Annotated in this window: 57 protein-coding genes and 1 tRNA gene (1 of these 58 running past the window's edge); 23 read left to right on the top strand and 35 right to left on the bottom strand. The window is 74.7% G+C overall.

Annotated features, from left to right (window positions below; all coding sequences use genetic code 11):
• The 5 genes from ACWF41_RS19935 to ACWF41_RS19915 form a co-directional block, all read right to left on the bottom strand.
• A protein-coding gene (locus tag ACWF41_RS19935) for a S8 family serine peptidase (protein WP_380322191.1) crosses the window boundary here: on the bottom strand, positions 1-719 show its 5' portion. The gene continues 3,655 nt to the left of window position 1, outside the view; only the first 719 of its 4,374 coding nucleotides appear in the window; the start codon lies at positions 717-719; its stop codon lies off the left edge, out of view.
• Positions 720-950: 231 nt separating this feature from the next.
• Complete coding sequence (locus ACWF41_RS19930; RefSeq protein ID WP_380322195.1) at positions 951-1,394, bottom strand: OsmC family peroxiredoxin; 444 nt, start codon at positions 1,392-1,394, stop codon at positions 951-953.
• A gap of 108 nt (positions 1,395-1,502) precedes the next feature.
• Positions 1,503-2,195 (bottom strand): hypothetical protein, encoded by a 693-nt coding sequence (locus tag ACWF41_RS19925; RefSeq protein ID WP_380322198.1) that lies wholly within the window; start codon positions 2,193-2,195, stop codon positions 1,503-1,505.
• Positions 2,192-3,769, bottom strand: a complete 1,578-nt coding sequence (locus ACWF41_RS19920; RefSeq protein WP_380322201.1) for a hypothetical protein — start codon at positions 3,767-3,769, stop codon at positions 2,192-2,194. Before ACWF41_RS19920 ends, ACWF41_RS19925 begins: the two co-directional genes overlap by 4 nt.
• A gap of 61 nt (positions 3,770-3,830) precedes the next feature.
• Entirely contained in the window at positions 3,831-4,415 is a 585-nt protein-coding gene (locus ACWF41_RS19915) for an RNA polymerase sigma factor (protein ID WP_380322204.1), read from the bottom strand.
• Positions 4,416-4,565: 150 nt separating this feature from the next.
• On the opposite strand from ACWF41_RS19915, the gene ACWF41_RS19910 reads away from it, so the two are divergent.
• Entirely contained in the window at positions 4,566-6,461 is a 1,896-nt protein-coding gene (locus ACWF41_RS19910; RefSeq protein ID WP_380322207.1) for a DUF4012 domain-containing protein, read from the top strand.
• Positions 6,462-6,601: 140 nt separating this feature from the next.
• The gene (locus ACWF41_RS19905) at positions 6,602-7,309 is read left to right on the top strand and encodes an LPXTG cell wall anchor domain-containing protein (RefSeq protein ID WP_380322210.1); all 708 of its coding nucleotides are present in this window, start codon (positions 6,602-6,604) and stop codon (positions 7,307-7,309) included.
• Positions 7,310-7,362: 53 nt separating this feature from the next.
• Here ACWF41_RS19905 and ACWF41_RS19900 read toward each other — a convergent pair whose 3' ends face one another.
• From ACWF41_RS19900 to ACWF41_RS19850, 11 genes are all read right to left on the bottom strand, one after another.
• Positions 7,363-8,949 carry a LuxR C-terminal-related transcriptional regulator gene (locus tag ACWF41_RS19900; RefSeq protein ID WP_380322213.1) on the bottom strand — a complete coding sequence of 529 codons (1,587 nt, stop codon included), beginning with the start codon at positions 8,947-8,949 and terminating at the stop codon, positions 7,363-7,365.
• 96 nt (positions 8,950-9,045) lie between these two features.
• Positions 9,046-9,471: a D-aminoacyl-tRNA deacylase gene (dtd, locus tag ACWF41_RS19895; RefSeq protein ID WP_380322216.1), complete on the bottom strand. Its 426-nt coding sequence runs from the start codon at positions 9,469-9,471 to the stop codon at positions 9,046-9,048.
• Positions 9,468-10,511, bottom strand: a complete 1,044-nt coding sequence (locus tag ACWF41_RS19890; RefSeq protein ID WP_380322228.1) for an asparaginase — start codon at positions 10,509-10,511, stop codon at positions 9,468-9,470. Before ACWF41_RS19890 ends, dtd begins: the two co-directional genes overlap by 4 nt.
• Before the next feature lie 13 nt (positions 10,512-10,524).
• A complete protein-coding gene (locus ACWF41_RS19885) occupies positions 10,525-10,869 on the bottom strand; it encodes a DUF2516 family protein (RefSeq protein WP_380322219.1) in 345 nt (114 codons plus the stop codon).
• 9 nt (positions 10,870-10,878) lie between these two features.
• Complete coding sequence (locus ACWF41_RS19880) at positions 10,879-11,304, bottom strand: type II toxin-antitoxin system VapC family toxin (protein WP_380322222.1); 426 nt, start codon at positions 11,302-11,304, stop codon at positions 10,879-10,881.
• 73 nt (positions 11,305-11,377) lie between these two features.
• Positions 11,378-11,677 carry a type II toxin-antitoxin system Phd/YefM family antitoxin gene (locus tag ACWF41_RS19875; protein WP_380322225.1) on the bottom strand — a complete coding sequence of 100 codons (300 nt, stop codon included), beginning with the start codon at positions 11,675-11,677 and terminating at the stop codon, positions 11,378-11,380.
• Positions 11,678-11,969: 292 nt separating this feature from the next.
• Positions 11,970-12,815, bottom strand: a complete 846-nt coding sequence (locus tag ACWF41_RS19870; protein ID WP_380316645.1) for an ABC transporter permease — start codon at positions 12,813-12,815, stop codon at positions 11,970-11,972.
• The gene (locus tag ACWF41_RS19865) at positions 12,812-13,870 is read right to left on the bottom strand and encodes an ABC transporter ATP-binding protein (RefSeq protein WP_380316648.1); all 1,059 of its coding nucleotides are present in this window, start codon (positions 13,868-13,870) and stop codon (positions 12,812-12,814) included. Before ACWF41_RS19865 ends, ACWF41_RS19870 begins: the two co-directional genes overlap by 4 nt.
• Before the next feature lie 139 nt (positions 13,871-14,009).
• Complete coding sequence (locus ACWF41_RS19860; protein WP_452183122.1) at positions 14,010-14,663, bottom strand: hypothetical protein; 654 nt, start codon at positions 14,661-14,663, stop codon at positions 14,010-14,012.
• 108 nt (positions 14,664-14,771) lie between these two features.
• Positions 14,772-14,945 (bottom strand): hypothetical protein, encoded by a 174-nt coding sequence (locus tag ACWF41_RS19855; protein ID WP_452183120.1) that lies wholly within the window; start codon positions 14,943-14,945, stop codon positions 14,772-14,774.
• A complete protein-coding gene (locus ACWF41_RS19850; RefSeq protein WP_380316768.1) occupies positions 14,942-15,325 on the bottom strand; it encodes a PadR family transcriptional regulator in 384 nt (127 codons plus the stop codon). Before ACWF41_RS19850 ends, ACWF41_RS19855 begins: the two co-directional genes overlap by 4 nt.
• A gap of 252 nt (positions 15,326-15,577) precedes the next feature.
• Here ACWF41_RS19850 and ACWF41_RS19845 point away from each other — a divergent pair, with 252 nt between their 5' ends.
• Complete coding sequence (locus ACWF41_RS19845) at positions 15,578-17,596, top strand: MDR family MFS transporter (RefSeq protein ID WP_380316654.1); 2,019 nt, start codon at positions 15,578-15,580, stop codon at positions 17,594-17,596.
• A 77-nt stretch (positions 17,597-17,673) separates the two neighbouring features.
• On the opposite strand, the gene ACWF41_RS19840 is transcribed toward ACWF41_RS19845, so the two are convergent.
• The 3 genes from ACWF41_RS19840 to ACWF41_RS19830 are packed head-to-tail and all read right to left on the bottom strand — an operon-like array spanning position 17,674 to position 20,685.
• Positions 17,674-18,906 carry an FUSC family protein gene (locus tag ACWF41_RS19840; RefSeq protein ID WP_380316657.1) on the bottom strand — a complete coding sequence of 411 codons (1,233 nt, stop codon included), beginning with the start codon at positions 18,904-18,906 and terminating at the stop codon, positions 17,674-17,676.
• Between the two features lie 52 nt (positions 18,907-18,958).
• Positions 18,959-20,110, bottom strand: a complete 1,152-nt coding sequence (gene ygfZ / locus ACWF41_RS19835; protein ID WP_380316660.1) for a CAF17-like 4Fe-4S cluster assembly/insertion protein YgfZ — start codon at positions 20,108-20,110, stop codon at positions 18,959-18,961.
• 11 nt (positions 20,111-20,121) lie between these two features.
• Positions 20,122-20,685, bottom strand: coding sequence for an FABP family protein (locus ACWF41_RS19830; protein WP_380316663.1), 564 nt, complete (start codon positions 20,683-20,685; stop codon positions 20,122-20,124).
• Positions 20,686-20,899: 214 nt separating this feature from the next.
• On the opposite strand from ACWF41_RS19830, the gene ACWF41_RS19825 reads away from it, so the two are divergent.
• Positions 20,900-21,286: a DsrE family protein gene (locus ACWF41_RS19825; protein ID WP_380316665.1), complete on the top strand. Its 387-nt coding sequence runs from the start codon at positions 20,900-20,902 to the stop codon at positions 21,284-21,286.
• 231 nt (positions 21,287-21,517) lie between these two features.
• The gene (locus tag ACWF41_RS19820; RefSeq protein ID WP_380316667.1) at positions 21,518-22,192 is read left to right on the top strand and encodes a YceI family protein; all 675 of its coding nucleotides are present in this window, start codon (positions 21,518-21,520) and stop codon (positions 22,190-22,192) included.
• 45 nt (positions 22,193-22,237) lie between these two features.
• Here the strand turns inward: ACWF41_RS19820 and ACWF41_RS19815 are convergent, their stop codons facing one another.
• Positions 22,238-22,990 (bottom strand): hypothetical protein, encoded by a 753-nt coding sequence (locus ACWF41_RS19815; protein ID WP_380316669.1) that lies wholly within the window; start codon positions 22,988-22,990, stop codon positions 22,238-22,240.
• 242 nt (positions 22,991-23,232) lie between these two features.
• On the opposite strand from ACWF41_RS19815, the gene ACWF41_RS19810 reads away from it, so the two are divergent.
• On the top strand, positions 23,233-24,000 hold the full coding sequence (locus ACWF41_RS19810; RefSeq protein WP_380316672.1) for a winged helix-turn-helix transcriptional regulator: 768 nt from the start codon (positions 23,233-23,235) through the stop codon (positions 23,998-24,000).
• Positions 24,001-24,107: 107 nt separating this feature from the next.
• Positions 24,108-25,043 carry an alpha/beta fold hydrolase gene (locus ACWF41_RS19805; RefSeq protein WP_380316771.1) on the top strand — a complete coding sequence of 312 codons (936 nt, stop codon included), beginning with the start codon at positions 24,108-24,110 and terminating at the stop codon, positions 25,041-25,043.
• A gap of 42 nt (positions 25,044-25,085) precedes the next feature.
• Here ACWF41_RS19805 and nth read toward each other — a convergent pair whose 3' ends face one another.
• Positions 25,086-25,826, bottom strand: a complete 741-nt coding sequence (gene nth / locus ACWF41_RS19800) for an endonuclease III (RefSeq protein ID WP_380316675.1) — start codon at positions 25,824-25,826, stop codon at positions 25,086-25,088.
• Between the two features lie 163 nt (positions 25,827-25,989).
• On the opposite strand from nth, the gene ACWF41_RS19795 reads away from it, so the two are divergent.
• A complete protein-coding gene (locus ACWF41_RS19795) occupies positions 25,990-26,667 on the top strand; it encodes a Crp/Fnr family transcriptional regulator (protein ID WP_380316678.1) in 678 nt (225 codons plus the stop codon).
• A 169-nt stretch (positions 26,668-26,836) separates the two neighbouring features.
• On the opposite strand, the gene ACWF41_RS19790 is transcribed toward ACWF41_RS19795, so the two are convergent.
• Positions 26,837-27,304 carry a RidA family protein gene (locus tag ACWF41_RS19790; RefSeq protein WP_380316681.1) on the bottom strand — a complete coding sequence of 156 codons (468 nt, stop codon included), beginning with the start codon at positions 27,302-27,304 and terminating at the stop codon, positions 26,837-26,839.
• On the bottom strand, positions 27,304-27,468 hold the full coding sequence (locus ACWF41_RS19785; protein ID WP_139820690.1) for a DUF4177 domain-containing protein: 165 nt from the start codon (positions 27,466-27,468) through the stop codon (positions 27,304-27,306). The genes ACWF41_RS19790 and ACWF41_RS19785 overlap by 1 nt, the downstream gene beginning before the upstream one ends.
• Before the next feature lie 128 nt (positions 27,469-27,596).
• Here ACWF41_RS19785 and ACWF41_RS19780 point away from each other — a divergent pair, with 128 nt between their 5' ends.
• From ACWF41_RS19780 to ACWF41_RS19770, 3 genes are all read left to right on the top strand, one after another.
• Positions 27,597-29,978, top strand: a complete 2,382-nt coding sequence (locus ACWF41_RS19780; RefSeq protein ID WP_380316684.1) for a transglycosylase domain-containing protein — start codon at positions 27,597-27,599, stop codon at positions 29,976-29,978.
• 5 nt (positions 29,979-29,983) lie between these two features.
• Positions 29,984-30,901 (top strand): metallophosphoesterase, encoded by a 918-nt coding sequence (locus ACWF41_RS19775; protein WP_380316686.1) that lies wholly within the window; start codon positions 29,984-29,986, stop codon positions 30,899-30,901.
• A gap of 92 nt (positions 30,902-30,993) precedes the next feature.
• Positions 30,994-31,070 (top strand) — tRNA-Pro (locus tag ACWF41_RS19770).
• Positions 31,071-31,541: 471 nt separating this feature from the next.
• On the opposite strand, the gene ACWF41_RS19765 is transcribed toward ACWF41_RS19770, so the two are convergent.
• Positions 31,542-32,207, bottom strand: a complete 666-nt coding sequence (locus ACWF41_RS19765) for a response regulator transcription factor (RefSeq protein WP_380316689.1) — start codon at positions 32,205-32,207, stop codon at positions 31,542-31,544.
• Complete coding sequence (locus ACWF41_RS19760; protein ID WP_380316692.1) at positions 32,195-33,550, bottom strand: sensor histidine kinase; 1,356 nt, start codon at positions 33,548-33,550, stop codon at positions 32,195-32,197. Before ACWF41_RS19760 ends, ACWF41_RS19765 begins: the two co-directional genes overlap by 13 nt.
• 154 nt (positions 33,551-33,704) lie before the next feature.
• On the opposite strand from ACWF41_RS19760, the gene ACWF41_RS19755 reads away from it, so the two are divergent.
• Positions 33,705-33,998, top strand: a complete 294-nt coding sequence (locus ACWF41_RS19755; RefSeq protein ID WP_380316695.1) for a hypothetical protein — start codon at positions 33,705-33,707, stop codon at positions 33,996-33,998.
• A 47-nt stretch (positions 33,999-34,045) separates the two neighbouring features.
• A complete protein-coding gene (locus ACWF41_RS19750; RefSeq protein WP_380316698.1) occupies positions 34,046-34,465 on the top strand; it encodes a YunG family protein in 420 nt (139 codons plus the stop codon).
• Here ACWF41_RS19750 and ACWF41_RS19745 read toward each other — a convergent pair.
• Positions 34,455-35,261, bottom strand: coding sequence for an inositol monophosphatase family protein (locus tag ACWF41_RS19745; RefSeq protein WP_380316701.1), 807 nt, complete (start codon positions 35,259-35,261; stop codon positions 34,455-34,457). The two genes, ACWF41_RS19750 and ACWF41_RS19745, sit on opposite strands and share 11 nt — an antisense overlap.
• Before the next feature lie 128 nt (positions 35,262-35,389).
• On the opposite strand from ACWF41_RS19745, the gene ACWF41_RS19740 reads away from it, so the two are divergent.
• The 6 genes from ACWF41_RS19740 to ACWF41_RS19715 all read left to right on the top strand — a co-directional run bounded on the left by ACWF41_RS19740 (position 35,390) and on the right by ACWF41_RS19715 (position 42,015).
• Positions 35,390-35,956: an RNA polymerase sigma factor gene (locus tag ACWF41_RS19740; RefSeq protein ID WP_380316704.1), complete on the top strand. Its 567-nt coding sequence runs from the start codon at positions 35,390-35,392 to the stop codon at positions 35,954-35,956.
• The gene (locus ACWF41_RS19735) at positions 35,953-36,921 is read left to right on the top strand and encodes a CU044_5270 family protein (RefSeq protein ID WP_380316707.1); all 969 of its coding nucleotides are present in this window, start codon (positions 35,953-35,955) and stop codon (positions 36,919-36,921) included. Before ACWF41_RS19740 ends, ACWF41_RS19735 begins: the two co-directional genes overlap by 4 nt.
• Before the next feature lie 175 nt (positions 36,922-37,096).
• Positions 37,097-37,978, top strand: coding sequence for a hypothetical protein (locus tag ACWF41_RS19730; RefSeq protein WP_380316710.1), 882 nt, complete (start codon positions 37,097-37,099; stop codon positions 37,976-37,978).
• Positions 37,979-38,057: 79 nt separating this feature from the next.
• Positions 38,058-39,188, top strand: coding sequence for an FAD-dependent monooxygenase (locus tag ACWF41_RS19725; RefSeq protein WP_380316713.1), 1,131 nt, complete (start codon positions 38,058-38,060; stop codon positions 39,186-39,188).
• An 85-nt stretch (positions 39,189-39,273) separates the two neighbouring features.
• On the top strand, positions 39,274-40,521 hold the full coding sequence (locus ACWF41_RS19720) for an NAD(P)/FAD-dependent oxidoreductase (protein WP_380316716.1): 1,248 nt from the start codon (positions 39,274-39,276) through the stop codon (positions 40,519-40,521).
• Between the two features lie 63 nt (positions 40,522-40,584).
• Entirely contained in the window at positions 40,585-42,015 is a 1,431-nt protein-coding gene (locus tag ACWF41_RS19715) for a DUF4232 domain-containing protein (protein WP_380316719.1), read from the top strand.
• 3 nt (positions 42,016-42,018) lie between these two features.
• Here the strand turns inward: ACWF41_RS19715 and ACWF41_RS19710 are convergent, their stop codons facing one another.
• Together ACWF41_RS19710 and ACWF41_RS19705 are read right to left on the bottom strand one after the other, a co-directional pair.
• A complete protein-coding gene (locus ACWF41_RS19710; RefSeq protein ID WP_380316722.1) occupies positions 42,019-44,016 on the bottom strand; it encodes a LamG-like jellyroll fold domain-containing protein in 1,998 nt (665 codons plus the stop codon).
• A 235-nt stretch (positions 44,017-44,251) separates the two neighbouring features.
• Positions 44,252-45,319 (bottom strand): 3-deoxy-7-phosphoheptulonate synthase, encoded by a 1,068-nt coding sequence (locus ACWF41_RS19705; protein ID WP_380316724.1) that lies wholly within the window; start codon positions 45,317-45,319, stop codon positions 44,252-44,254.
• A 46-nt stretch (positions 45,320-45,365) separates the two neighbouring features.
• On the opposite strand from ACWF41_RS19705, the gene ACWF41_RS19700 reads away from it, so the two are divergent.
• Positions 45,366-45,500, top strand: a complete 135-nt coding sequence (locus ACWF41_RS19700) for a hypothetical protein (RefSeq protein WP_380316727.1) — start codon at positions 45,366-45,368, stop codon at positions 45,498-45,500.
• A gap of 374 nt (positions 45,501-45,874) precedes the next feature.
• Entirely contained in the window at positions 45,875-48,187 is a 2,313-nt protein-coding gene (locus tag ACWF41_RS19695; RefSeq protein WP_380316731.1) for an immune inhibitor A domain-containing protein, read from the top strand.
• A 142-nt stretch (positions 48,188-48,329) separates the two neighbouring features.
• Here the strand turns inward: ACWF41_RS19695 and ACWF41_RS19690 are convergent, their stop codons facing one another.
• The 7 genes from ACWF41_RS19690 to ACWF41_RS19660 all read right to left on the bottom strand — a co-directional run bounded on the left by ACWF41_RS19690 (position 48,330) and on the right by ACWF41_RS19660 (position 54,195).
• Complete coding sequence (locus ACWF41_RS19690; protein WP_380316735.1) at positions 48,330-49,265, bottom strand: bile acid:sodium symporter family protein; 936 nt, start codon at positions 49,263-49,265, stop codon at positions 48,330-48,332.
• 147 nt (positions 49,266-49,412) lie between these two features.
• Entirely contained in the window at positions 49,413-50,222 is an 810-nt protein-coding gene (locus tag ACWF41_RS19685) for an ABC transporter permease (RefSeq protein ID WP_380316738.1), read from the bottom strand.
• Positions 50,219-51,211, bottom strand: a complete 993-nt coding sequence (locus tag ACWF41_RS19680) for an ABC transporter ATP-binding protein (RefSeq protein WP_380316741.1) — start codon at positions 51,209-51,211, stop codon at positions 50,219-50,221. Before ACWF41_RS19680 ends, ACWF41_RS19685 begins: the two co-directional genes overlap by 4 nt.
• A gap of 38 nt (positions 51,212-51,249) precedes the next feature.
• A complete protein-coding gene (locus tag ACWF41_RS19675; RefSeq protein WP_380316744.1) occupies positions 51,250-52,026 on the bottom strand; it encodes a hypothetical protein in 777 nt (258 codons plus the stop codon).
• 5 nt (positions 52,027-52,031) lie between these two features.
• Positions 52,032-52,808 carry a hypothetical protein gene (locus ACWF41_RS19670; RefSeq protein ID WP_380316747.1) on the bottom strand — a complete coding sequence of 259 codons (777 nt, stop codon included), beginning with the start codon at positions 52,806-52,808 and terminating at the stop codon, positions 52,032-52,034.
• Positions 52,805-53,809, bottom strand: coding sequence for an ATP-binding cassette domain-containing protein (locus tag ACWF41_RS19665; RefSeq protein WP_380316750.1), 1,005 nt, complete (start codon positions 53,807-53,809; stop codon positions 52,805-52,807). The genes ACWF41_RS19670 and ACWF41_RS19665 overlap by 4 nt, the downstream gene beginning before the upstream one ends.
• On the bottom strand, positions 53,806-54,195 hold the full coding sequence (locus ACWF41_RS19660; RefSeq protein ID WP_380316753.1) for a GntR family transcriptional regulator: 390 nt from the start codon (positions 54,193-54,195) through the stop codon (positions 53,806-53,808). Before ACWF41_RS19660 ends, ACWF41_RS19665 begins: the two co-directional genes overlap by 4 nt.
• A gap of 233 nt (positions 54,196-54,428) precedes the next feature.
• Between ACWF41_RS19660 and ACWF41_RS19655 the strand changes: the two genes are divergently transcribed.
• Together ACWF41_RS19655 and ACWF41_RS19650 are read left to right on the top strand one after the other, a co-directional pair.
• Positions 54,429-55,031: a DUF6318 family protein gene (locus tag ACWF41_RS19655; protein ID WP_380316756.1), complete on the top strand. Its 603-nt coding sequence runs from the start codon at positions 54,429-54,431 to the stop codon at positions 55,029-55,031.
• Between the two features lie 104 nt (positions 55,032-55,135).
• A partial coding sequence (locus ACWF41_RS19650; protein WP_380346973.1) for a hypothetical protein occupies positions 55,136-56,042 on the top strand: 907 nt, incomplete at its 3' end.

Genomic DNA, 56,042 nt, shown 5'->3' with positions numbered 1-56,042 from the left:
ACGCCGGTGTCGAGGACACCGATCACGGTGCCGCGGCCGTCCCACGTCGGGTTCGCGTCGGTGAACGAGACCGCCCCCGTCTCCTCGACCGGGAGGTAGGGGTTGTCGGCGGGGGTGTCCTTCGTCGGCGCGGCGGGGGTGTCCGCGGCCGCGCGCGACGTCGCGGCGCCGGCGTCCGACCCGACGGGAGTCGGGTCGGGGACCTGGAGCTGCCGGTCGAGGTCGACGGCGAGGACGTCGCCGCGGGCTGCGAGCGCCGGCACCTCGTCCGTCGGCACGGTGGCGCGGACGTAGCCCAGGTCGGCCTCGGTCCGCCCGACGGCGCCGCCGGCGTCCTCGACGGCGTCCTCGACGGCGGGGGCACGGTCGGCACGCACGGCCAGGAGCACCGTGACGGTCTTCTCGTCGGACGCCTGCGCCTCGCTGAGCAGCTGCTGGTCGGCGTCGCCGAGCTTGGCGTCGAGCGCCGCGGCGTCGTCGCCCTCGACGACGGGGGTGAACCCGTCGTCGCCGCCCGTCGTGTACGGGTCGTCGGGGGTGTTCTCGCCGACGAGGCTCTGTGCGGCCTCCTGCGGGGAGACGAGCGCGTCGTCATCGGCGGCGAGGGCTGCCGGCTGGGCGAGTCCGGTGACGGCGAGCGCCGCTGCCGTCAGGACGACGGCGGCTCGCCTGGCGCGTGCTGGCCCGGTGGGCGGCACGCGGCGGTACGTGGGTTTCATCGGGGCTCCGTGTCTGAAGGGTCCCTGGGTGCAGGGGTCCCTCCGCACGCTCCCGGTGCGCCGTCGACCCGGTCAACGGCACCGTGCGGCGGATCTGTGCCACGGCGCGATCTCGCCAGCCCTCCCGGCCCGGAGACGCATCGAGCGTGCTGACCGGGTCCCCCACCCGAGGGTGTGAGGAACAGGTCAGCACGCTCGATGCGGGCGCGGGGCCTGACTACAACAGCACGGTCAGCCGGTGAAGGTGACGTCCAGCGTGATCTCGCCGACGCCGGCGAGCGCCTTGGAGACCGGGCACCCGGCCTTGGCGGCCTCGGCGGCCGCGCGGTAGGCGTCGGCGTCGAGGCCCGCCGCGGAGCCGACCACCGTGAGCGCGATCGTCGAGATCTCGAGACCGCCGCCCGCGGCCGGGGTCAGCGAGACGTCGGCGGTCACGTCGGTCTGCCCGGGCGTGCCGCCCGCGTTCGCGACCTCCAGCGAGAACGCCATCGCGAAGCAGGAGGAGTGCGCGGCCGCGATGAGCTCCTCCGGGCTGGTGACGCCCTCGGCGGCGTCCGCCGTGCGGCGGGGGAAGGAGACGTCGAACGTGCCGACGCCGGAGCTCGCGAGCTCCACCCGGCCGGAGCCCTGCAGGATGTCGCCGTTCCAGGCGGTGCGTGCGGTGCGGGTGGACATGGGAGTTCTCCTTCGTGCTCCGGGACAGGTCACGACGACCGTAACCCGCACCCGCCCCGGACGACAGCGACCTCCCAGGTGGTGGCGGTCACGTCCGACGGGTCGGGCTCAGCCGTAGTCCTCGCGCTCGACCGGACGGGTCGCGCGGAGCACGGCGGCGAGGTCGGCGGCCGACCGGCCCGCCATCGCGTCCTCGAACGAGCGCTCCGGGTCGCCCTCGGGCACCACCCTCGGCGCGGCGCGGACCACGCCCTCGAGCTCGCCGACGCCGATCGTGCCGTCGTCGTAGGGCAGGAGCGCGTCCGTGCCGAGCCAGGCCCAGTGCGCGGGGGTCGGCGTCGTCGGGTCGGGCACCGCGGGGCGCCACACGAGCGCGACGACGTAGGTGTGGCCCCGCTCCATCCGCGGGGTGTCCTCGACCGCCCACGGCGTGCGGTCGCCGTCACGGTCGAGGGAACCCGCCGCCTCCATCGAGAACCGGTCGGGGGGCGCGCGGTGGCGCGGGTCGGCGGAGCTCCACAGCCGCTCGTCCACCCGCAGCGCCACCTCGCGCTCCACGTACCGCTCGCCCGCGGGGTTGCCGTCCTCCCTCGACCGCGCCCTCTCCGCCTCGTCGACGACGGTCACGACGACGACGTGGTCGGCGTAGGTCACCCAGTCGACGGCCGCCGACGTCGGGAACGACTCCTCCGCCATGGCGACCACGACGCCGGGGGACGCCCCGACCTCTCCCGGGGGCGCGCAGCCCGCGAGCGCCCCCAGGATGACGGCGGCCGCGGTCGACGCACGGCGCGGACTCATCGGGATGCCGAGAAGTCCGTCGCGACATCGGCGACGGCGAGCACGGACCAGGCGTTGCCGTCGGCGTCGGAGAGCTCGTACGCGGGCACGAGGGCGACGGCGCCGTCGGCCTGTGTCTGCAGCGCCAGGCCGAGGCGGGCGCCGATGATCTCCACGTCGGACACGGGCCAGTCGACCTTGTCGCCGGCCGCCGGGGGCGCGGGCGGCGCGGTGGGCTCGGTCGGTTCCTCGGGCTCGGCGTAGTCCGGCTCCGCGGCGTACACGACGGGCCACGCGGAGCCCGCGAACCGCGGGTCGCCGAGCCGGTCGACGGCCTCGGCGGGGCTGATCACCGGGTACTCCCCCAGGTCGGCGGTGGTGGCGAGGAAGCCGTCCAGCCAGGCGACGCCGTCCGGGCCCACGGTCGCGCTCCACTGCGCGCCGGTGCGGGAGCCGCCCACCACCTGGAAGGCGGTGACCCAGCGGCCCGGCTCGTCGTCGGTCTGCTTCGCCACCTCGATCTCGAAGCCGGCCGGGTCGACGCCGAGGCGGGTCATGACGTCCGTCAGGGCCCGGCGGGCGGCCGCGTCCCCCACCGGATCCTTGCCCCCGTCGGCGCACCCGTCACCGTCGTCGCCGGCCGACGTGTCGCCGTCCTCGGTCGTGCGGGCGACGTCCCCGCACCGCCACGGGTCGGCGTCGGGGTCGTTGTAGGAGAAGGTGGCGCTGCCGTCGACCGACAGCCAGATCGAGGGCCCCTCGCCGTCGCGCGGCCCGGCCGCCCACGACCCGTACTCCCAGCGTGGCTGCCCGTCGACGCCCAGCGCGTCCGCGAGCCGCGCGGCGCCGTCGCGGGTCGCGACGTCGGTCGCGTCGAAGGCGTACGCCTCCGCGGTGCCCCCGGTGGTGGACAGGCGGTCGCCGTGGAAGGTCGCGCGGCCGGAGTCGTACCAGCTCGGCAACGCGGCGGTGTCGGCCGCGGACGCGCCCGCGCCGTCGTCCGCCGCGCCCAGCGACGCGCCCCCGGACCTCGGGCCCGCCGCGCCCTGCTCGGACGCCCCGGCCCGCGCGCCGGCACTCTGGTCCCCCGACCCGCCTTGCGCGCCGCCGCCCAGCACGACCGGCGCGTCCGCGGTGCTCGCGGCCTCGGAGTCGACGCTGCTGCTCGCACCCCCGGACTCGTCAGCGGCCCCCCCGGCCGCGAACGCGCCGCCGCCCAGCAGGTACCCGCCCCCACCCACGACGGCGAACGCCGCCACGGCCGCGACGGCCAGCCACGGCCTCCGACGACGGCGCGCGGCGAGCGCGTCGACCGCGACCTCGTCGACCGCGACCTCGTCCCGGCCCGCGGTGCCGGCGGCGCCCGGGACCGCGGTGGGGCCGTCCTCCGCCAGCCGCGCGTCGACGCTCGCGCGCAGCCCGGCGGGCGTCCCGACGCCTGCCGCCGGGTCCGCCGCCCGGAGCCGGTCGAACGCCGCGTCGCCCGTCCCGTCGGGTGCGCCCGGCGTCGGCCCCTGCGTCTCGTCGGTGCCCTCGTCGTGGCCCTCGTCGTGGCCCTCGTCGTGGCCCTCGTCGTGGCCCTCGTCCCGGCTCATGCTGCCCTCCCGGCGTCGCGGCCCGTCGTCGCGGCGGGCGTCGTGCACCCCGTCTGTGTCGTCATCGCGCACCCGCTTGCGCGGCCTCGCCGCCGTCGTCCCCGGGCGCGGCGACGGACTCCGCGTCGCCCTCCGCGTCCCACGCCGCGCGCAGCCGCGACCGCGCGCGGGACAGCGCCGCGTCCGCCCCGCCGCGTGACACCCCCAGCACCTGGGCGAGCCCCTCGCCGTCGACGCCGTCCCACGCGACCAGCAGGAGGATGCGGCGGTCACGGGGCGACAGCCGGCCGAGCACGGCACGCACGTGGTCGTCGTCGAGCGCCAGCGCGGCGGGGTCGACGTCGTCGGGAACCTCCGGCACGAGGGCGACCGGGATGGGGCGCGCCTTGCGCCGGTGGTTGGCGAGGACGAAGCCGGCCGTCCGGTAGAGCCAGGGCAGCTCCGCGCCGCGAGGCACGTCGTCGCGCCGGCGCCACGCGGTGGCGAGGACGTCGGCGGCGAGGTCCTCGGCGTCCGCCCCGCCGGCCGGCAGGCGCCGCACCAGGTAGCGGTGCACCGCCCCGGCGTGCGCCTCGAACAGCGCGTCGAACCACGCCGCGTCGCCTCCCGCCGGCGCGTCGTGGCGCACGGTCTCGTCCGGGTCCACCGGGCCTCCTGCGGTCCTGGGGCACGCGTCGGCGCGAGCCTCCCCTCGCCGCGACTGTGTCGTCGTGACCACGAGCCTTGCACCCGCGGGCGCGGACATCACCCGCAGATTCATCCCTCCGCCCGGGCCGGGGGGACCTACCGTGCCGACATGACCGTCGACACCGGCCAGGCGCCCACCGCGGCCGACCCCCGCACCCCGGCGCCCCGCCCACGCCGGCGGGTCGGCCGGTGGGTGGCGCTCGGTGTGCTCGTGGCCCTGCTCCTGGTGGTCGCGTGCGCCCTCCTGCTGGTGCGCGACGCGCTGGCGACGCGCACCGCGCTGACGCGCGCGGCCGCGCAGGTCCCGGTCGTCTCGGCGGAGCTGCGCGCCGGCGTCCGCGCGGAGGGCGACGGCGCCTCGCCCGCGCCCCTGGCCTCCTCCCCCGCGCTCGCGGAGCTGCGGCGCCAGACGACGGTCGCCCGCGAGTCCACCGACGGGCCGCTGTGGTGGCTGGCGGCCCGGGCGCCCGTCATCGGCCCGTCGGCGTCGGCCGCCGCCGACGTGGCCGTCGTGCTCGACGACGTCACCGACGACGTCCTGCCCGCCCTCGCCGACCTGGCAGACGCGGTCCCCGCCACGACCCGCACGCCCGACGGCGGCCTCGACCTGGCCCCGCTCCGGGGAGCGGCGCCCGGCATGGCCGCGGCCCAGCGGTCGGTGGACGCGTCGCTCGCGCGGCTCGACGCCGTCGACCCCGAGAGCCTGCTGCCGCAGCTGACGGGCCCGGTCGCGACCCTGCGCGACCAGGTGGACGACCTCGCCGCCGTCGTCGCCACCGGTGACCGCGCCGCCTCGCTCGCCCCCGCGATGCTCGGCGCGGACGGACCGCGCACCTACCTGATGCTCAGCATGAGCTCCGCCGAGCTCCGGGCGGGCGGCGGGATCCCCGGCGCGCTCCTCCTGCTGCGCGTCGACCAGGGGCGCACGACCGTGGTGCGCCAGGTGGCCGCCGCCGACTTCCCGTCCTTCCGCGAGCCGGTGCTGCCGCTGTCCGCCGACGACGACGCCGCGTACACGGGCCGCCTCGGCATGTTCGTGCAGGACGTGACCGCGACGCCCGACTTCCCCACGACGGCGACGCTGGCGGCGGCGATGTGGGCCCGCAACGAGGGCGAGAGGGTCGACGGCGTGCTCGCGACCGACCCGGTGGCGCTGTCGTTCCTGCTCGCCGAGACGGGTCCCGTGCGCGTGAAGCTGTCGGCGCCGGTCGCCGCGGAGGTCGGCCGGGACAGCGTGGAGCTCACGGCCGAGAACGTCGTCGACGTGCTGCTGCGCCGTGTGTACGACGTCCTCGACCCGGCGACGGCCGACCAGTTCTACGCCGAGACGGCGGCGGCCGTCCTCGCGCGCTCCACGGCGGAGGACGTCGGCCCGGGGGCGCTGCTGACCGCGCTGCAGCACGCCGCGGGCGAGCACCGGCTGCGCGTCTGGTCCGCCCACGACGACGAGGAGGCGCGGCTGACCGGCACGCTGGTCGCGGGGTCGTACGCCGCCGCGCCGCGCGCCGCGGACGCCGTGGGCGTGTTCCTCACGGACCACGTGTCGGGGAAGATGTCGGCCTACCTGGACTCCGCGCTGCGGGTCGTGGGCTCGGAGTGCACGGCCGCGGTCCGGGTGGACACGCTGGAGCTCGACCTCGCGTCGACCGCGCCGGAGGACGCCGCGACCGCGCTCCCCGCCTACGTCGCCGGGATCCCCGGCCGGGCGCGCCCGCCGGGCACCCTGAGCCTCGGGGTGACGGTCGCCGGCCCGCGCGACGGCGGGGCGCCGCGCGTGGAGCGGGACGGCAGCGCCGTCGGCGGCGACGCCCGCACGACGCACGGCCGCGCCACCCAGTCCGTCACCGTCTCCCTCGCCCCGGGCGAGGGGACCACCCTGCGCCTCACCGTGCCGGCGGCGCCGGAGCGCGCCGGCGGCACCCCTGCCGGCCGCCTCGAGGTGTGGTCCACGCCGACTCTGACGAGCGGCGGCCTGCTCGACGTCGAGGCGCCTGTCTGCGACTGATGCCGCGGGCTCGCGAGGAGCGGGTGAATGCGCCTCCTGCCAGCGGTTTCACCCGGGTGAGGCAGGGTCCGGCGAGGCGCCGCGCGGCTAGCGTGAACGACCGAGGAAGCCCCCTTGCGAGCACCGCCCGAGGAGTCGAGATGGCCCACGCACGCTCCGCCGGTATCGCCGTCGCCTTGCTCCTAGGTGCCGGCGCCGCCCTCACCGCCACGCCCGCGGTCGCGGCCACGGACCCGAGCCCCAGCCCGAGCAGCACGGACTACGCGCCGCCCGAGGTCCCGACGCTCACGGCGCAGATCTTCGAGCCCGTGTGCGACGGCGACGTCCCGTACCTGCGCTACGCGGTGACCGCGACGGGCACGCCGAACACCACGGTGACGATCACGTGGCTCAACCCGGACGGCGACGACGTGGTCCAGGCCGACCTGCCGATGAGCGGCCGCGTCCTGTGGCCGGGCGCCGTCGTGGACTCCGCCGGCAACCCCGTCGACTGGCCGGGCTGGCGCCTGGAGAACGGCGTCTGGGTGGAGGGCGACGAGTTCGACTGGGTGCGCCCGTCCGTCGACGTGAAGCTGCAGGTCAACCCCGAGCTGACGCTGACGGCCGCCTACCCGCCGTCGTCGCCGAGCTGCGCGACCAACCCGCCCGGCGCCACCCCGACGCCGACGCCCGGCTCCACCGTCCCCGGTGCCGTGCCGCCGGAGGCCGCCCCGCCGGTCACGCCGACGTCCAGCTTCCTGCCGCAGACCGGCGCAGGCGTCGCGGGCCTGGTCGCCGCGGCCGCCGCCCTGGTCGCCGCGGGCGGGATCGCCGTCGCCGCCGCCCGGCGCCGCCGTACCGAGCACTGACCATCTGCCCTCGGGCCGGCGTCCCCGCAGGTCACCGGGCCGGGCTTCGCAGGTCAGGACGCCCGCCGGTGCGCGACGACGGTCAGCTCGCCGCGCGAGCTCACGCCCACCTTCCGGAAGACGCGCCCCAGGTGGACCTCGACGGTGCGCACCGAGACGCAGAGCCGGTCGGCCACCTGCTTGTTGGCGAGCCCGTCGGCCACGAGCCGCGCGACGTCGAGCTCCCGCGCGGTGAGCACGCCGGCCCAGTCGTCCCAGACGCCCGCGCCTCCCCCGCCCCGCCCGCCCGTCCCGCGACAGGTCCGGACGGCGCTGACCACGAGCGACGGTACGGCGTCGGGGCGGACGCACCCGACGGCACGCGCGGCGTCGACGGTGGCCGCGGCCGGCTCGGGGCCCACCGCGCGCAGCCCGGCGGCGACCGTGTCCGCGCCGGCGCAGCGGGCCACCTCGGCGGCCAGCCCGCCGGCCACGTGGCCGAGCGGCAGGCGGCCGGCGGCGTCCTCGAGGACGCGCGCGGCCTGCGTGGTGTCGCCGCTGCGCACCAGCAGCAGCGCCTGCGCGGCGCGCAGGTGCGCCTCCGCGAGCGGCGTGAGCGCGTCGGCCTGCGACCAGGCGCCCGGGTCCCCCGCGGGCACGGCCGTCACGACGGCGCGGGCCAGCACCTGGTCGGCGCCCTGCGGGTCCCGGTCGAGGCGCGCGAGGGCCTCGACGACCGCCACCACCGCGGCCCGGTCCGCGGCCGAGACGACGGCGCGGGCGACCGGAACGACGGTGCGCGCCAACCGGACGCCCGCCGGGTCCTCGGCCCGGGCGCCGGGGCCCGTCCCGGCGAGGGCCTGGACGGCGGCGGTCGCCCGCTCGGCGTCCGCCTGCACGGCGGCGACGCCGGTGCTCGCGACCCGGTCGAGCCAGCCTGCGGCGTCGTGCAGGTGCCCGGCGAGCAGCGCCGCCCGGCCGGCGACGAGGAACGCCCGCGCCCGCACGGCGCCCGTGCCGTGGCTCGCCGCCTCCCGGGCGACGGCGTGGGCCAGGACGGCGTTGCCCTGGGCGAGCCGCCGCTCGGCGAGCCGTACGAGGCCCTCGGCGAGGGCCGGGTCCCCGGCCAGGGTGGCGAGCGCATCGTGCCAGCGGGCGGCGCCCTTCTCCCCCGCCCGCTCGAGCTCGGCGGCCAGGGCCGCGTGCACCGCGGTGCGCTCGGTGAGGTCGGCGTCCTCGTGCACGACGGCGCGGACGCGGGGGTCGGCCACGCGGTAGCGGCCGTCGGCGAGCCGCAGGTGCTCGGCGAGCGGCGGGCCGAGGAGCCGGTCCACGTCGGCGCCGGTGGCGCCGAGGAGCACGTCAACCCGGTCCACGACCAGCACGCTCGCGGCGAGCAGCACGGCCCGGTCCTCGGCGTCCAGGGTGCCGGTGCCGAGGAGCGTCCTGGCGCGGACGGCGGGGGTCACGGGGAGCGGGTCGGGCAGCGACTCCGTCCCGGCGAGCTGCCACGGGGTGAGCAGGGCGAGCGTCTGGGCGAGCGCGTCCGCGTCCCCGCCGACCAACGTCGCCACCCGACGCACGACCTGCGGCGCGACGGGCCGCGCACGGACCGGGGAGGAGGAGTGCCAGGGCGTGGCGCCGTCCCGGATCGAGGTCATCGTCGGCCTCCCGTCTCGTGCCGAGCGTCGGTGCTCGGCGGCGGCGACCTGAGGAATTCACCCCCGACCTGCGCATATACGCAGGTCAGGAATTTGTCAGGTCTCCACCAATATAGTCACGGGGCCGTCGTTCACCAGCTCGACGTCCATATCCGCGCCGAACCGTCCGGTCGCGACCTCGAGTCCCCGGGCGCGCAGGTCGGCGACGACGGCGTCCACCAGCGGCTCCGCGACCGGGCCGGGGGCCGCCGCGTTCCACGTGGGCCGGCGGCCCTTGCGGGCGTCGCCGTAGAGGGTGAACTGGCTGACCACGAGCACGGGAGCCCCCGCGTCGAGGGCCGAGCGCTCGTCACGCAGGATGCGTAGCTCGGCGATCTTGCGGGCGACGGTCGCCACCTCGGCGGCGCCGTCGTCGTGCGTCACGCCGACGAGGGCGAGGAGGCCCGGCCGGTCGATCGCGCCCACGACCTCGCCGTCCACCGTGACGCTGGCGCGCGTCACGCGCTGCAGGACCGCCCTCACGCGCCGGCCGCCCCGAACGCCGGGCGCACGGCACCCACCGGGGCGCCGCCGCCGAGCACGGGCGTCGTCCCGACGGCGTCCAGCGCGGCCAGGTCGGCGCCCGGGACGGCAGCCGCCCCCGCGGCACGCACCGCCGCGGCGAGGATCGCCGGGCGCGGCCGGTCGCCGCCGTCGAGGATCTTGAACGCGACGGCGGACCCGTCGGGCAGGCCCGCCGCGCACACGCCGTCGGCCCCGATCTTCGCGATCGTGCCCGGCACGGCGGTCATGACCAGGGTGTCCTCGCGCCCGCGGCCCGCGACCATCTCCGGGTGCCGGGCCATCGCGCGCGCGATCCGGCCAGGGTCCCCGCCGTCGCTCGACCGGCCGGCCGCCGCGAGCCGGCCGAACGACCGCGCCAGCCCCCGCACGCTCGTCGAGAACAGGGGCGCGCCGCAGCCGTCGGTGGTGACGTGCGGGTCGTCGTCTCCCGTGAGCTCGACGACCGCGGCACGGACCGCCCGCTGCAGCGGGTGCTCCGCGTCGAGGTACGTCTCCGTGTCCCAGCCGGCGGCGACGCAGGTCGCGAGCATGGCGGCGTGCTTGCCCGAGCAGTTCTGCGCGATCCGCTCCGGGCCGCGTCCCGCCTGCAGCCAGGCCAGGGACTCGGCGCGGCCGAGCGGCAGGTCCGGAGTGTTGCGCAGGGCCGACTCGTCCAGGCCGGCGCCCGCGAGGATCTCACGCGCCCCTTCCAGGTGCTCGGGCGCGCCGCTGTGGCTGGCGGCCGCCAGCGCGAGGAGCCGGTCCGGCAGGTCGAGGCCGGAGCGCACCATGGCGAGCGCCTGCAGCGGCTTCACCGACGAGCGCGGCCAGATCGTCGTGGCCGCGTCGCCCAGCTCGAGCCGCACACCCCCGTCCGGGCCCAGCACCACGAGGTGCCCCAGGTGCACCGACTCCACCAGGTCGCCGCGCACCACCTCGGCGAGCGGCACCGCGCCGACGGCCACGGGAGCCACTGGCGCCACGGGAGCCGAAGGACGGGCGTCGCCGGGCGTCGTCATCTCGTCCGCCACGTCACCATCCGCCCGTCGGACCCTGCGGGCGACGCCCCCCGCCGGTCCCGTACGACTGGATCTTGGGGCGCACGTCCACCCAGTAGATGATCGCGGGGGTCGTGGCGATGACGTTGAAGAAGGAGCCCGCCGTCATGAGCATCGGCGGCAGCCCGAACAGGCCGATCAGCGCCGCGACGCCGAGGATGAGCAGCCAGATGTTCTTGGTCAGCTTCCCCTCGGACACGTACGCGCGGGCGGGGCGGCGGGCGGCGTCGACGAAGGCGACGAGCTGCACCACGAACACCACGACCGCGAGCGCGATCAGCAGGAAGTACTGGAGGGACCCGATGGCGGCGGAGATCACCCGCCGAGCCTACGGGAGCACGCGCATCCGGCGGGAGCGTGCGGCCCCGGCGACGTGCTCGTCCCAGGCGGCGACGACGGTGTCGTCGTGGGCGACGGCGAGCGCGCTCGCCACGTGCAGGGCGTCGGCCGCGCGCAGCGGCACGGGGCACGACGCGAGCAGCTCGGCGGCCCGGGCCGAGATCTCGGGCGTGACCTCGAGGGTGTGCAGGCCGGCGCTCAGCTCGTCCCAGGTCGCGTCGCCGCGGCGGCGCGCCAGCGGGTCGAGCACGCCGGCCCGCTCTCCGGCCGCGAGCGCCGCCCGCACCTCCGCGTCGGCGATGCGCGAGCTGACGACGACGTCGGCCCGGTTCCACAGCGCGCTCGCGAGCCCGGAGCCGGACTCGTGGACGCACAGCTTCACCAACGCGCTGGCGTCGAAGTAGACGAGTGCCATCCTGCTCCGTCCGGTCGTCGGGTGCGGCGTCGTGCGGTGGTCATGGTGCGGTGGTGCGGTGGTGCGCCGCGGGTCAGCGCCGGATGCGGCGCACCAGGTCGGACATGCGCGACGCGGGGCGGGCGGCGGGCCGCGCGGACGGCCGGGCGACGGCCGCGGCCTCGCCGTCGGGCACCGCGTGCACGGGCCGCTCCGTCGCGGCGGGGGTGAGCAGGCCGTCGCGCACGAGGTCGGCGACGAGGTCCGCGGTCTGCACCCCCGACAGCCGGGCGACCGGCACCCCGCGCTCGGTGATGACGACCTCCTCGCCCGCACGAGCCTTCTCGATCCACGACTTCAGCTCGGCGCGCAGCGCGCTGACGGAGACCTCCATGACCGACGACCGTACCGTCCCGACCCGCCCGCCGAACAGGCACCCGGTCGCCGAGCAGGCAGTTGACACCCTTATCGCCCCTCGCGGGGTGCGATAAGGGTGTCAACTGCCTGCTCGGCGGTCTGCCGGGGACAGGAGCGGAGCGGGGGGACGGGCCGTGCGGAGCGTGGGGCGGGGGTGTTCGTGTCGCGAGGCTGGCCGGGCCTGGCGGGAGCCGCGAGGGACGAGCGGCGGATGGTGCGCCTCGCGACACGAACACCCCCGCCCCACGCGGTCCCGCCCGCACGACCCGTCAGATGGCCCGTCGATAGGCACGAAAGGCGAGCGACGCCAGCCCACCCATGACGGCGACGGCCGCGGCGAGGAGGCCGAGGTGCAGCCACACGGTGCCGGGGTCGGCGAAGCCCTGCAGGGCGTCGCGGGCCACGACGACGGCCCAGTCGAACGGGTTGACCTTCGCGGCGGTGGCGATCCAGTCGGGCGCGAGGGACGGGTCCATCACGGCCGACGACAGGAACATCAGCGGGATGGTGAGCAGCTGGGAGACGCCGATGAGTGCCTCCTGCTGCCGGGTGAGCAGGGCGACCGCGCCGGAGAGCGCGGCGAACAGGCAGCTCAGCAGGGCGACGGCGACGAGCATGACGAGCACGCCCGCCCAGCCACCGGGGAACCGTGCGCCGCCGAGCCATGCCACGCCCACGACCACCAGCGCCTGGGCGCACGCGAGCAGCGCGTACCAGGCCATCGTGGCGGACAGCAGGGCGCCGCGGCTGGTGGGCGACGCGAGGAAGCGGTCCATGACGCCGCGGTCCATGTCCTGCACGAACGTGGTGCCCGCCCAGGCCGCGCCGCCCATCGCGGTCATCATGACGACGCCGGGCGTGAGGTACTCGAGGTAGCTGACGTCCGCGCCGCCGGCGAAGCCGGGGATCTCGATGACGGACCGGAACAGCTGCCCGAACAGCAGCAGCCAGATCATCGGCTGCAGCAGGTTCATCACCATGAAGACGGGGATGCGCATGCCCTGCCGGGCCTGCCGGGCGGTGAGCAGCCGCGCCTGCGTGAGCGCGCCGGTACGGCGGGGCGCGGGGCGCCGGGCGGGGCGCGCCGCGGTCGGGTCGATCGTCGTGGTGCTCATGCCGCCACCTCCGTGGTCTCGGCGCCGGCGCGCTCGCCGGCGGTCCCGGCCGCCCGGTTGGCGGCCTCCAGGCTGCGGCCGGTGTGCCGCAGGTAGACGTCGTCGAGGGTGGGCCTCGACAGCCCCGCCGCGCGGACGCCCAGGCCCGCGGCGTCGAGCGCCGCGAGCAGCGCCGGGAGGGCGGTGGCGCCCGCGTCGGCGCGCGCCCGCAGCGTGCGCCCTTCGGTGGCGACGTCGACGACGCCGGGCACGCGCGCGGCCACCGGCGCGGCGGCGGTGGCGGCCGCGGCGCCGTCGAGCTCGACGGTGACGCCGTCGCCGCGCAGCTCGTCCTTGAGGGCGTCGGGGGTGCCGGCGGTGACGACGCGGCCGGCGTCCACGATGACGACCTGGTCGGCGAGCCGGTCGGCCTCGTCCAGGTAGTGCGTGGTGAGCAGGATCGTCATGCCGTCGCCGGCCGCCATGCGCTCGATCTCGGCCCACATCGCGGCGCGCGCCTCGGGGTCGAGCCCGGTGGTGGGCTCGTCGAGGAACAGCACCTGCGGCCGGTGCACGAGGCCGACAGCGACGTCGAGCTTGCGCGCCATCCCGCCGGACCAGGTCTTCACGAGGCGGTCGGCGGCGTGCGCGACGCCGAACCGCTCGAGCAGCTCGTCGGCGCGCGACCGGGCCTCGCCGGCCCGCAGGCCCTGGAGCCGGCCGGCCAGGACGAGGTTCTCGCGCCCGGTGCCCATGGGATCGGTCACGGGGCGCTGGGCGACGTACCCGATGGACCGCCGGACGGCGGCCGGGTCGCGCACGACGTCGTGGCCCGCGACGCGCGCGGTCCCGCCGTCCGGGGCGGAGAGCGTCGCGAGGATCTTCACGGTGGTGGACTTGCCGGCGCCGTTGGGGCCGAGCAGGCCGAGCACGCTGCCGGGCGCGGCGGTGAGGTCGAGGCCGTCGAGCGCGCGCACGCTGCGCGCGCCTCGTCCGCCGGCTCGGCCGGGGCCATAGGTCTTGGTCAGCCCGGCGACGTCGATCGCCGGGGCCGACCCCTGCGGGGTCGTGGACATGTTTCCTCCTTGCGGGTCTACCCGCGGTCGGAGGGTCCGGCGCACGCCCTAGGGTGGGAGTGCGTCTCGTGGTGCGGTCGTGCACCGGACCCGAGCCACCGGTCCCGGGCGATGGCAGTCGCCCGGGACCGTTCTTGTGTCACTTCTTCTGCTGCTCGCCGACGGTCGTGAAGAGCATCCGGGCGAGGATCAGCATCATCACCGCGAGGGCGACGACGAAGGTCAGCCAGGACCAGGCCCAGCCGACGGTGAGGCCGAGGACGACGAACACGACGAACGCCACCAGCCAGATGACGACCGTGTAGACGCCGAACCGCGCGGCGGCGGCCGGGTCGTGCTCGAAGCGGTCGTAGTGGTGCCCGGTGGCGTGCGCCCGGGCGACGTCCCGCACCCACGCCTTCTTCCGGTTGGTCTGCGTGACGCCGAGCAGGGTGAACAGGGTGCCGCCGACGACGAACCCGGCGCCCGCGACCACGTACATCCAGGCGTCGAACACGCCGAGCACGGTGAACAGCGCCAGGAGCAGCGCGAGGACCGTGAGCCCGGTGGCGAGGTAGTAGCCACCGGCGCGGCGGGACGGCATCGGGTGGTTCGTGGTGGTCTCCTGCGACAGCGAGAGCCCCACGACGAACCCGGCCGCGCTGGCCGCCGTCAGCAGCAGCGCGGCGTACGCGATCCCCGGCAGGCCGAAGGCGAAGGCGCCGGCCGCCGCCAGGCCCGCGAAGGCGAGCGCGGCGACGAGCACGACCGACGCGAGCACGACGCCGAGCACGAAGCGGGGCTTCGGGCGCACGCGCTGCTGCTGGGCGACGGCGAACGCCTCCTGCAGCGGGGTGCGCGGCTCGCCGCCGGTCTGCGCGGCGACTTCTTCTTGCTCCTTGGAGACGGTTGCGGGGATGTTTCAGATTTCGTGGAAGGCGGGGCGGTTGCCCTTGCTGGGGGTGGCTCTGCCGTCTGGCAGCTCGGCGGCGCGCGCCTCGAGGTTCGCCCGGATCTCCTCCTTGAGGTCCTGGACCTCGGGGGACGGCTCGACGCCGGCGAAAGCGTCGTCGAGGAGGCGGTGGACGGTGGTCATCGCGGGGTGTCCTTGTCTGTGCGGTCCGTGCGGAGGAGGGAGTCGATGACGTCCCGCGTGGCGACCCACGCGGCGACGTTGCGCCGGTAGACGGCGCGGCCGGCGTCGGTGATCCGGTAGTACTTGCGGCGCCCGCCCTGGGACTCGTCGCCCCAGTAGGCCTCGACCAGCCCGTCCTTGGTCAGGCGGCGGTACGTCGCGTAGAGCGTGGCCTCCTTGATCTCGTGCGCGCCGCCCGTGGCGTCGCGGATCGTCTTGTAGATCTCGAAGCCGTAGCGGTCCCCGCGGCGGAGCGTCGCGAGCACGATCGTGTCGGTGTGGCCACGCAGCAGGTCGGCGGAGAACGCGTCGTCCGCCGTCGAAGGTTCGTCTCGCTGCATCACGACAAGTACTGTATCTCATCAACTACTCGACGACAACAGGTGCTGCACGTGCACCACTTCGCCGAGGTAGTCCCCCTCCCGCCGAGGTAGTCCCCTCCTCGCCGAGGTGGTCCGCGTCCCGCCGACGTAGTCCCGATCCCGCTGAGGTAGTTCGCCGCGCCGTCCGCCGTAGACCGTGCGAGCCTGCGAAGCGGGACGCAAGCTCCACCGCGCGGACGCCGTCGTCCGCCCGAGCCGAGAGGGCAACCGATGGCCGCTCCGAACGCACCGACCGCCGAGCCGCAGGCCCTGCCCCAGCGCCGGGTCCTGGCGATCTTCGGCGGACTCATGCTCGCCATGCTGCTCGCCGCGCTCGACCAGACCATCGTCGCGACGGCGCTGCCCACCATCGTCTCGGACCTGGGCGGCGCGGAGCACCTGTCCTGGGTCGTGACGGCCTACATGCTCGCCAGCACCGCCACCACCGTGCTCTGGGGCAAGCTCGGCGACCTGTACGGGCGCAAGGCACTGTTCATCGCGTGCATCGTCATCTTCCTGGTCGGCTCGATCCTGTCCGGCACGTCGCAGACGATGGGCCAGCTCATCGCGTGGCGCGCCGTGCAGGGCGTCGGCGGCGGCGGGCTCATGGTGCTGTCGCAGGCGATCATCGGCGACGTCGTCCCGCCCCGGGAGCGCGGCAAGTACCAGGGCTTCTTCGGCGCCGTGTTCGGCGTCTCCTCCGTCGCGGGGCCGCTGCTGGGCGGATTCTTCGTGGACAACCTCGACTGGCGCTGGGTGTTCTACATCAACATCCCCATCGGGATCGTCGCCCTGCTCGTCGTCGCGTCCGTCCTGCCCCACATCGAGGCGGGCAAGAAGCCGCGCATCGACTACGCGGGCATCATCCTGCTCGCCACGGTCTCGACGGCGATCGTGCTCGTCACGAGCCTCGGCGGCACCACCTGGGCGTGGGACTCGGTCGCCGTCTGGGCCATGATCGCGGCGGCCGTGCTCGGGGTGGTCGCGTTCGTCGTCGTCGAGCGCCGCGCCCCCGAGCCGGTGCTGCCGCTGCACCTGTTCCGCAGCAAGGTGTTCACGGTCTCGGCGATCGTCGGGTTCGTCGTCGGGTTCGCGATGTTCGGCGCGATCACGTACCTGCCCCTGTACCTGCAGACCGTCAAGGGCTCCACGCCCACCGAGTCCGGCCTCGAGATGACGCCGATGATGCTCGGGATGCTGATCACCTCGATCGGGTCGGGGCAGCTCATCTCGCGCACCGGCCGGTACAAGGTGTACCCGATCCTGGGGACGGCGATCACGTCGTGCGGGCTCTACCTGCTGTCCCTCATGGGCCGGGACACGTCCACGCTCCAGGCGGGCCTGAGCATGTTCGTGCTCGGCGCGGGCCTCGGCATGGTGACGCAGGTGCTGGTCATCGCGGTGCAGAACGCGGTCGCCTACAAGGACCTCGGGACGGCGACGTCCGGCGCCACCTACTTCCGGACCATCGGCTCGTCGGTCGGCGTCGCCGTCTTCGGCACCGTCTTCGCCAACCGGCTCGCGGACGAGCTGGTCACCGGCGTGCCCCCGACCGCCCAGGGACCGTGCGGGCCGCAGTCGCTCGCGGCGTCCACCCAGACCCTCGCCCAGTGCCCGCCCGAGGTGCAGAGCTGGTTCCTCGACGCGTATGCGACGTCGTTGCACGTCGTCTTCCTGTGGGCCGTGCCCGTGGCCGTCCTGGCGTTCCTGCTCACGTGGCTGCTCCCCGAGGTCGAGCTCCGCAGCGCCACCCGCGGCGCCGGGCCGGGCAGCACCGGGCAGGCGGCCGGCGACACCTTCGCGGTGGGCTCGGCCCGCACCTCCCTCGACGAGCTGCGGCTCATCCTCTGGCGGCGCGTCGGCAAGCTCGACCCGCTCAAGGTGTACGAGACGATCGCGCGCGACGACGACCTCTCCGCCGAGGAGGCGTGGATGGTCACCCGCGTCTCCCTCAAGCGGAAGCGGTCCGTGCGGCTCATGGCCGAGCGCACCGAGGTCTCGCCCGAGACCGTGCTCGGCGTCGCGCGGTCGCTCGAGGCACGCGGGCTGGTCGAGGTGGACGGCGACGCGGTCCTGGCCACGCCCGACGGCGACGCCGTCGCCGAGTCGATCCGCGAGGCCGAACGACGCCGGCTGCGGCGGTACGTCGCCGAGTGGCCCGGCGGCGACCAGCCCGAGGTCGACGACCTCGTGGAGGAGCTCGCGCACCAGCTCCTCGCGGACGACACCGACGTCGTCGAGACGCGCTGAGCCGAACTACCTCAGCGCGGCTCGAACTACCACGGCGGGGCTCGAACTACCTCGGCGCGGACCGGACTACCTCGCGGTCACATCTCCGGGAGCGTCGCGCGCGCGACGTCGGGCGTCATGCCCGCGGCCTCGAGCACGTCGACGAGCGGCGAGCGCAGCAGCAGCACCAGGGACTGCACCTGCCAGTACCCCTCCCCCAGGGTGCGCGGGTCGGCGTCGGCGGCGACCTCGGCCAGCACCCGGCGGGCGTCGGCCGGGTCGTCGCCCGCGCCGAGCGCGCTCGCCAGCAGCCGCACGCCGTGGGCGAACCGCACCACCAGGTCCGCGACCGGGTCGGCCACCGGGTCGACCTGCGGCGGCGGCGGGAGGGTCCCTGAGAGCGACGCCGCGGCCACGCGGTGGTCCCCGACGTCGTCCTCCAGCACGCCGAGCGACCGCAGCGCGGCGGGCGTGCGGCGCGCGAGCACCCGCACGCTGCGCATGGCGCGGTCCACGAGCACCGCCTGCGCCGAGAGCCGGGTGATGTCGGCGCGCACCAGCCGGTTGACGCTCACCCGCGCGATGTCGTCGGAGGTGCGGGCCACGTCCTGCCAGTCCTCGAGCACCTTCTCGGCGGCTCGCCCCCGCACCAGCGCGGCGGCGAGCTCGTCCGGGTCGCCGTCGCGCAGCCCGCGGGCGACGGACTCCAGCGTCAGGGCCAGCTCGCGCGTGGCCTCCTGAGCCAGCGCGCGGAGGCGGCGGCGCGGGTCGCCGGGCGTGAGCAGCGCGACGAGCAGGGCGACGCCGCCGCCCACGAGGGCGTCGGTCCACCGCCCGAAGGCGCCGTTCGTGGCCACCGACGCGGGCAGGCCCACGACGACGCCGGCCTGCACCCCCGCCTGGATCGTCACGAGCGGGCCGCGGTCGATGAACCGGGCGATCGTGGCCGAGACGGCCATGACCAGGGCGATCTGCCACCAGCCGGACCCGATGAGGTGCACCATGACATCGCCCAGGCCGACGCCGAGGGCGACGCCCGCCGCGACCTCCGCGACCTTGCGCAGGTCGCGGTCGAAGCTGAAGCCGAGGCACACCCACGCGGCGACGGCGGCGAAGAACGGCTGCGTGTGGCCCAGCACCACGGTCGCGAGGCCGTAGGCGACACCGGCCGCGAGCGCGGCCTGCACGATCGGCCAGAAGGCGACCCGGACCCGTGAGATGCCCTGGCGGAACCGGATCCGCCGGGGCAGGGTGCGCAGGGCCGCGCGCGCCGCGGCCCCGGCGCGCCGGGACACCGGCGTGCCGCCCTCGCCCCCCGCGGCCGCGCTCACGCCGGCCCCGGCACCCCGGGTGTCGGCCGGGCGCGCGACCCGGCGGCGGGAGTCACAGCAGGCTCTGCGGGGCGTCCGACCCGCGCGGGGTCAGCCCGCGCGTCAGCGGGCCGTGGGCCTCGGGCCGGTCGGCCGAGACGCCGTCGCCCGGCACCACGACCTCCTGGGCCGCCGCGACCTGCAGCTCCTGGCCGCCGACGTCGCCCACGACGGTGAGCTCGGCGTCCTCGGGCACGGACCGCTTGACCACCGCGAGGGCGACCGGGCCCAGCTCGTGGTGCCGCGCGACGGTCGTCACGGTGCCGACGGCGCGGCCCTCGCCGCCGCCGACGCGCACCTCGGCCCCCGCCTCGGGGACCACGTGCTGCGAGCCGTCGAGGTGCAGCAGCACGAGCCGGCGCGGCGGACGGCCGAGGTTGTGCACGCGTGCGACGGTCTCCTGCCCGCGGTAGCAGCCCTTGTGCAGGTGGACGGCGGTGCGCAGCCAGTCCAGCTCGTGCGGCACGCTGCGGTGGTCGACCTCGTGCGACAGGCGCGGGCGCCACGCTTCGACGCGCAGCGCCTCGGTGGCCCAGGTGCCGGCGAGCGTCCAGCCGGCGGCCTCCCGCTCGGCGACGGCGGCCTCCAGGTCGGCACGCGGCACGAGCACCAGCCGCCAGGGGCGGTCGAGCCCGGGGTGCTCCGTCTCGGGCGGGCCGTACCGGGTGCCGCCCTGCGCGACGCGCGGCCAGGTGTCCCACCAGGTCACGGGCTCGCCCTCGGCGCCCTCGGCGGCGACGGGCTCCCCCAGCGCGGCGTACTCGCCGGAGACGTCGTCGATCTCGACCCGCATCATGAACTTCATGCGCTCGAGCCAGGCGGCGAGCGGCGCGGCGTGGTCGCCCTCGGTGACCAGCCAGGTGGCCTCCCCGTCGTCGACGACGCCCGCGGCGTGCTCGACGTGCCCCTGCGGCGACAGGACGAACAGCTCGGTGGACGTGCGCGGCGCCAACGCCTGCACGTCCTGCGAGGTGATCGAGTGCAGCCAGGACAGCCGGTCGGGCCCGGCGACCCGCACGACGCCCAGGTGCGACTGGTCGACGACGGCGCCGCCGCGCGCGAGCGCGCGCTGCTCGGCCACCGGGTCGCCGTAGTGCCAGGCCACGCCCTCGTCGGCGCCCGTGGCGGGCACCGCGCCGTGGCGGTCGAGCAGGGGTGAGTCCATCGCGCGGCTCCTCAGTCGCTCTCGACGCGGTCGAGCTGGGCGGAGGCGTACGAGCCGAGCGGGTGGCCGAACGCCGCGAGCTCCTCGACCCACATGAGCCGGCCCTCGACCAGCCCGTACAGCCGCTTCGCCGCGGTGACCTCGGCGGCGGTGGAGGTACGGGCCACGAAGTCGGTGGCGAGGTCGACGCGGCCGTTGCCGACCACCCCCAGGAACAGGGACAGCCGGCCCGACGCGTCGGTGACGAGCACCTCGAGCGCGTGCCGGTCGTCCTCGAGGCCCTCGGGCCGGTCGCTGGACACACGCCAGTAGCCGGTCTCCGTCGACCAGACCGTGTCGGGCTCGTCCCCGGCCTCGTCCGTGCCCTCACCGTCGGCGGCCGCCGCGGAGCGCACGCGCAGCATGGACTCGAAGCGCAGGTATGGGCCGCCGTCGTGGTCGAAGACGAGGTCGTGCACGAACGGCGTCTCGTCGATGCCGGTGTACTCGATCACGCCCTCGCCCCGCCAGCGGCCCACGAGCCACGCGAGCGGGTACACCTCGGGCGCGAGGCCCTCGGGGAAGGCGAAGGGCATCAGCGCTGGCCCTGGAACAGCTTGTAGACGACGTATCCGGCGAACCAGAGGATCGTGACGGTCACGACCACCAGAAGACCGGTGAACACTGCCTCGAGAGCTTGGATCGACATGCCGCGATCCTACCCAGCCGACCCCGCCCGCACCCACCGCCGCGACCGCGCGCGGCGCCGGCTGGACGTCGCGCGGGAGGGCGTGAGTAAGGTCGCCGCTCATGAGCACCTCGCACACCGCCGCCCCCGCGCGCTCGCTCGTGATCAAGACCACGTCCGGGCTGGACCGTCCCGAGGCGGCGAACCAGGCCCTGACGGTCGCCGCGGCCGCCGTCGCCGCGGGCGCGGAGGTCAGCCTGTGGCTCACCGGGGAGTCGGCCTGGTTCGCGGCGCCGGGCCGGGTCGCGGAGCTGGAGCTGGAGCACGCGGCGCCCGCCGCCGACCTGCTCGCCGCCGTCCTCGCCGCCGGCTCCGTCACCCTCTGCACCCAGTGCGCGGCGCGGCGCGGCCTCGGGCCCGACGACGTCCTGCCGGGCGTGCGGATCGCGGGCGCGGCCGTCTTCGCCGAGGAGGTCCTGCGCCCCGGCGCGCAGGCGCTCGTCTACTGATCACACCGCGCGTCACACCGTGCGCGCCCGCGGTGTGAGGCCGACCACGCGACGGAAAGCCACTCCCGTCGACCGGGGCACGTGCCGTAGATTGAAGGTTGAAGCACCAACGTTGAAGCACCCCTGACGCCCTGCCCGGTCCGCCCGGCGCGGGGCGTGCCCCTCCCGAGGCCTCCCCCCGCCGCCACGACGGGCGCCGGCCCCCGACGTCGCGATCCCGGAGAACTTCTCATGACCTCGCCCACCCGGACCTGGAACGACCTCGTCATCCCGGCGGCGGGCACGTACGTGCTCGACGAGGCGCACAAGCGGCTCGGCTTCCTCGCGATGCACATGATGGTCAGCCCGGTGCGCGGCGAGTTCCCCGTGGGCACCGCCACGATCCACGTCGCCGAGGACCCCCACCTGTCGTCCGTGTCCGCGACGCTCGAGACCGCGACGATCACGACGCACAACCCCGACCGCGACACGCACCTGCGCAGCCCCGACTTCCTCGACGTCGAGAACTACCCGACGATCGAGTTCCGCAGCACGGGCCTCGAGTGGCGCGCCGAGGAGGACCCGATGTTCTCCTGGGCCCGCCTCAAGGGCCGCGCCCCCGGTCGGACCGCCGTGCCGCAGGCCAGCAAGGAACGCACCTCCGCGAAGTTCGTGATGCACGGCGACCTCACGATCCGCGGCATCACGCACCCGATCGCGCTGAACGCGGAGTTCGGCGGCGCCCGCCGCGACCCGTTCGGCAACGACATCTTCGGCTTCAACGCCTCCGCCGACTTCGAGCGCGAGAAGTACGGCCTCGTGTGGAACGTCGCGCTCGAGGCGGGTGGCGTGCTCGTCTCCAAGACCGTGCGCATCGAGCTGGCGGGCGAGGCCATCCGCCAGGCCCCGGCCGAGCCGGAGGCCTGACCGGCCCGTCGCCGGCCCCGTCACCGGTCAGCGTTCAGCGGTCGGTCAGGCGACCGCGATCACCAGTCGCCCGACGACGAACACGAGGATGCCGGCGACCGCGACGGGCGTCGTGACGGCCGCCAGCACCGCGCGGCGGCCGGTCAGCGCGGGCTGCCGCTCGAACAGCAGCCGCAGGACGGCGACCACCAGGCCGGTCACGACGCCGGAGACCAGGCCGCTGACCGGGTCGATCCCCGGGAGCACGGTCGCGACCGCGCCGGCCGCGACGCCGCCGAGCGCCACCCCGACCAGGGATCCGGCCCACCCGCGTGCCACCGGCGTCGCCGACACGGCCGACGCCACCGCCAGGCCCACCGCGCTCACCACGACGAGCGACGCGCCCGCCTCCGAGCGCCCCGCCGCCACCCAGCCCGAGCAGCAGACGGCGACGACCGCGCCGGTCACGGTGCCGCTCACCGACTCCACCAGGCGGGGCCGGCCGCCGCGGCGCAGCATCTCCGCGACGAACGCGAGCACCAGCGCCATGGCGAGCACCAGCGGCACGTTGCGCAGCACCGGCTCCCCCTTGGTGGCCCACGCGACGGCGACGGCGCCGAGGCCCGCCATCGCGACGACCACCGTCGTGCCGCCCTGCGCGGGCAGCCGCAGCAGCGGCGCCCACCCGGCCGCGAGGAGCACCACGAGCACCGCCGCGACACCGGTCAGGGGCAGGACGCCGTAGGCGTCGAGGGACGCGGCGGCCGCGACGACGGCGGAGAGGACGGCCGTCCAGACGGCACGGGTGGTCACGGTCACGACGACGAGTGTCGCAGACGGCGCGGCCACGACCTGCCCCGGGAGTCCTCGGCAGGACGACCCGCGACACAGTCCGGTCAACGGTTCTTCACGCGCCGGAAACATGGTTCAGGGCACACTGCGGGGACCGGACATCGTGCCGGGACGGCCGCGGTGTGACGGATACCGCGCCGCGGTACGTTGGCGGACGCACCTGTCGGACGCTGTCGAACGGACCGTCATACGACCGGGAGGAGGTGCCGGTGGCCGAGCTGCTGATCCTCACGCCCGCGTCGGGCGGCTCCGTCGAGGTGCTGCCCGCGCTGGGCCTGCTGAACCACCGTGTCCGGGTGCTGCCCATGGAGCCGTCCGCGCTGGTGGACGCGCCCGACTCCGACGTGGTGCTGCTCGACGCCCGCCGCGACCTGGTCGCCGCCCGCACCACCTGCAGGCTGCTGCACGCCACCGGCCTCACCGTGCCGCTGGTGCTCGTCCTCACCGAGGGCGGCCTGACCGTCGTCACGCACGAGTGGGGCGCCGACGACCTGCTGCTCGAGGGGGCGTCGCCGGCCGAGGTCGAGGCCCGGCTGCGGCTCGTCGTCGAGCGCTCGGCCCGCGGGCCCGTCGAGGACGGCCCGCAGGAGATCTCCGCCGGCGACCTCGCCATCGACGCGGGCGGCTACACCGCCCGGCTGCGGGGGCGGCCGATCGACCTCACCTACAAGGAGTTCGAGCTCCTCAAGTACCTGGTGCAGCACCCGGGCCGTGTCTTCACGCGGGCGCAGCTGCTGCAGGAGGTCTGGGGCTACGACTACTACGGCGGCACCCGCACCGTGGACGTGCACGTGCGGCGGCTGCGCGCCAAGCTCGGGCCGGAGCACGACCAGCTCATCGGCACCGTCCGCAACGTCGGCTACCGGTTCGACCCGCCCAAGGAGCCCCGCCCCTCCGACGACGCCGACGCCGCTGCCGACGGCGCCGACGGCAGCGCCGCGGTCGACGGCGCGACCGGGCGCGCCACGGCCCGCTGAACCTCGCTGCCCGCAGAACCTCGCTCGCGGACCTCGCCGGACGTGCGCCTTGCGCGCCGCCCCGGGCCGGGGCGCGACGCAGCGGGTAGGTTCGACCGGTGACCGCGATGTCGGACTCCAGCGATTTCTCCAGCGCCCTCGTGGGCGGGCCCTGGCGGCACGAGCTCGTGCCCGCCAACGGCGCGCGCTTCCACGTGGCGCTGGCCGGACCCGACCGGTCGAACGGCGGCCGCACCCCGCTCGTCCTCCTGCTGCACGGGTTCCCGCAGTTCTGGTGGGCGTGGCGCCACCAGGTCGAGCAGCTCGCCGACGCCGGGTACCGCGTGGCCGCCATGGACCTGCGGGGCGTCGGCGCGTCCGACAAGCCGCCGTCGGGCTACGACGTCCCCACCGGCACGCAGGACGTGGCCGGCGTGGTGCGCTCCCTCGGGCACGACCGGGCCGTCGTCGTCGGCCACGGCACCGGCGGCGTGACGGCGTGGGCGATGGCGCGGCTGCAGCCGGCGGTCACCGCGGGCGTGGCCGCCGTCTCGTCGCCGCACCCCGCGCGCCTGCACGTCTCGGGCCGGCGGCTGCTGACCTCGCTGGCGCGCCGCCAGCTCGCCGCCTACCAGCTGCCCACGCTGCCCGAACGGCGCCTCACCGACGGCGACCAGGTGGCGCGCGTGCTGCGCGACGGCGCCGCGCGGCCGCTCGGCACCGAGGCCTACGACCTCTACCGCACCGTCATGCGGATCCCGTTCGCCGCGCACACCGTGATGGAGTCGCTGCGCTGGATGGTCCGCTCCACCCCGCGCCCGGACGGCCGGCGCTACCTGGCCGAGCTCCGGCAGCCCGTCGACGTCCCGGTGCTGCAGGTGCAGGGCGCGCTCGACGGCTTCATCGATCCCCGGTACGCCGACGTCGACGGGGCCGCGCTCGCCCGCGACTACCGGTACGAGCTCGTCGAGGGCGCCGGCCACTTCCTGCCCGAGGAGGCCCCCGACGAGGTCGGGAAGCTGCTCGCCGACTGGCTGCAGCACGCGCTCGCGCAGTCCCGCTGAGCCCAGGTCCGCCGAGTCCGGAGCCTCGGCACCCCTCGGTCCTCAGCCGCGCGGCCCCGGCTTGATCAGCTTCTGCGCGGCGACCGGGTCGGTCTCGCCGATGCCGAACGACGGGCACCACCGCGCCACCGGGCAGGCGCCGCACGCCGGCCGCCGCGCGTGGCAGCGCCGCCGCCCGTGCCACACGAGGTGGTGGCTGAGCATCGTCCAGTCCTTCTTCGGGAACAGCGCGCCCACCTCGTGCTCGACCTTGACCGGGTCCTCCTGGTCGGTCCAGCCGAACCGGCGGGCCAGACGGCCGAAGTGCGTGTCCACCGTGATCCCGGGAACCCCGAACGCGTTGCCCAGCACCACGTTCGCCGTCTTGCGACCCACGCCCGGCAGCGTCACCAGGTCGTCGAGCCGCCCCGGGACCTCGCCGTCGAACCGCTCGACCAGCGCCTGCCCCAGCCCGATGACGGACCGCGTCTTGGCGCGGAAGAAGCCCAGCGGCTTGAACAGCTCCTCCATCTCCGCGGTATCGGCGCCGGCGTACGCGGCGGCGTCCGGGTACCGCGCGAAGATCGCGGGCGTCGTCGCGTTGACCCGCACGTCCGTCGTCTGCGCGGACAGCACCGTCGCGACCAGCAGCTCGAGCGGCGTCGTGAAGTCCAGCTCCGCGCGCGCGTCCGGGTAGGTGACGGCGAGCTCGCGGTCGATGCGGCGCGCGCGCCGCACCAGCGCGACGCGCGACTCCCCCGTGGGCGTCTCGTCGGATGTCGTGGTGGAGCGCGTCGTCGGCACGTGCCGAGCCTATAGACGGCCTCCGACACCGCACCCCGGCGCTTCGCCGCGCCGCGATTTGGTCCCGTGAGGCAGACTGAGAACCGGAACACACCCTCTTGACACCATATGGACGACCGGCCCCGCACCGGGAAGGACGCCCCCGAACCACGTGAGGAATCCTGTGGACGACACCGTCGTGCTCTCCGCCCCCCTCTTCGCGGACATGGACACCGAGGAGACGAAGGCGCTCTTCGAGTCCATGATCCCTGTCGAGCTGACCCGTGGGGACGTCCTCTTCCGCGAGGGCGAGCCCGGCGACCGGCTCTACGTCATCGCGCAGGGCAAGATCAAGCTCGGCCGCCGGTCGAGCGACGGCCGGGAGAACCTGCTGTCGATCCTCGGCCCCGGCGAGATGTTCGGCGAGCTGTCGCTGTTCGACCCGGGCCCCCGCACCGCCACGGCGTCGTCCGTCTCCGACGCCCTCGTCTACGAGCTGCGTCACCACGCCCTCGTGCAGTGGATCGCCGCGCACCCCAGCGTCGCCACGACGCTGCTGGGCGCGCTGGCCCGCCGCCTGCGCCGCACCAACGAGACGCTGGCCGACCTCGTCTTCTCCGACGTGCCCGGTCGCGTCGCCAAGGCGCTGCTCGACCTCTCCGCCCGCTTCGGCGAGCCCAACGACGACGGCATCCGCGTGGCGCACGACCTCACGCAGGAGGAGCTCGCCCAGCTCGTCGGCGCCTCCCGCGAGACGGTCAACAAGGCCCTGGCGGACTTCGCCACCCGCGGCTGGGTGCGCCGCGAGGGCCGCGCCGTCGTCCTCCTCGACATCGACCGTCTGGAGCGCCGCGCCCGGTAGCGCCTCGCCGGGTCACGGTGCCGGCCGCAGACGGAAGGGGCGTTCTTCGCCCGGTCGCGTTCACGCGCCCCAGGGGGCGCTCCACTTCGGGAACTTCTACGACCGGGCGAAGAACGCCCCTTCCGTCTGCTCCGCTCTCAGGTGGCGGCCAGGAGCACGGCCTCGACGATCAGCCCTCGAGCTCGACGATCAGCTCGACCTCGACCGGGGCGTCGAGCGGGAGGACCGCGACGCCGACGGCGCTGCGCGCGTGGATGCCCGCGTCGCCGAAGATCTCGCCGAGGACGTTCGAGGCGCCGTTGATGACGCCCGGCTGGCCGGTGAACGACGGGTCCGAGGCGACGAAGCCGGTGACCTTGACGATCCGCGCGCCGTCGAGCGTGCCGGTGAGGGACCGCACGGCCGCGAGGCCGTTGAGCGCGCAGGTGCGCGCGAGGTCCTGAGCCTGTTCCGGGGTGACGCCCGCGCCGACCTTGCCGGTCAGCGGGAGCGCACCGTCGACGAAGGGCAGCTGGCCCGCGGTGTAGACGTAGCGGCCGGAGCGGACGGCGGGGACGTAGCTCGCGACGGGCGCGGCGACGTCGGGCAGGGAGATGCCGAGCTCCGCGAGGCGGGCCTCGGGCGAGGTGGCGCTCATCACTGGCCGCCGGAGGGGCGCTTGAGGTACGCCACCAGGTTGGTGCTGTCGGGGCCGGGGACGACCTGGACGAGCTCCCAGCCGTCGGCACCCCATTGGTCGAGGATCGCCTTGGTGTTGTGGATCAGCAGGGGGATGGTCGCGTACTCCCACGTGGTAGCCATGGCGCGATCGTAACCAGCGACCGCCGGTGCCGCCGTCCCCTCGCTCCCACGACGGGTCCACACGATCTGCACAGCGGGACGCCCGTCGCGGCCGTGCCGCCTCAGGCCCACCCCGTACCCTGGTGGGCATGGCCAAATCCGACCCCCGTCGCATCACGCGCACGATGCCGGCGACCCAGCTCGTCGCCCTCCTGCTCGCGTTCGTCCTCGCGGCCGGTGTCGGCGGCGTGCTCGCCGCCGGGCTGGTCATCCCGCTCGTCGCCGGGGCCAACGTGGCCGCGGACAGCACCGTCGCGATCTACGACGAGGTGCCCGCCGAGCTGGAGCCGCGGCCGATGTCGCAGCAGTCGCGCATCTACGCGGCCGACGGGAAGCTGCTGGCCACGTTCTACGCGCAGAACCGCATCGTCGTCCCGCTGGACGAGATCTCGGACACGATGCAGCACGCCGTGATCGCCATCGAGGACGAGCGCTTCTACGAGCACGGCGGCATCGACGTGCAGGGCATGACGCGCGCGATGGCGAACAACGTCGCCGGGCACGCCACGCAGGGTGCGTCGACGCTGACGCAGCAGTACGTGAAGAACATGCTCATCGACCAGGCGCTGCAGGACGGCGACAAGTTCGCCGTCATCCAGGCCAGCGAGGACTCGATCTCCCGCAAGCTCACCGAGGCGAAGATGGCCATCTCCCTCGAGAAGACGATGAGCAAGGACGAGATCCTCCAGGGCTACCTCAACGCCGCCCAGTTCGGCTCGCGCAGCATCTACGGCGTCGAGGCCGCGGCCCGTTACTACTTCAACAAGCACGCCTCCGAGCTGAACGTCGTCGAGGCGGCCACGATCGCGGGCATCACGAAGTCGCCGAGCCGCTTCGACCCGACGGTGAACCGCAAGGACGCCAAGGAGCGCCGCGACCTGGTGCTGCAGAAGATGTGGAGCCTCGGGTACATCTCCACGCAGGAGCGCGACGAGGCGCTGGCCACCAAGGTCAAGGACACCCTCGACGTGAACCCCACGGAGATCGGGTGCAGCGCCGCGGGCGACGCCGCGTTCTTCTGCGACTACGTCACCAAGGAGATCGTCACCAACAAGGCGTTCGGCAAGACGAAGGCCGAGCGGCAGCAGCTGCTGTACCGGGGCGGCCTCGAGATCCACACCACGCTGGACCCGAAGAAGCAGAAGGCCGCGCAGAAGGCCGTGAGCGACGCGGTCCCCGCCGACGACTCGAGCGGCCTGCAGTCCGCCATCGCCTCGGTGGAGCCCGGCACCGGCAAGATCATCGCGATGGCGCAGAACATCCCGTACACGCCGTCAGCGGGCGGGAAGAACACGACGCGCGTGAACTACTCGGCCGACGCGAACCACGGCGCGTCCGGCGGCTTCCAGGTCGGGTCGAACTTCAAGCCGATCGTGCTCGCCGAGTGGCTGAAGGAGGGCCACACGCTGTCCGAGCGGGTCAACGCGACCAAGGTCGCGCGGCTGCCCGGTGACTTCCAGACGCCGTGCATCGGCCGGCTCGGCGGCACGGCCTGGGCCCCGGCGAACTCCGAGGGCGTCGAGGTCGGGTACATCTCCGCCCTCGAGGCGACCTACAAGTCCATCAACACCGCGTTCGCGGCGATGGGCTACCAGCTCAACCTCTGCGACCTGCGCAGCACCGCCTGGGACATGGGCTTCCGGCCGACCAACTCCAAGGAGGGCAAGGTCACCAAGCCGACCGAGAAGAGCATCGACATCTTCGCGCCGATGCTCATCGGCACGCAGGAGTCGTCGCCGCTGAACATGGCCGCGATGTACGCGACGCTCGCCTCGGGCGGCACGTACTGCTCGCCGGTCGCCATCACGTCCGTCTCGGGCCCCGGCGGCAAGGACTACAAGGTCCCGAGCGCGCACTGCGACAAGAACGCCCTCCCGGAGAACGTCGCCAACACCGTGGTGTACGCGATGGAGAAGGTCTTCTCCAGCAGCGGTACGGCGGCAGGGCTCGGCGGCGGCCTGTCCGACGGGCGCCCCGTGGCCGGCAAGACCGGAACCTCGCAGCTGTCCTCGCAGACGTGGTTCACGGGCTTCACGCCCAACCTCTCCACGTCCGTCTGGGTGGGCAACGCCGACAAGCCGAACGAGGACCACTACCACGGCCCGATCTACGTGAACGGGACGGGCTACCCGCACCTCTTCGGCTCGAGCGTCGCGGCCCCCGCGTGGAAGGCCTACATGGACCAGGCCGTCGCCGACCTGCCGGTCGAGGACTTCGGCGCCGCGGACCCGAAGCTGGTCGGCGTGACCGCTCCCCCGCCCTCGACGTCGGACGACGGCGGCGACTCCGGGGACGACGGCGACAACGGCGGCGACCACGGCGACTCCGGTGGCGACAACGGGGACAAGGGCGGCGACAAGGGCGGCAACGACCGCGGCGGCAACGGCAAGGGCAACAGCGGCCGCGCCGACGCGAACACCGCCTGGAACGAGATCACCGACGCGCTCGCCGACGAGTGGGGCAAGAACTGACCGCGGTGAGCGGCTGGCAGGTGGCGGGCGGCGTCGCCGCGGCCGGGATCGCGGGCCTGGCGTACGCCCACGTGGAGACGAAGCTCTTCACGGTGCGCCGGCACACCGTGCCCGTGCTGCCCGCGGGCCAGCCCGACCTGCGCGTGCTGCACGTGTCGGACCTGCACCTCACGCCGTCGCAGAACCGCAAGGTGGCGTGGGTGCGGTCGCTGGCCGCGCTCGAGCCGCACCTCGTGGTGAACACCGGCGACAACATGGCGCACCGGGACTCCCTGGGGCCGCTGCTGGACGCGCTGTCGCCGCTGCTCACCACCGCGGCGGGCGCGTTCGTCATGGGCTCGAACGACTACTACGCCCCCGTGCCGAAGAACCCCGCGCGCTACCTCAAGCGCGACACCCGGGTGGCGCACACGCGCCCCGCCGAGCTCCCCTTTGAGGAGCTCGCCGACGCGATGCGCGCCGCGGGGTGGAAGGACCTCGGCAACCGGCGGGACGTCGTCGAGGCCGACGGCCGCCTCCTGTCCCTCGTGGGCGTGGACGACCCGCACCTCGACCGCGACGAGTTCCCCGCCCCCGCGCCGGCCGAGGGGGACGACGCCGTGCTGCACCTGGGCGTCACGCACGCCCCGTACCGTCGCGTGCTGGACCGCATGCACGCGGACGGCGCGGACGTCGTCCTCGCCGGTCACACGCACGGCGGGCAGCTGCGGCTGCCCGGCATCGGCGCCCTCGTCACGAACTGCGACATCGACCGCCGACGGGCCAGCGGCCTGCACGGCTGGCCCGGCCCGCGGCCCGACGAGACGGGCGGACGGGGCTCCGCCTGGCTGCACGTGTCGGCCGGCGCGGGCACCTCGCCGTACGCCCCCGTACGCTTCGCGTGCCGCCCCGAGGCGACGTTGCTCACGTTCACCGCCCGGTAGGCGGATCTCGTTTTCGTCCAGGCCCGATCGTCGGCTATTCTGGGCAGGCTTCCGCAGGAGGGCTTCGGTTCTCCGTGCGTGGGCGAGTCCTTCGGGGTGTGGCGCAGCTTGGTAGCGCGCTTCGTTCGGGACGAAGAGGTCGCAGGTTCAAATCCTGTCACCCCGACCAGCCGAGAGGCCCTCTGACCAGCGGAAACGCTGGACGGAGGGCCTCTTGCCTTGCCCACGGGGGGCGCCGGAACGGTCACAGAGGGGCGCCCGGTGTGCACCACGACGTGTCCTGGTCGTCGCCCGTGCGGGCATGGTGCCACCGGACGAGGATCGAGGTACGAGCGCAGCTCGCACTCCACGTCCGAAGGAGACACGTCGTGAGCGGTCCAGAGAACACCGATCCCACCGAACCGACGAGCCCCGGGGCTCCCGCGCACCCCGGCAGACGTCGCGCCGGCGACCCCGTCGACGAGCCCAAGAGCCCTGGCCCGCCGGCCCGACGAAACCTCACGTCCCGCGGACGACACCCCTGACGAGCCCAAGAGCCCCGGCCCGCCGCCGGGATCGATCCCCCGGCACTCGGCCTAGGCGGTCGTCCCGCACCGCCCGTCGCAGAGCCGGGCGTGTCAGAGCACGACGCCGCAACCCCTCAGCGACGGGCCGCGAGGTAGCGCAGCACCGCCATGACGCGACGGTCCGCGTCGTCGTCCGGGGCGAGGCCGAGCTTCGCGAAGATGGACCGGATGTGCTTGTGCACGGCTCCGGGCGAGACGACGAGGCGGGCCGCGATCGCGGCGTTCCCCTTGCCCTCGGCCATGAGGCCGAGCACCTCGAGCTCTCGCGGCGTCAGGGGCGCGAGCGGGTCGGCGCGGGAGCGCTGCACGAGCAGCTGCGCGATCACCTCCGGGTCGACGGCGGTGCCCCCGGCGGCGACCTGGGCGAAGCACTCGAGGAAGTCGTCGACACGGCCGACGCGCTCCTTCAGCAGGTAGCCGAGGCCGCCCGAACTGGCCTGGAAGAGCTCAGTGGCGAAGGCCTGCTCGACGTAGGCGGACAGCACGACGAGGCCGATGCCCGGCTGCAGGCCGCGGGCGGCGACGGCCGCCCGGATGCCCTCGTCGGTGTGCGAGGGGGGCATGCGCACGTCGAGGACGGCGACGTCGACGTGGCGGCCGGACGCGACCTCGTCGCGCAGCGCCGCGAGGAACGACTCCCCGTCGCCGACGGCGGCGACGACCTCGTGCCCCTCGCCGGCGAGGAGCATGGCGAGCCCCTCCCTCAGCAGGGTGTCGTCCTCGGCGATCAGGACGCGCACGGCACCTCCACCTCCAGCCGCGTCGGGCCGCCCTCGGGGCTGCTGATCCGCAGGGTGCCGTCGAGCGCACCGACGCGCGCGGCGATGCCGCGCAGTCCCGTGCCGGGCGTCGTCGGCCCGCCCCCGCCGGCCGCGTCCGTCCCGGTGCGGGCCTCCGCGCCGCCCACACCGTCGTCCTCGATCACCAGGCGCGCCACGGACGCGCCACGGTCCGAGACGACCCTGAGGTCGAACGCGCACGACGTGGCCGAGGCGTGCCGCACGACGTTCGCGAGGCCCTCGGCGGCGACCTGGTACAGGGCGGACTCGACGGCCGCGGGCAGCGGCGTCGGCAGGTCGCACACGACCTGGCACGGGACGTCCGACGCCGCGGCCAGCCCGGCGAGCGCGCCCTCGATCCCGCGCTCGGCGAGGACGGGCGGCCGCAGGTCGCGGACCACGGTGCGCAGCTGCTGCAGGGCGTCCTCGGCCGCGGACTGGGCGGCGACGAGCGCCTCGAGGGCAGGCCCCACCTCCGGGCCCGGGGCCAGCGCCGCCGTGCGCCGCTGCGCCAGGCCGAGCATGACGCTCACGCCGACGACCCGGCTCTGGACGCCGTCGTGCAGCGCCCGCTCGATGCGCTCGAGCTCGGCCGCGTGCGCGGCCAGCGCGTCGGCCCGCGTGCGCGTGAGCTCCGCGACGCGGAGGGAGGCGTCGACCGAGGGCGCGGGCGCGAGGAGCGACGTCGCGAGCCGCACCTGGAGCGCGGCCACGCCGGGCGTCACCGCGACCACCGCGACGGACCAGGCGATCCCGCTCGCGAGCACCGCGAGCGCCCCGCCCCAGGTCGTGACGGGCTGGCCCAGCGCCGTGCCGGCCTCGCCGGCGGGGACCGTGCGCCACCACAGCACGAAGCTCACCTCCCGCAGCGCGAGGACGACCATGACGAGCGTCAGGATGCTGAGCAGCAGCCCGACCGTCCCGTGCAGCACGCACCAGGCGAGGTCGCGCCGCGTCGCCGGGTCCCGGACGACCGACGCGCGGGCACCGGCCTCGGACCGCGGGGTGCCCGTCCGGGCCAGGCCGTACGGCGCCGGGACGAGCACCCCCGCGCGCGCCATGCGGGACCGTTCGATGGTGCTCACACGGCGCAGCAGGGCGGCCGCGGCCGGCCAGGCGAGGTACCCGATGCCGATCAGGGACGTCACGAGGACCGGCACGACGAGGAGCGTGGCGCCGAAGGCCAGCACGTTCGTGACCAGCCCGCCGCCCAGGAGCTCGACGGCAGGCAGCAGCCGCCCTGCCGCCCTGGTCCACGGTGTCGTGTCGCGCCGCACGAAGCCCTCGTCTCTCTCCCGCCACACGGTAGGCGAACACCTCCGCCGGGACGGCCTGGAGCGGCAGAAGGTAGCGCCTGCACCACCACGAAGAGTGCATCGCGCGGGATGGGTCCGCGACTCCGCGCTGCCTAGCGTCGTCCTCGACGGCGCACCGTGCGACCGTCCCGAGGAGGTCACGATGCACGAAGGCGTCGACCGCGGGCACGACAACCCGCAGACAGGACTACGGCTCGCCGCGTGGACGGCGCTGGTCGTCGGGGTGCTGATCAACCTCACGATCGCGTTCCTCCGGGTGGTGCCGCAGGTGATCGCCGAGGTGCCCCGGCTCCAGGAGCTGACCGCCTGGTGGCCGGACCTGCCCACCGTGCCGGGACCGCCGCTGCTGCTGCAGCTCGCGTCGGGCATCCCGGCGGTGCTCGCGGCCGGTTACCTCGTCTGGGACCGAGCAAGACGCCGCAGCGCGCGGCGGTGAGGTCGTGCCGGTGCGGTCGTGTCGGTGCCCGCCACCAGGATCGGGGCATGACGATCACCGTTGACGAGCTTCGCGAGCTCTTCCTCGCGGCCTGGGGGCCGGACACCTGCTACCCGCACATGAAGGACGAGTGGGACCCGGCCACGCCCTCCCGCGACCAGTGCGGGATGACGGCGCTGGTCGTGCAGGACATCCTCGGAGGCGACCTCGTCCTCGCCGAGGTGCACGTGGACGGCGCGCAGATCGGGCACCACTACTGGAACAGGCTGCCGGACGGCTCGGACGTGGACCTGACCGGGGACCAGTTCCGCCCGGAGGAGACGGTGGTCGGCGGGCAGGTCGTCGTCCGTCCGCCCGACGCCCCCCGGTACCACCGGGAGCAGTACGAGCTCCTGCGCCGGCGCGTCCTCGACTCCCTGCCCCCGGACGCCGTGCCCGGGCCGGAACCCGCTGACGTCACCCCGTGACGACGGCGGCGCGGGCGGCCGAGGCGGTGGCGTCGTCGCAGGCGAACACGCCGGTGCCGGTGACCGGGTGCCGCTGTCCCCGGTCGCCGGTGAACTCGCCGCCCGCCTCCGTGACGATCAGCGACAGCGGCGCGTAGTCCCACACCTTGCCGCCCACCTGGACCGCGAGGTCGAGCTCGCCGGCCGCGACGAGCAGCGCGCCGTGCGCCCGCCACCCCGACGGGTCGACGGACGGCTCGACGGCGGGCACCAGCCGGTCGACGTCGGCCCGGTACGGAGCCGGCACCATCGCGACCGGCGGCAGCACCGCGGTGCGCGCCTCCCCGAGGGACCGCGGCGGCTCGGCGACGCGGAGGCGCCGTTCCCGGACCACGGTCCCGCCGGCGACGTCCGCGACGAAGGCCCCCCGACCTCGTGCCGCGTACCAGACCTGGTGCTGCGCGGGCACGATCGCGACGCCGACGGTCACCTCGCCGTCCTCCTCGAGCGCGACCAGCGTCTGCCACCGGTCGTCGCCCTCGACGAAGACGAGCGTCCCGTCGATACCGTCGAGGATCCACCGGCGCCGGCCGGACCCCAGCTCGCCCGTCTCCTCGCCGAGGAACGCGTCGTCGGGCCGCTCGGCGAGGAGCACGCGACGCACCTCCTCCTCGACCTCGAGGTCGGCCCGGGTCACCACCGACCGGTCGAGCTTGTGCTCGACCGCGAGGTCCTGCACGTGCGCGAAGAACTCCAGGCCGAGCGCGGCGCCGGAGAGCGCCGCCCGCAGCGCCAGGTCGAGGTCGTCGGATCGCATGGCCGCATGATCCTCCGCGCCCGCGTGCGACGCCGGTGGGCTACACCACGTGAGACGCCGCGCAGGAAACCTGTGTTGCACCTGAGCGCCTCCGGACCATGCAGGGGTATGACGAAGAAGATGAGCCCGTGACGCCGGGCCCCGAGGACGTGTTCAGCGAGGTGTTCCGCAGCACGTATCCCGACGTGCTCGGCTACCTCCGACGCCGCGTCGAGCACCAGGTCGCCGAGGACCTCGCCGCCGAGGTGTTCACCATCGCGTGGGACCGGTGGGACAGCGTGCCGCGCGAGGTGCGCCCGTGGCTGTTCGGTGTGGCGCGCAACCTGCTCGCGGACGACCGCCGGCGACAGGGCCGCCGTCGCCGCCTCGAGCTGCGCGCCGCCGCCGAGCACCCGCTGCCCGAGGACGACGTCGCGTCCGCCGCCGCGTCCATGGACCTGCGGCTCGCCTGGGGGCGGCTGGGCGACGCCGACCGCGAGGTCCTCGCCCTCGTCACCTGGGACGGGCTCACCGGGCGGGAGGCGGCGCAGGTGCTCGGCTGCACGCGCGCCGCGTTCTCCGTCCGTCTCACCCGCGCCCGACGCCGCCTCCGCGGCTTCGTCGGCGACGTCGACGCCGGCCCCGCCGCGTCCGTGCCGCACCCGTCCCCCGCACCACGCCCCGCGCACGCCGTCGCCCCCGGAGGCAAGCCGTGAACACCCAGCTGACGTCCGACCCCGTCCTCCGCATGCTCGCCGAGGCCGACCCCGTGCCCGGCACGCCCACCCTCACCGACGCCGAGGCGATCCGGGCCGAGGCCCTCCTCCAGCGCATCACGGCCGCCCCGCCACGGACCGGCGGGGTGCCCACGGTCCGCCGCGGCACGACGTCCCGGCGGCGTCTCGGCGTCCGGCTCGCCGCCGCCGCGGCCGCCGTGGCGGCCGTCGTCACGGCGGGGGTGCTCACCACCACGCCCGCGTCGTCGGCCGAGGCGGTGCTCCTGGAGACCGCGGCCGCCGCGGCGCAGCAGCCGGCGGTCGGCCCCGGCCAGTACTGGTACTCGCGCCAGGAGACGGCGGACGAGCGCGGCGTCTTCACGAGGGAGATCTGGCTGTCCCCCGACGGCGGCGTCATGCGCGACGGGTCGTCCACCGACGAGGACGGCACCGTGCTCGTCGAGGACCTGGTTTCGGGCGGCGCCCCGATGTACGGCGACGGGGTGTCCCTGACCTGGGACGAGCTCCAGAACCTGCCGACCGACGCCACGGAGCTGCGGCACGACCTCCTCGACCGCATCCCCCCGTCCGGCTACGGCAGCGAGCACGACCTGTGGGTGCAGGCCATCAGCCTGCTGGGCAGCAGCCCCACGCCGCCCGCCGTGCGCCGCGCCCTGTGGGAGGTCGCGGCGACGATCCCGGACGTCGAGCTGGTCGGGCGGGCCACCACCGCCTCCGGCCGGCGCGGCACCGCCATCGAGCGCGACGCGTCCGACGAGGGGATGGGACACGAGGTGATCGTCCTGGACCCGGCGGACGGCAGCATGCTCGAGCACCGCTGGCTCGACGGCGACGGCGACCAGCTCATGCGCGACACCCTGCTGGAGCAGGGCGTCCGGGACTCCGCACCCGCGGCCGACCCGCCGCTGTGCGGGCCGGGATCCGTGCCCGAGAGGAGCTGCTGAGCCCGGCTCCGACCGCGACGGTGCGGCGCCGCCCAGCGGCACCGCACCTTCGCCGCAGTGTCCGTGCGCGGGTCGGGGGTGACGTGTCGGGAGAAGCCTGGGCCGCGCGGGTCGGGGCGCAGCCGCACCTGGGCGGGGGCTGGCGCTCCGGGCACCGGTCCGCCAGGATCGTCGCGTGATCGACGCCGAGGGCACACGTCGCAGGGCCGGCCTCGTCGCGAAGATGCTGGGCCTCATCGCGCTCTTGGCGGTCGTGGCCGCTGTCGCGACCGTCATCATCGTGGACAGAGCGGTGAACGGCCCCCTGCGCGTCGCGGCCGGCGCCTTCGTCGCGGACGACGGCGACGCTCTGGCCGCGGAGCTCGGGGAGCGGATCGCGATCGGGATCGCCGACGACATCGAGCCGTCCTACGACGAACCCGCGGACGCCGCCACGATCGTCCAGCGGCGTGCCGTGGTGTCGCCCCGGCTGCCGGAGGACGAGGTCGGTGTGACCTTCTCGGTCGTCCCCCTGGCGTGGGAAGGGGCCTCTGGCGACCGTGACGGAGCGCTGATCGACGTCGCCGTCTCGGTGGAGGTGGCGCAGATCGACAGCGTCATGGGCGACGCGGGTCGCGACTCGGGCAGCTCGACGTCGTGCTGGCGGTTCGCCGTCCGGGCCCCCGACCCGGACGACGTCGCCGACTACGACGAGGTCGAGTGCCCGACCGACCTGTCGCCTGCTCAACCCTTGCCGACGACGCCACCGTCCCTCGACGTCAGAGCGAGCGACGAGGCACGGCGCGTGCTGGACGAGCTCCCCGACGGCGCGAGCCCAGAAGACGCGGAGGCGGCTCTCCGAGCGGTCTTCCCCGGAGTCGACGTCATCCGGGCGGATCGTGCGAAGGACGAGCTCGTCGCAGCCGTGGGCGTCACGGAGGCGCGCGACTGCATCGTGGCGGTGCGGCCGGACGGCGGACCTACGTGGCGGTTCACCGACTTCGACCGGATCCTCCTGGAGCCCGGAGAGCTGGGCTGCACACCGGGCCTCTACACGGCTCCCGTCACCACCCACTAGCCACCCGTCCGACCGTTCTGTCCTCTATCCTCTGTTTGACCGGTTCGGTCGCCCATCCGCTCGAGTCAGGGGATCCCGCATGCGCCAGCCATCCACCGTCCTGGTCGTCGGGGGCGGGATCGCCGGGAGCGCCACCGCCGTGCTGCTGCGGCGCGCGGGGATCGACGTCGAGCTGGTCGAGGCGCGACGCGCGACCGCCGCCGGTTCCGGCATCACGCTGCAGGGCAACGCGCTGCGGGCGCTGCGCGAGGTCGGCGTCTGGGACGACGTCCTGGCGTCGGGGTGCGGCTTCGACACCACCGGGATCACCACCCCGGACGGCACGGTGCTGTTCGAGGAGCAGAGCGTGCGGGCCGGCGGCGACGACCTGCCCGCGACGTTCGGCACCGAGCGCCCGCGCCTGCAGCGGGTCCTCGCGGACGCGGTGCGGTCCGGCGGGGCACGGGTGCGCGAGGGCGTGCGCGCGCACGTGCTCGACCAGGACGCCGACGGGGTCCTCGTGCGGCTCGACGGCGACGACGGGACCACCGAGGAGCGCCGGTTCGCCCTCGTCGTCGCGGCCGACGGCGTGGGCTCGCGCACCCGGGCGGCGGTCGGCATCCCCGACGTCCCCGAGCCGACGGGCATGGCGGTGTGGCGCGCCGTCGCCCCGCGCCCGGACGGGCTGGACCGCACGGACCTTGCCTACGGCGGGCCCGCCTACATCGCGGGCTACTGCCCCACCGGGCCCTCGTCGATCTACGCGTACCTGGTGACGGACCCGGGCGCCCTGCCCGCTCCCGAGGAGGCGCTCGCGCACGTGCGCGGCCTCGCCGGCGCGTACGGCGGCCACTGGCCGGCGATCACCGCCACCCTCACCGACCCGGCAGCCGTGAACTACAGCGAGTTCTCGCGCCTCGTCGTGGACGGCGCCTGGCACCGCGGGCGGGTGGTCCTCGTGGGCGACGCGGCGCACTGCTGCCCGCCCACCCTCGCCCAGGGTGCGGCGCTGGGCCTGGAGGACGCCACGGTGCTCGCGGAGCTCCTCGCCGGCTCCGACACCTGGGACGACGCGCTCCTCGACGCCTACGCCGCGCGCCGCGCCCCCCGCGTGCGGGCGGTGGTCGACGCCTCCGTCCAGCTCGGGCAGTGGCTGCTGGACGGGGTCCGCGACGCGGACGTCCCGGGGCTCATGGCGCGCACGATGGCGACGGTCCGCGAGCTGCCCTGACCTCGCCCGGGCGGACGGTCGCCAGCATCCCCGAACTGTGGAAATGTCGGGGTCGAGCCCTCGTCACCGCCGGTCAGGAGTCACCATGCCCGAGTCGTCCACCGCACCCCTGCTCGTCGTCGGAGGGGGCCTGGCCGCCGCCCGGGCCGTCGAGGCCGTGCGCGAGCAGGACGGCGACGTCGACCTCGTCGTCGTCACCTCGGAGGGGCACCGCCCGTACGAGCGCCCGCCGCTGTCGAAGGACTACCTGCGGGGGCAGGCCGAGGCCGACGTCATCTACCCCCTGAAGGCGGGGTGGTGGGACGACCACGCGATCGACCTGCGCACGCTCACCACCGTCGTCGACCTCTCCCCCGCCGACCACGAGGTGACGTTCGCCGACGGCTCGACGCTCGGCTACTCCCGCCTCCTGCTCGCGACCGGCTCCACGCCCCGCGCGCTGCAGGTGCCGGGGCGCAGCCTCATCGGCGTGCACACGCTGCGGACGGTGGACGACGCCGACCTGCTCGCCGGGATCCTCCTGCCGGCGTCGCTCGAGGGCGAGGGCAAGGTCGTCGTGGTCGGCGACGGCTGGATCGGCACCGAGGTCGCCGCCTCCGCCCGGATGCTGGGGCTGGACGTGTGCCTCGTCGGCCAGCTGGAGCACCCCCTGCAGGCGCCGCTCGGCGCGGAGCTCGGGTCCCTGTACGGGCGCCTGCACGAGGAGCGCGGGGTGCTGCGGCACCGCGGCGACGTGGTCGCCTTCACCGGCGAGTCCGGCCGGGTGAACGGCGTCGAGCTGGCGGACGGCACGCACCTCGAGGCCGACCTCGTGGTGATGGGCGTCGGGGTCACGCCGAACGTCGGCATCGCGTCGGCCGCCGGCCTGGAGCTCCGGAGCCGCGAGCTCGGCGGCGGCATCGTCGTCGACGGCTCCCTGCGGACGTCGGCGCCCGACGTCTTCGCCGCGGGCGACATCGCGTCCGTGCCGTCGCCGCACTACGGCCGCCCGCTGCGCGTGGAGCACTGGGCCGTGGCGCAGGACACCGGCGCGCACGCCGGCCGCGCCATGCTCGGCGACGACGCCGCCTACGACGTCCTGCCGTACTTCTTCAGCGACCAGTACGACGTGGGCATGGAGTACAAGGGGTTCGTCGACCCGCGCGCCGACGACACCGAGGTGGTGCTCAGCGGTTCGGCCGAGAACCGTGAGCTCGTCGCGTTCTGGCTGCGCGACGGCGAGGTGCAGGCCGGCATGGCCGTCAACGTGTGGGACCGCATGGACGACGTCGAGGAGCTCATCCGGTCGCGGCGGAAGGTGCCGCGCGCCGAGCTGGAGGCGTTCGCGGGCTGACCCTCCCGCGCATCTGCACAGGCTGCGCCCAGGTCCGCCCGGCTGCTCTGGCAGGCTCCCGTCGTGACCCGACGACGCACGTCCGCCCTGGTGGCGGCGGCCCTCCTGCTGACCGGCCTCGCGACGCTGCTCGCCGTCTGGCGGCCCTGGGACCCGGTGCCCGACGAGCTGCGCGCCGCCGAGCGGCAGATCGAGCGCGTGCCGGGCGTCGTCGACGCGACAGCGGACTACGCGGTCGCCGGGTCGGCCCACCTGGGGGTCGTCGTGGCCCGCTCCACGATGACGGTGCGGCTCGACGACGCGCTCGACGCCGACGAGGCCGGACGCGCCGCCGGCAAGGCCGCCGGCGTCGTCGAGGACGTCGCCGTCCCCGGCACGGAGCTGGCGACGTCGCTCGAGGTCGAGGTCGGGAAGCCCCGGTCCTTCGGCGGCCTCCCGGTCCCGCCCGTGTCGGTGTCGGTGCCCGTCCGGGACGAGATCCAGGGCGGCACCGCCGCGAGCCTGTCCGAGGACGCGGCCCCCGGGGCGGCCCGTCGGGCCACGGACGCCGTCGCCTCCGCCGTGACCCTGCGGGACGGGGGCGCGGTGCGGGTCGGCACGGCGACCGCCGACGCGGCCGACGCCGACGGCCTGCCCGGCCTGGCCAGCCTCGCGGCGCGCGAGTCCCTCCCGGTGTCGCTGGGGACGGCCGACGGGACGGTGACGTACGACTCCTACGGCGCGGTGCCCGACGTCGCCGCGGTCGGGCTCGCCGCGCGCACCTCGGGCCGCGGCGGCGTCGCGCACACCGCCTTCGCCGCGTCGACGGCGCCCCGGCTGACCGTGGCCCTCGCCGTGCCCACGTCGTCACCCGAGGCCCGGGAGCTCGTGCGCTGGCTGGAGGACCCGGCCCGCGCGTCCGGGCTGGCCGGTCCCGTGGCCTACTCGCTGGCCGAGCCGGGGTACGCGACCATGCTCGACGGCTGGGTGGGGGACGCCGCACCGCCGAAGCCCGCGGAGCACGCCACGCCCGTGCCCGGCGACGTCGTCCCGTGGCCGGCGGACGACCGCGCCCCGGGCTGCACGGCGGACGACCTGCGCCTCACGCTCGGCCCGCCGGACGCCGCCGCCGGCAGCCGGTACCTTGCCGTGCACGCCGAGAACGTGTCCGGCCGGCCGTGCGCGCTCGACGGCGTCCCCGACCTGGTGTTCCGCGACGCCGACGGCGCGCCTCAGGAGGTGACGGTCGAGCCGTCGGACCCCGGCGTCGTCCCCGCCCGCGTCGTCGTGCCCCCGGGCGAGCGGGCGCTGGCCACGGTGCAGTGGCGCGCGATGTCGACCGCGAACGACCCGGACGTGACGACCGCTGTCGACGTCGTCCCCGTCCCCGACGCCCACCCCGCCCGGCTCACGTCCCGGGACCCCGACGGCGGCGGCCCCGCCGAGCTGGACGTGCTCGACGGGGCCACCGTGCGCGTCAGCCCGTGGGTGCAGGGGGCCGAGGGCTGGTCCTGAGCGTCAGCGCGCCCCGGAGCACCAGCGCCGCAGCTTCGAGACGTCCTGGACCGAGTCGAGCACGCGCAGCCCGTCGATGCTCCCCCGCCAGGCGCCGCCCCCGACCGTGAGGGGCCCCTCGGCGCCACCGCTGAGCGACGCGGCCGCGGCCTGGCCGGTCCGCGTGACGTCGCCGAACCCGGAGAGCGGGCACGTCCAGATCTCCACGGTGCCGGTCGTCGCGTTGCGCATCCCGACCACGAACGTCCATGCCTCCGGCTCGGGGGCGACGGTCGACACCGCCGTGGCGGACGTCGACCCGTCGCCGGTGGCCACCGAGAACGCCCAGCACGTGCCGGTGGGCGAGGTGCAGGACCCGTCGGCGACCGTGCCGAGGGCGAAGCCGGTGCGGGCAGGGCTGCCCTGCGCGACGACGGGGGCCACGCCCCCGTCCGACGCAGGACGGACGAACGCCGCCACCGTGACGTTGCCCGCCGGGTCGACGACGGCGTCGTCGGTGGTCGCGACGTCGGTGCCGGCGTCGAAGGTCAGCGCACCATCGTCCGGCGTCCCGAGCACGCCCGGCGACCACAGGTCCGCCCCGGAGAGCGCGAGCGGGTGGTCGGCGGGGAGCGAGCTGGCCGCCGTCGTACCCGCCAGCTCGTCGAACCACCACGTGCCGCCCTGCGCGACCGGGGAGGCGACGACGAACCGGTACGCGCCTCGCGGGCCGACGTTCCCGGCCTCGTCGACGGCCTGGGTGTACAGGACGACCGAGCCGGCGGCGCCCGGCGTGAACTCGACGACCTCTCCGGGTGCCGCGCGGTCCAGCATCGCGTCACCGTGGAACGAGTAGCGGACGTACGCCACGCCCTCGGACCCAGGGACGTCGAACCGGAAGCCGCCGGTCTGGAAGAGCCCGCCCGCGGTCTGGTCCTCGAGATAGAGGGCGGGGTACCCCTCGACCGGTGTCACCACCGTCTCCCCCGGGCCCTGCACGTCGACCCGGAGCTCGCAGACCTCCTCCCCGGAGAGCGCGCCGCTCGGAAGCACCGCCTGCGCGGACCACGCGTACGTGCCGCCGGGCTGGAGCGCGCCGGCGGGCACGCGCACGGTGTGCACCGAGCCCGAGGCCTGCGGTGTCGTGGGGTCGCTGCGCCACAGCTCGTCGCCGGACGCCAGGTCGCGCAGCGAGAACACCGCGCTCATCGCGGTCGCGAACGGCTCCCGGTCGTTGGAGAGCTCGGCGGCCAGCAGGGGCGTCGTGCTCCGCACGGCCGGCCGGTCGTCGCCGACCACGCACGGCGTCTCCGGGTCGCGGGTCCCGAGCGCGACGACGGTGTCGCTCGGGCGCAGCTCGACGGCGAGCGTCGCCCCGGGGCCGAAGGACGCCCGGCCGCACCCGCGGCAGTCCTCGTCGCCCGCGAGGCCGAACGCCAGGGGCCGGCCGGCCCGCGCGGCCTGCCGCGCGGCGGCGGTCACGTCGACCTCGACGACGCGGTCGCCTCCGCACCCGGCCGCCGACAGGTCCGTGCCGGTCGCGCGCCAGCTCGCCGCCGTGCCGGCCCAGGTCGTCTCCGGCGTGACCGCCGGGACGACGTCGACCCGGACCCCGGGCACGCCGCACCCCTGGTCCTGACCGACAGGCAGCGACAGCGTGGCGGCGACCACGGAGCCGTCGGTGAGCGCCGCCGGGTCGCCCAGGTCGCCGAAGTCGTAGGCCACGCGCTGCACGCCCGACGCCGCACACCCCGGACCGCCTTCCCCGACGCACTGCCCGACGAACCGCTCCCCGTCGAACCCGAACCCGCTCGCGCTCGCCGGCAGGCCGTTGCGCAGCGCGGTCCACGCGCGGGGCATGCCGTCGAGGGTCACCGGGGCGGCGTCATGCGCCGCGACCGTCGTCGACCCACTCGGTGTCGCGGAGGCGGCGGCGACGGTCGCGCCCGCCGACGTGACCCCTCCCGTCACGAGAAGGCCCGCGAGCGCGAGCGTGGCCAGGGCCTGACGTCGTCGAAACACCGTTGTCCACCGTTCGTCGCGGCACGCGGCGGCCGTCGTGCGGCCGCCCGGGCCGCCCCTCCCGGACAGGCCCGTCCGGAACCTATCGATACGGCACATTTCCGCGGAACCCCGGCATCGTTTTTCACCCGCTCGAGGGATCGACAACGGCCGCGGTCGTCAACTCGCGCATCGACGTAGCACCTGGTGACGCTTCCGTGCCGGGAACCGTCACCAGGTGCTACGTCGACCGGCCTCAGCCCTCCCGGCGCGCGCGGACGGCGGCGGCGAGGGTGGCGAGCAGGTCGGCGGTGGTGTCCCAGTCGAGGCACGAGTCCGTCACGGACTGGCCGTAGACGAGTCCGTCGAGCGGGCCGGGCTTCTGCGCGCCGGCCACCAGGAAGCTCTCCATCATCAGGCCCGTGATGTCGCGGTCCCCCTCGGCGAGGCGCGCGGCGATCTCGCGCACGACCTCCGCCTGCCGCACGTGGTCCTTGCCGGAGTTGCCGTGCGACGCGTCCACCACGACACCCGCCTCCACGGCCCCGCCGAGGCCGGACGTGCGCGCCACCGCCAGGGCGTCGGCCACGTCCTTCGCGCCGTAGTTCGGGCCCCCGCGCCCGCCGCGCAGGATGACGTGGCAGTCCGGGTTGCCGGTGGTCTCGACGGCCGCCGCGCGCCCCTGCGCGTCCGCCCCGAAGAAGGTGTGCTCGCTCGCCGCCGTGATGCAGCCGTCGACGGCGATCTGCACGTCGCCGTCCGTCGCGTTCTTGAACCCCACGGGCATCGACAGCCCCGACGCCAGCTGCCGGTGCACCTGCGACTCCGCGTTGCGCGCGCCGATCGCGCCCCAGGTCACGGCGTCGGCGATGTACTGCGGGCTGGTCGGCTCGAGGAACTCGCACGCGGCGGGCACGCCCGCGTCGAGCACACCCAGCAGCACCTCGCGCGCCAGGCGAAGGCCGTGGTGCACGTCGTGGGAGCTGTCCAGGTGCGGGTCGTTGATGAGGCCCTTCCAGCCCACCGTGGTGCGCGGCTTCTCGAAGTACACGCGCATCACGACCACCAGGTCGTCCGACAGCTCGCGGGCCACCGGCGCCAGCCGGCGGGCGTAGTCGAGCGCGGCCGCCGGGTCGTGCACGGAGCAGGGGCCGACGATGACGAGCAGGCGGTCGTCCTCGCCGCGCAGCACGTCGCGCACCTCGCGGCGGGACGTGGTGACGAGGTCGCTGCGGGGGGTGCCCAGCGACAGCTCGCGGCGCATCTCGCCGGGCGCGGGCAGGGGGTCGAGCGCGCGGACCCGCAGGTCGGAGGTCTCTGCCATCAGGTCAGTATGCGGCCGGCCGGTATCGGACGGCGCGGTGCGGTCGGTGGTGCTCGGGGTGGCGGGGGTGGCGGTGCTCATCGCGGGGCTCCTGGAGGGTGTCGGCGGCGGGGCGGTCGGGATGGGGCTCGGCGTCGTCGACGAACCGTGGGTCCATGCCCGACCGGAGCGGCCCGTCTGACGACGAAGGGCCCGGACGCGCGATGCGTCCCAGGCCCTGTGCTGGCTCCGGAGGAAGGGTGTCGGTCAGGCGTTCGCCCGCCGCACCGTGCACTTCGCACACGGAGCCGGCGTAAAGCGCCAATACCAACGGGGGTTCACGGCGACGACGGTACGTCGCCCCCGCCCCTCTCGTCCACCGCGTCCACGATCCGGTCGGTGCGGCCCGGCACGGTCGCCCGGGAGACGTGTCGCCCGACACACCTGGACGAGTCGAGCGGTTGAAACGTGAATCTGGTTACCTGTGCACGCCACAGTTCGCCCGGGCACGTCTCGGGCCACTCGGTGCTCGGCCACGGCGGCCGGGCCTCTCCGACACCCCTGGAGGAAATAGCTGTGAGAGCACGTATCACCAGCGCGTTCGGCGCGGCGGGAGCGCTGCTGACCGCCGCCGTCCTCGTGCCTGGCATCGCCGCCGCGGCACCGGCGGCCGACGCCCCGCCGTCCGACCCCGCGGCGCACGTCAAGGACGACGACCGCCCGGACCCGCTCGCGGCGAAGCGGCAGGACCTCAAGCAGGACGCCGTCGACCGGGTCGCGACCGGCGAGGCCACCGTCCAGACGCGCGGCAAGGGCGCCAACGCGTCGAAGGCGGTCAAGGTCCCGGGCGGCCAGTGGGTCGAGTACGGCACCCAGGAGACGGCGCAGCTGCTGACCTTCCTCGTCGACTTCGGCGACAAGGCGGACGACCGCTTCCCCGACGCCCCGGCCTCCGGCCCCGTGCACAACCAGATCGCGGAGCCGGACGCGGACGACAACTCCACCTACTGGGAGTCGGACTTCTCCCAGGAGCACTACAAGGAGATGTTCTTCACCGGGCTGAAGGACCAGGGCGGTGAGTCGTTCGCCGACGTCTACGACGAGATGTCCTCGGGCCGGTTCGACCTGCAGGGCGACGTGTCCGACTGGGTCACGGTCCCCTACAGCTCGGCCTCCTACGGGCAGACCGAGTCCCAGGAGGACATGACCCGCTTCATCCAGGACACGGCGGACGCCTGGTACGCCGACCAGATCGCCCAGGGCAAGACCAAGGACGAGATCGACGCCTACCTGCAGTCGTTCGACGTCTGGGACCGCTACGACCTGGACGGCGACGGCATCACCAACGAGCCCGACGGCTACATCGACCACTTCCAGGCGATCCACGCCGGAGAGGGCGAGGAGGCCGGCGCGCCGGAGTCCGCCATCTGGTCGCACCGCTGGGCGGTGAACCAGGCCGGCCTCGGCAAGGTCGGGCCCGCGGACTTCCCGAAGGTCGGCGGCATCAAGATCGGCGACTCCGACGTCTGGATCCGTGACTACACGACCGAGCCGGAGAACGGCGGCCTCGGCGTCTTCGCGCACGAGTTCGGCCACGACCTCGGGCTGCCGGACTACTACGACACCGCCGGCGGCGACAACGGCACCGCGTTCTGGAACCTCATGAGCTCCGGCTCCTGGCTGGGCCACGGCGACGGGACGATCGGCACCACGCCCAACCACATGGGCGCCACGGAGAAGATGTTCCTCGGCTGGCTGGACTACACCACGGTGCAGCCCGGGCAGAAGGCTGACGTCGACCTCGGGCCGTCCTACCACGCCACGAAGAAGAACCAGGCCGTGGTCGTGAACCTGCCCGACGGCGTCCGGGACGTCGACCTCGGCGTCGAGCCGATCGACGGCAAGTTCGCGTTCTCCGGCTCCGCGAGCGACCTCAACAACACCCTCGCCTCGCCGGCGTTCACCGTGCCCTCGGGCGGCGCCCTGGCCGCGAAGGTGCAGTACTCCATCGAGGAGGACTACGACTACGCCTACGTCGAGGTCTCGACCGACGGCGGGTCGACGTGGGCGACCGTGCCCACCAACCTCTCGGCCGCGGACGCCGACAACGGCATCACCGGCTCGTCGGAGAAGGCGTGGGTGGACCTGTCCGCCGACCTGTCGCAGTACGCCGGCCAGTCCGTGCAGGTGCGGTTCCGCTACACCAGCGACCCGGGCACGAACGAGCTCGGCTTCCTGGTCGACGACGTCACCGTGGGCGACGCGCTCAGCGAGGACTTCGCGGACGACGCGGCGGGCTGGACCAACGACGGCTTCACGATCGTCGGCGAGGACGGCACCTACGAGGCGCAGTTCTCGCACTACTACGTCGCGGAGAACCGGCAGTACGCCGGCTACGACACGACGCTGAAGGAGGGTCCGTACAACTTCGGCTGGACCCTCACGAAGCCGAACACGGTGGAGCAGTTCCCCTACCAGGACGGCCTGCTCGTCTGGTACAAGAACAGCTTCTTCGCCGACAACAACACGTCGAAGCACCCGGGCGGCGGCCAGGCCCTGCCGGTCGACGCGAACTCCGCGGCGCTCACGTGGTCGGACGGCACGCTGGCCCGGAGCCGCATCCAGTCGTTCGACGCGACCTTCGGCCTCGGCACGATGGACAAGATCAGCCTGCACCGGGAGACCGAGAACGGCATGACGACGCTGCAGGCGGGCGGCACGAAGGCGAAGAGCACCTTCGACGACACCGACCCGAACGCCTACTACGACCCCGCCAACCCGGGCGGCTCGGTGATCGTGGGCGGCACCGGCACGAAGATCACGGTGAACTCCGTGAACAAGAACAACGGCGTGATGTCGGTGTCCGTCACCGGCCCCGCCGCGAAGTGAGACCTGTCGGGGCGGGCGCGGTGACCCCGCGCTCGCCCTGACGGCTCACCCGGCATCTCACGGAATCGCACGGCTCAGGCCCTGTGCGCGGCGACGCGCACAGAGCCTGAGCCGTTCATGTGCTCGCTCCCGCCCGGCCGGGTCAGCGGGTGGTGGTGGCGGTGGGGCGGCGCGCCCAGAACGACGCGAGCGCGGACCCGGACACGTTGTGCCACACGGAGAACAGTGCTGCGGGCAGCGCCGCCGCGGGCGTGAAGTACGTGGTGGCGAGGCTGGCAGCGAGGCCGGAGTTCTGCATCCCGACCTCGACGCTGACGGCCCGCCGCGACGCCTCGTCGAGGCGGACGAGGCTGGCGGCGCCGTACCCGAGCAGCAGGCCGAGGCCGTTGTGCACGACGACGGCGAGCGCCACCGCGATCCCGGTGCCCAGCACCGCGTCGGCGTTGGCGGCGACGATGCCGGCCACCACGACGACGATCCCCCCGACGGACACGAGCGGCAGGTACGGCAGCAGGTACCGCTCGACGAGCCCGCCGGCGAAGGTCCGCACCAGCAGCCCGGCGAGCACGGGGAAGAGCACGATCTGCACGATGGACGTGACGAGCGAGCCGTAGCTGACGTCGAGCGCGGACCCCGCGAGCCACAGCACGAGCGCCGGCGTGAGCAACGGCGCGAGCAGCGTGGACACGGACGTCAGCGCGACGGACAGGGCGGTGTCGCCCTTCGCCAGGTAGACGATGACGTTGGACGCCGTCCCGCCGGGCGCGGCGCCCACGAGGATCATGCCGATCATCGCGTCGCCCTCGAGCCCGAACAGGTGCCCGATCGCCCACGCCAGCGTCGGCATGATCGTGAACTGCGCGACCACGCCGAGCAGCACCGCCCACGGCCGGCGGGCGACCAGCCCGAAGTCGGAGCCCCGCAGCGTGAGCCCCATCCCGAACATGATGATCCCGAGGAACAGCGGCGTCTGCGCCGCGATGGGCGCGAGCGCCGTGGGGGCCAGGAGCCCCGCCACCCCGCCCAGCACCACCAGGACCGCGAACCACGTGCCGGCCAGCTCTGCCACTCTGCGCATCCGCCGCACGTTACCGGCAAGTCTCGCGTCGCGAGGCTGGCCGGGCCTGGCGGGAGGTCGCGAGGAACGAGCGACCGGACGGACGCCTCGCGACACGGACTTCCCTCCCGCCCGACCCCAGCCAAGAGCCGCGGACCCGGCAACGAGCTACGTCCAGCGGAACACCCGCACGGCGACGGGCAGCAGCACCGCCGTCCACACCACCATGACGATGCACTGCAGCAGCGGGAACCCGGACTCGAACCACCCGGTGGTCATGGCCTGCGCGGCGGCGCCGAGCGGCGTGAACTGGCCGATCTGGCGCAGCACCTCGGGCATGATCGGCCCGGGGGTCCAGAGCCCGGCGAGCAGCAGCATCGGGAAGTAGAGCGACATGGCGACGGCGTTCGCGGCGGACGCACGGGGCGCGAGGGCGGCGACGAGCATGCCGAGCGAGAACATGGCGCACAGCCCGAGGACGAACGCGAGGAGCACGACGCCGAGGTGCTGCGGGACGGCGATGCCGAACGCGAGCTGGGCGACGACGAGCGCGAGGGCGACGCCCACGACGGTGGTGCCGACGTTGATGAGCAGGTGGCTGAGGACGATGCCCTGCGGCCGCATCGGCGTCGTGGAGAGCCGGCGCAGCACGCCCTTCTCGCGGTAGGTCGCGATGGTCACCGGCATGACGGTGAGGGACGCGGTGCCGACGGCCATGGCGACGACGGTGGGCAGGTAGGTGGCGATGGGGGTGAGCCCGTACCAGACGGAGCTCGGCGGGGCGTCGGTGATGGGGTCCCGCATACCGGGGATCGCGAAGCCGACGCCGACGAGGATGACGGTCGGGAAGAGGATCCCGAAGAACGGGGCGGCGAAGTCGCGGAGCCACACCCGCGCCTCGGTGGTGAGCAGGCGGCCGAAGCCGCGCCAGGCGCGGCCGGCGGGCCGGGCGGGTGCGGCGGGGACGGCGGTGGTCATGACGGGGCTCCTTCGGTGGCGAGGGCGGGCGCGGCCTCGGGGTCGTAGGTGCGTCCGGTGACGGCGAGGAAGACGTCCTCGAGCGAGCGCGTGACGGTGCGGACGTCGTCGGGGACGAGGTCGGCGGCGGCGAGGGCGGGGACGAGGGAGAACAGCACGCGGCGGCTGCCGGTGACGGCGACCTCCGCGGAGGCGCCGCCTGTGCCCTCGACGACCTCGACGCGGTGCACGTCGGGGTCGCGCTCGGCGAGGGAGTCGAGCGCGGCGCGGCCGCGGTCGACGTCGGCGGCGGCGAAGCGCACGACGACGGTGCGGCCGCCCTCGAGCCCGTCGATGAGCTCGGCAGGGGTGCCCTCGGCGACGACGCGGCCGGCGTCGATGACGACGAGGCGGTCGCAGAGCCGCTCGGCCTCCTCCATGAAGTGCGTGACGAGGAGGATGGTGACGCCGGTGGCGCGCACACGCTCCACGAGGTCCCAGGTGGCGCGCCGGGCCTGCGGGTCGAGGCCGGTGGTGAGCTCGTCGAGGATCGCGATGCGCGGGTTGCCCACGAGGGCGAGCGCGATCGACAGCCGCTGCTTCTGCCCGCCGGAGAGCCGCGCGAACTGCTTGCCGGCGTGCTCGGTGAGGTCCAGCAGGCGCAGGAGCTCGGCGGGGTCGGCAGGGTCGGCGTAGAAGGAGGCGAACAGGTCGAGCGCCTCGCCGACGGTGATCTTGTCGTGCAGGGCGGCCTCCTGGAGCTGGACGCCCAGGATGTCCCGCACGGCGGCGGGGTCGCGCTGCGTGTCGATGCCGTGCACGCGCACGGTGCCGCCGTCGGCGTCGCGCAGGCCGGCGAGCGTCTCGACGGTGGTGGTCTTCCCGGCCCCGTTGGGGCCGAGGATCCCGAAGATCTCGCCTTCCGCGACGCTGAACGACACGTCGTCGACGGCGACCTTCGGTCCGTACGTCTTGCGGAGGTGCTGCACCTCCACCACGGGGTCGGCCATGTCGGGCCTCCTTCGTTGTGATCGAGCAGGTGGGCTGGTCAGGGGCGGAGCGGGACGGCGCGGAGCATCCGCGCCGCGACGACGGCGGCGAGGGCCGCGGCGACGACGGTGCCGACGACGGTGGCGACCGCGCCGACGGCGACGGAGTCGTACCCGCCGCGCAGCGGGAGGCCGAACAGGCCGGTGCGGGTGGCGAGGTCGGCCAGGGCCGCCGGGACGAGGAGCGGGAGGACGAGCAGGGCGCCGCGCCACATCCCCGCACGCCGGAACCCGGCGATGACGGCCGTGCCCACGAGGAGGTAGGTGACGACGACGAGCGACTCTCCCACCACCTGGACGACGACGCCGGTGACGGTGTCCACGCCCAGCGGCGCGGAGGGGCCCTGCCAGTACCGGCCGAGGTCGGCGTAGACCGACTTCTCGGCGAGGGTGAGCGCCACGGCGAGGACGCCGAACACGGGCCCGGCGACGACGGCGGCCCGCAGCCCGCCCTCGAGGACGGACCGGCGGGTGCCGCCCGCCGCGACGTGCACGGTGAGCGTGCTCGCGGTCGTGAGGACGCCGACGGCGAAGGCCACCCACCGCACGGGGCCGCCGGCGGCGTCGTAGGTGAGGCCGTCCGCGACGCCGCCCCAGCGGTCGACGATCACGGGCAGGCCGATCACCAGGGCGGCCCAGCCGGCCCAGAACCAGCCGCCGGCGAAGGCGAGCATCCGCAGGTACCGGCGTCGGGTCGCGCGCACCGCATGGCGGTGCAGGGCGCGGGCGGGCGCCTCGATGGCGGGGGCCGCGCTCGTGGTGGTGGCTGCGGTCATCGCGCTCACCCCGCCGGCCGCAGGCGGACGTCGCGCAGCTGCCACCAGAGCCACCCTGCGGCGAGAGCCAGCACGACGAGCGCCTGCGCGAGGCCGAGGGCGGCGGGCGCGTGGTCGCCGCCGAGGCCGAGAGTGCCGAAGGCGTCGGAGAAGGTCCCCAGGCGCGTGGCGTGGTCGACCAGGACGACGAGGACGAAGCCGGGCACGAGGAGCGCGGTGCCGGCCCAGACGCCGTGCGTGCGGTAGGAGGCCTGGGCCGCCATCCCGACGAGCATGTACACGACGACGCCGATCGCCTCCGCCGCGCCGCTCACGACCACCCACGCGCCGCCGGCGTCCAGCCCGCTGCCAACCCGGTCCCAGGTCCAGCCGAGACCGTCGAAGAGTGCTCGCTCCACCAGGAGCAGCACCGCGTAGGCGACGCCGTACGCGACGCCCGCGACCAGGGACGCTGACAGCGCGCCGCTGAACATCGACCGGCGGGTGCCGCCGGCGGCGAGGTGCGGGACGGTGAGCCCCGCGACGGTGATCATGCCCAGGGAGAGGGCGAACCACGACGCCGCGTACTCCGCGCCCGTCATCGCTCCCCCGCCCATGACGCCGCCGGCCTGCCGGACCACCAGGGGCACGGCCACAGTGGCGACGAGGAAGAGCCCCCAGAACCCGGAGCCGATCAGGAGAGTCGCCGAGCCGACGGACCGTGCGACGCGGCGCGCGGCGCGGGAGCGTGCCCGGGCCGCGAAGGCGTCGTGCTCGGCAGGGGTGACGGTGGCGGCGGTCATCGGGTCTCCTCCGTCCGGTCCTGGGTGCGCCGGGTCGCGGCGGCGGGCGCGACCTGGCCGTCGCCGTCCCGCGGCTGGGTGAGGCGCACGAACAGGTCCTGCAGCGGCAGCGAGCCGATCTCGACGCCCGCGGCGCGCGCCGCGGCGGCGGCGCCGGCGTCGGGCGCGCCCTCGATCGTCACCTGCACGGTGGCGCCGAGGCGCTGGCGGTGCAGCTCGCGGCGTCCGGCGGCGAGCTCCTCGACCGCGGCGACCGGGCCGGTGAGGCTGAAGCCGCGCGCCTGCATGTCCTCCGCCGGCTCGGCGAGGAGCACGCGGCCGCGGTGCAGCACGACGACGTCCTCGAAGAGCCGCTCGACCTCCTCGACCAGGTGGCTCGACAGCAGGATGGTGCGGGGGTGCTCGGCGTAGTCGGCGAGGATCTCGTCGTAGAACGCGTACCGCGTGGGGGCGTCCATGCCGAGGTACACCTCGTCGAGCACGGTCAGCGGTGCGCGGGCCGCGAGGCCGATCGTGGCGCCGACGGCGGACCGCTTGCCGCGCGAGAGGGCGGACGGCTTCTTGCGCGGGTCCACCTCGAACAGGTCGAGCAGGCGGCCGGCGAGGTCGGCGTCCCAGTAGGGCCGCAGGTCGGCGTAGTACTTCAGCGACGTCGCGACGCGCTCCTCGTCCATCAGGTCGCCGCTCTCGCGCACCAGCTGGACGTTGGCGGTGGCCCACGGGTTCTCCCACGGGTCCTCCATGAGCTCGCCGGGGCCCACGCGGACCGTGCCCGCGGTGGGCCGGTTGAACGCCGCGAGCAGCGACAGCAGCGTGGACTTGCCGGCGCCGTTGCGGCCGAGGATCCCGGTGATGACGCCGGGCCGCAGGTCGAGGGTGACGCCGTCCAGCGCGGTGCCTGCGTCGTTCTTGACGGTCGTGCCCTCCGCGGTCATGCGGCGCTGGGCTCCGAACCGGACGACGACGTCGTCGAGACGGGCGCCGAAGGGTGCGGGGGTCATGACTCCTCCGTGGTGGTCGTGGGCTTGCGGTGGCCGTTCGTGCCGAGCACGTAGGCGACGAGCTCGTCGGTCGAGATGCCGAGGATGTCGGCCTGCGCGAGCGCGGGGGCGAGCACCTCGTCGAAGTAGGCGGTGCGGTGGCGCTCCAGCAGCCGCTCGCGCGCCCCGGGGGCGACGAACATGCCCAGGCCGCGGCGCTTGTACAGGACGCCCTCGTCGACCAGGCCGGCGAAGGCCTTGGCGGCGGTGGCGGGGTTGATGCGGAACGTCGTGGCGAACTGTGTGGTCGACATGACCTGCTCTTCCTCCGCGAGCTCACCGGCGAGCACCTGCGCGCGGATCATCTGGGCGATCTGCACGTAGATGGGTTCGGGTCCGTCGAACACGCGGACCTCCTCACACAGGTTCAGTGGTTCAGGGGTTCATTACTCGACTAATGAACCACAGGTCCTCGGAGACGCGCAACCCCTCCTGCTGAACTGGTGCCGGCTCCTGGCCCGAAGGCGACGAGCGACCGGGGGCCCACCTGCGCAGACACGGTTGTCCACAGACACCCGGGCAACCATCTGACCCTTTGGCCTACAGTGACGCCCGACGTCACCGCCGACAGGGAGCTCCCATGACCCGCAACCGGGCCATCCTCGCCGCCACCTCCATCGCCGCGGCCGCCGCGCTCCTCGTCGCCGGCTGCGACTCGGACCAGCCCGCCGACCCGTCGCCTGAGCCCACGCAGACGAGCGCCAGCCCGACGGCGTCCGCATCCCCCACGCCCAGCCCGACGCCGACCGTCAAGGCCCCCGAACGCCCCAAGGCGATGGACGACGACGGCCCCGCCGGCGCCGAAGCTGCGGCGGTGTACTTCCTCGAACTCGACCCGTACATCATGAAGACGGGAGACACCACCGAGTACGAGTCGATGTCGCTCAAAGGCTGCAAATTCTGCGCCAACCGGGTCGACCAGGCTCGAGAGATCACCGCCAACGATCTCGTCTGGCATGGCGGCGAAATGGCGGCCCGGGTCACGCACACGTACGAACAAGATGCGACCACGGGAATCTGGCCCATCGACATCGATGCCACAATCGCTGCCGTTTCGGTCACCGATCCATCCGGGGCTGATGTCTTCTCCGATCCGCGCACAAGCACGAAGTACCGCGTGGAGATCGCTCGAGCGGACAAACAATGGCGCATTGTTGGCATCGCTGACCAGCCGAAGTCATGACGATTGCTCGTGTCGGCGCCGTGATCGCGCTAGGGGTCATCCTGGCGCTCGCTGGCTCTGTGATCACAGAGACGCCCGAACCCTCGCCCAGCACCAAGGCTCCAGTGACGATCGCAGGTGCAGCCGATGACGACCGTGACAACGTCAACGTCAGCGCTGACGGCAACGCTTGGAAGCAGGGCACTGAGGGCCGCGAGCCCGTCAAGGACGAACTTCAGGACCGTTACACCCGCACCAACTCGGTGACCTGCGGGACATTGGGCGAGGAATTGGACTCGCTCAAGGACGTCTTCAAGGCTCCAGGTGCTTGCCCGGAAGGCTCCGACATCGCCGAGATCACGACGCCGTGCAAGGAGGGCGAGTATGCCCTCGACGCGTTATGGGTTCAGCGCGTGCGGGAGGACGGCACCTACGACAAGCCCGAGCAGCTCACGGACGACCAGTGCGTCACCCCCGCCGACATCGCCGCCGCCGCCCGCCGCGAGTTCCGCACCATGAAGATCCCCACCCCGAAAGCCACGCTCCAGGGCAACCCACCCATGGTCGTCAACGTGCACTACCCCGCCTACACCAGCGCGGCGCCGCAGGAACGCCAGGTCGAGCTGCTCACCGTCCCCGTGATCATCCGGGCCGAGCCAACGGAATTCACCTGGGACTTCGACGACCCCTACTCCGCCGGCGGCACCACCCTGGTCACCACCGACCCCGGACACCCCTGGCACACCGGCGACCCGCTCCCCGATGCCACCTGGGTCGGACACACCTACACCCGCCTCGGCACTCCCGGCACCGACCCCGGCACCCACGAGGACGAACACGGCAACGCCTACCGCACCGACGTCACCGTCACCCTCACCACCACCTGGCAAGGCCGCTTCCGCGTCCAAGGCTCCAGCACCTGGACCGACATCCCCGGCACCCTCACCACCACCAGCACCACCACCCCCACCACCGTCACCGAAGCCCGCACCCGCCTCGTGTGCGACGACCTCGACGGCCACAGCACCTGCT

Source organism: Isoptericola sp. NPDC055063, from assembly GCF_053608125.1.
This window is presented reverse-complemented; position numbering and strand designations above follow the sequence as displayed.

Bases quoted from the DNA above. Each gene is read 5' to 3' on its own strand.
- ACWF41_RS19930 (WP_380322195.1), bottom strand. From the start codon at position 1,394: ATGTCCACCCGCACCGCACGCACCGCCTGGAACGGCGACATCCTGCAG.
- ACWF41_RS19925 (WP_380322198.1), bottom strand. From the start codon at position 2,195: ATGAGTCCGCGCCGTGCGTCGACCGCGGCCGCCGTCATCCTGGGGGCG.
- ACWF41_RS19920 (WP_380322201.1), bottom strand. From the start codon at position 3,769: ATGAGCCGGGACGAGGGCCACGACGAGGGCCACGACGAGGGCCACGAC.
- ACWF41_RS19910 (WP_380322207.1), top strand. From the start codon at position 4,566: ATGACCGTCGACACCGGCCAGGCGCCCACCGCGGCCGACCCCCGCACC.
- ACWF41_RS19905 (WP_380322210.1), top strand. From the start codon at position 6,602: ATGGCCCACGCACGCTCCGCCGGTATCGCCGTCGCCTTGCTCCTAGGT.
- ACWF41_RS19900 (WP_380322213.1), bottom strand. From the start codon at position 8,949: ATGACCTCGATCCGGGACGGCGCCACGCCCTGGCACTCCTCCTCCCCG.
- ACWF41_RS19890 (WP_380322228.1), bottom strand. From the start codon at position 10,511: ATGACGACGCCCGGCGACGCCCGTCCTTCGGCTCCCGTGGCGCCAGTG.
- ACWF41_RS19880 (WP_380322222.1), bottom strand. From the start codon at position 11,304: ATGGCACTCGTCTACTTCGACGCCAGCGCGTTGGTGAAGCTGTGCGTC.
- ACWF41_RS19875 (WP_380322225.1), bottom strand. From the start codon at position 11,677: ATGGAGGTCTCCGTCAGCGCGCTGCGCGCCGAGCTGAAGTCGTGGATC.
- ACWF41_RS19870 (WP_380316645.1), bottom strand. From the start codon at position 12,815: ATGAGCACCACGACGATCGACCCGACCGCGGCGCGCCCCGCCCGGCGC.
- ACWF41_RS19865 (WP_380316648.1), bottom strand. From the start codon at position 13,870: ATGTCCACGACCCCGCAGGGGTCGGCCCCGGCGATCGACGTCGCCGGG.
- ACWF41_RS19855 (WP_452183120.1), bottom strand. From the start codon at position 14,945: ATGACCACCGTCCACCGCCTCCTCGACGACGCTTTCGCCGGCGTCGAG.
- ACWF41_RS19850 (WP_380316768.1), bottom strand. From the start codon at position 15,325: ATGCAGCGAGACGAACCTTCGACGGCGGACGACGCGTTCTCCGCCGAC.
- ACWF41_RS19845 (WP_380316654.1), top strand. From the start codon at position 15,578: ATGGCCGCTCCGAACGCACCGACCGCCGAGCCGCAGGCCCTGCCCCAG.
- ygfZ (WP_380316660.1), bottom strand. From the start codon at position 20,110: ATGGACTCACCCCTGCTCGACCGCCACGGCGCGGTGCCCGCCACGGGC.
- ACWF41_RS19830 (WP_380316663.1), bottom strand. From the start codon at position 20,685: ATGCCCTTCGCCTTCCCCGAGGGCCTCGCGCCCGAGGTGTACCCGCTC.
- ACWF41_RS19825 (WP_380316665.1), top strand. From the start codon at position 20,900: ATGAGCACCTCGCACACCGCCGCCCCCGCGCGCTCGCTCGTGATCAAG.
- ACWF41_RS19820 (WP_380316667.1), top strand. From the start codon at position 21,518: ATGACCTCGCCCACCCGGACCTGGAACGACCTCGTCATCCCGGCGGCG.
- ACWF41_RS19805 (WP_380316771.1), top strand. From the start codon at position 24,108: ATGTCGGACTCCAGCGATTTCTCCAGCGCCCTCGTGGGCGGGCCCTGG.
- ACWF41_RS19790 (WP_380316681.1), bottom strand. From the start codon at position 27,304: ATGAGCGCCACCTCGCCCGAGGCCCGCCTCGCGGAGCTCGGCATCTCC.
- ACWF41_RS19785 (WP_139820690.1), bottom strand. From the start codon at position 27,468: ATGGCTACCACGTGGGAGTACGCGACCATCCCCCTGCTGATCCACAAC.
- ACWF41_RS19780 (WP_380316684.1), top strand. From the start codon at position 27,597: ATGGCCAAATCCGACCCCCGTCGCATCACGCGCACGATGCCGGCGACC.
- ACWF41_RS19755 (WP_380316695.1), top strand. From the start codon at position 33,705: ATGCACGAAGGCGTCGACCGCGGGCACGACAACCCGCAGACAGGACTA.
- ACWF41_RS19750 (WP_380316698.1), top strand. From the start codon at position 34,046: ATGACGATCACCGTTGACGAGCTTCGCGAGCTCTTCCTCGCGGCCTGG.
- ACWF41_RS19745 (WP_380316701.1), bottom strand. From the start codon at position 35,261: ATGCGATCCGACGACCTCGACCTGGCGCTGCGGGCGGCGCTCTCCGGC.
- ACWF41_RS19725 (WP_380316713.1), top strand. From the start codon at position 38,058: ATGCGCCAGCCATCCACCGTCCTGGTCGTCGGGGGCGGGATCGCCGGG.
- ACWF41_RS19720 (WP_380316716.1), top strand. From the start codon at position 39,274: ATGCCCGAGTCGTCCACCGCACCCCTGCTCGTCGTCGGAGGGGGCCTG.
- ACWF41_RS19705 (WP_380316724.1), bottom strand. From the start codon at position 45,319: ATGGCAGAGACCTCCGACCTGCGGGTCCGCGCGCTCGACCCCCTGCCC.
- ACWF41_RS19690 (WP_380316735.1), bottom strand. From the start codon at position 49,265: ATGCGCAGAGTGGCAGAGCTGGCCGGCACGTGGTTCGCGGTCCTGGTG.
- ACWF41_RS19685 (WP_380316738.1), bottom strand. From the start codon at position 50,222: ATGACCACCGCCGTCCCCGCCGCACCCGCCCGGCCCGCCGGCCGCGCC.
- ACWF41_RS19680 (WP_380316741.1), bottom strand. From the start codon at position 51,211: ATGGCCGACCCCGTGGTGGAGGTGCAGCACCTCCGCAAGACGTACGGA.
- ACWF41_RS19675 (WP_380316744.1), bottom strand. From the start codon at position 52,026: ATGACCGCAGCCACCACCACGAGCGCGGCCCCCGCCATCGAGGCGCCC.
- ACWF41_RS19670 (WP_380316747.1), bottom strand. From the start codon at position 52,808: ATGACCGCCGCCACCGTCACCCCTGCCGAGCACGACGCCTTCGCGGCC.
- ACWF41_RS19665 (WP_380316750.1), bottom strand. From the start codon at position 53,809: ATGACCCCCGCACCCTTCGGCGCCCGTCTCGACGACGTCGTCGTCCGG.
- ACWF41_RS19655 (WP_380316756.1), top strand. From the start codon at position 54,429: ATGACCCGCAACCGGGCCATCCTCGCCGCCACCTCCATCGCCGCGGCC.